At 75.3% G+C, this 56,946-nt stretch carries 45 protein-coding genes, 1 tRNA gene and 2 pseudogenes (2 of these 48 only partly in view); 22 read left to right on the plus strand and 26 right to left on the minus strand.

Going from position 1 to position 56,946, the window contains the following annotated elements:
- Positions 1-352 carry the final stretch of a hypothetical protein gene (locus tag AC1UE5_RS15195; protein WP_482924927.1) on the plus strand. 1,217 nt of this gene lie to the left of the window's left edge, so only the last 352 of its 1,569 coding nucleotides appear in the window; the start codon falls outside the window, past its left edge; it ends in the stop codon at positions 350-352.
- Here the strand turns inward: AC1UE5_RS15195 and AC1UE5_RS15200 are convergent.
- Genes AC1UE5_RS15200 through AC1UE5_RS15215 form a run of 4 tightly spaced genes read right to left on the minus strand, consistent with a single transcriptional unit; the run spans position 349 to position 4,471 of the window.
- Positions 349-1,443 (minus strand): citrate synthase 2, encoded by a 1,095-nt coding sequence (locus AC1UE5_RS15200; protein WP_482924929.1) that lies wholly within the window; start codon positions 1,441-1,443, stop codon positions 349-351. The two genes, AC1UE5_RS15195 and AC1UE5_RS15200, sit on opposite strands and share 4 nt — an antisense overlap.
- 10 nt (positions 1,444-1,453) lie before the next feature.
- The gene (locus AC1UE5_RS15205) at positions 1,454-2,719 is read right to left on the minus strand and encodes an MFS transporter (RefSeq protein ID WP_482924931.1); all 1,266 of its coding nucleotides are present in this window, start codon (positions 2,717-2,719) and stop codon (positions 1,454-1,456) included.
- Positions 2,716-3,348 (minus strand): CGNR zinc finger domain-containing protein, encoded by a 633-nt coding sequence (locus AC1UE5_RS15210; protein WP_482924933.1) that lies wholly within the window; start codon positions 3,346-3,348, stop codon positions 2,716-2,718. Before AC1UE5_RS15210 ends, AC1UE5_RS15205 begins: the two co-directional genes overlap by 4 nt.
- Positions 3,349-3,391: 43 nt before the next feature.
- On the minus strand, positions 3,392-4,471 hold the full coding sequence (locus AC1UE5_RS15215) for a helix-turn-helix transcriptional regulator (protein ID WP_482924935.1): 1,080 nt from the start codon (positions 4,469-4,471) through the stop codon (positions 3,392-3,394).
- A gap of 113 nt (positions 4,472-4,584) precedes the next feature.
- On the opposite strand from AC1UE5_RS15215, the gene AC1UE5_RS15220 reads away from it, so the two are divergent.
- The 3 genes and pseudogenes from AC1UE5_RS15220 (at position 4,585) to AC1UE5_RS15230 (ending at position 7,445) form a co-directional block, all read left to right on the plus strand.
- The gene (locus tag AC1UE5_RS15220) at positions 4,585-5,991 is read left to right on the plus strand and encodes an MFS transporter (protein ID WP_482924937.1); all 1,407 of its coding nucleotides are present in this window, start codon (positions 4,585-4,587) and stop codon (positions 5,989-5,991) included.
- A gap of 7 nt (positions 5,992-5,998) precedes the next feature.
- Positions 5,999-6,418 (plus strand): annotated as a pseudogene (locus AC1UE5_RS15225) (amidase family protein); the annotation flags it as partial.
- A 64-nt stretch (positions 6,419-6,482) separates the two neighbouring features.
- A complete protein-coding gene (locus AC1UE5_RS15230; protein ID WP_482924939.1) occupies positions 6,483-7,445 on the plus strand; it encodes an amidase in 963 nt (320 codons plus the stop codon).
- On the opposite strand, the gene AC1UE5_RS15235 is transcribed toward AC1UE5_RS15230, so the two are convergent.
- The 3 genes from AC1UE5_RS15235 to AC1UE5_RS15245 are packed head-to-tail and all read right to left on the minus strand — an operon-like array spanning position 7,442 to position 9,629.
- Positions 7,442-8,056, minus strand: a complete 615-nt coding sequence (locus tag AC1UE5_RS15235; protein ID WP_482924941.1) for a collagen-like domain-containing protein — start codon at positions 8,054-8,056, stop codon at positions 7,442-7,444. The genes AC1UE5_RS15230 and AC1UE5_RS15235 overlap by 4 nt on opposite strands.
- Before the next feature lie 60 nt (positions 8,057-8,116).
- Positions 8,117-8,992, minus strand: a complete 876-nt coding sequence (locus tag AC1UE5_RS15240; RefSeq protein ID WP_482924943.1) for an NAD(P)H-binding protein — start codon at positions 8,990-8,992, stop codon at positions 8,117-8,119.
- 13 nt (positions 8,993-9,005) lie between these two features.
- Positions 9,006-9,629, minus strand: coding sequence for a sulfite oxidase-like oxidoreductase (locus tag AC1UE5_RS15245; protein ID WP_482924945.1), 624 nt, complete (start codon positions 9,627-9,629; stop codon positions 9,006-9,008).
- A gap of 27 nt (positions 9,630-9,656) precedes the next feature.
- Between AC1UE5_RS15245 and AC1UE5_RS15250 the strand changes: the two genes are divergently transcribed.
- Positions 9,657-9,923, plus strand: a complete 267-nt coding sequence (locus AC1UE5_RS15250) for a 4Fe-4S dicluster domain-containing protein (RefSeq protein WP_482924947.1) — start codon at positions 9,657-9,659, stop codon at positions 9,921-9,923.
- Positions 9,924-10,010: 87 nt separating this feature from the next.
- Here AC1UE5_RS15250 and AC1UE5_RS15255 read toward each other — a convergent pair whose 3' ends face one another.
- Positions 10,011-15,026 carry an Ig-like domain-containing protein gene (locus tag AC1UE5_RS15255; RefSeq protein WP_482924949.1) on the minus strand — a complete coding sequence of 1,672 codons (5,016 nt, stop codon included), beginning with the start codon at positions 15,024-15,026 and terminating at the stop codon, positions 10,011-10,013.
- A 21-nt stretch (positions 15,027-15,047) separates the two neighbouring features.
- The gene (locus AC1UE5_RS15260; RefSeq protein ID WP_482924951.1) at positions 15,048-18,818 is read right to left on the minus strand and encodes an SGNH/GDSL hydrolase family protein; all 3,771 of its coding nucleotides are present in this window, start codon (positions 18,816-18,818) and stop codon (positions 15,048-15,050) included.
- Between the two features lie 187 nt (positions 18,819-19,005).
- Between AC1UE5_RS15260 and AC1UE5_RS15265 the strand changes: the two genes are divergently transcribed.
- Complete coding sequence (locus AC1UE5_RS15265) at positions 19,006-19,518, plus strand: mismatch-specific DNA-glycosylase (protein WP_482924953.1); 513 nt, start codon at positions 19,006-19,008, stop codon at positions 19,516-19,518.
- 13 nt (positions 19,519-19,531) lie between these two features.
- Here AC1UE5_RS15265 and AC1UE5_RS15270 read toward each other — a convergent pair whose 3' ends face one another.
- The 4 genes from AC1UE5_RS15270 to AC1UE5_RS15285 form a co-directional block, all read right to left on the minus strand.
- Positions 19,532-20,689 carry an Mrp/NBP35 family ATP-binding protein gene (locus AC1UE5_RS15270; RefSeq protein ID WP_482924955.1) on the minus strand — a complete coding sequence of 386 codons (1,158 nt, stop codon included), beginning with the start codon at positions 20,687-20,689 and terminating at the stop codon, positions 19,532-19,534.
- A gap of 72 nt (positions 20,690-20,761) precedes the next feature.
- The gene (locus AC1UE5_RS15275) at positions 20,762-21,514 is read right to left on the minus strand and encodes a hypothetical protein (protein ID WP_482924957.1); all 753 of its coding nucleotides are present in this window, start codon (positions 21,512-21,514) and stop codon (positions 20,762-20,764) included.
- A gap of 125 nt (positions 21,515-21,639) precedes the next feature.
- Positions 21,640-22,689, minus strand: a complete 1,050-nt coding sequence (locus AC1UE5_RS15280; RefSeq protein WP_482924959.1) for an Rv3626c family coenzyme F420 biosynthesis-associated protein — start codon at positions 22,687-22,689, stop codon at positions 21,640-21,642.
- Positions 22,686-23,522 carry an inositol monophosphatase family protein gene (locus AC1UE5_RS15285; RefSeq protein WP_482924961.1) on the minus strand — a complete coding sequence of 279 codons (837 nt, stop codon included), beginning with the start codon at positions 23,520-23,522 and terminating at the stop codon, positions 22,686-22,688. The genes AC1UE5_RS15280 and AC1UE5_RS15285 overlap by 4 nt, the downstream gene beginning before the upstream one ends.
- A 34-nt stretch (positions 23,523-23,556) precedes the next feature.
- Here AC1UE5_RS15285 and AC1UE5_RS15290 point away from each other — a divergent pair, with 34 nt between their 5' ends.
- Positions 23,557-26,682: an ATP-dependent helicase gene (locus AC1UE5_RS15290; RefSeq protein ID WP_482924963.1), complete on the plus strand. Its 3,126-nt coding sequence runs from the start codon at positions 23,557-23,559 to the stop codon at positions 26,680-26,682.
- On the opposite strand, the gene AC1UE5_RS15295 is transcribed toward AC1UE5_RS15290, so the two are convergent.
- Both AC1UE5_RS15295 and AC1UE5_RS15300 read right to left on the minus strand, forming a co-directional pair.
- Positions 26,649-28,907 carry a putative bifunctional diguanylate cyclase/phosphodiesterase gene (locus AC1UE5_RS15295; RefSeq protein ID WP_482924965.1) on the minus strand — a complete coding sequence of 753 codons (2,259 nt, stop codon included), beginning with the start codon at positions 28,905-28,907 and terminating at the stop codon, positions 26,649-26,651. The genes AC1UE5_RS15290 and AC1UE5_RS15295 overlap by 34 nt on opposite strands.
- A 104-nt stretch (positions 28,908-29,011) precedes the next feature.
- Complete coding sequence (locus AC1UE5_RS15300; RefSeq protein WP_482924967.1) at positions 29,012-29,899, minus strand: PAC2 family protein; 888 nt, start codon at positions 29,897-29,899, stop codon at positions 29,012-29,014.
- A gap of 28 nt (positions 29,900-29,927) precedes the next feature.
- Here AC1UE5_RS15300 and AC1UE5_RS15305 point away from each other — a divergent pair, with 28 nt between their 5' ends.
- The 4 genes from AC1UE5_RS15305 (at position 29,928) to AC1UE5_RS15320 (ending at position 31,445) form a co-directional block, all read left to right on the plus strand.
- Positions 29,928-30,794: a 3'-5' exoribonuclease YhaM family protein gene (locus tag AC1UE5_RS15305; protein WP_482924969.1), complete on the plus strand. Its 867-nt coding sequence runs from the start codon at positions 29,928-29,930 to the stop codon at positions 30,792-30,794.
- Positions 30,795-30,839: 45 nt separating this feature from the next.
- The gene (locus tag AC1UE5_RS15310; protein ID WP_482924971.1) at positions 30,840-31,019 is read left to right on the plus strand and encodes a hypothetical protein; all 180 of its coding nucleotides are present in this window, start codon (positions 30,840-30,842) and stop codon (positions 31,017-31,019) included.
- Positions 31,020-31,052: 33 nt separating this feature from the next.
- Positions 31,053-31,135, plus strand: a tRNA-Sec gene (locus AC1UE5_RS15315).
- Positions 31,136-31,178: 43 nt separating this feature from the next.
- On the plus strand, positions 31,179-31,445 hold the full coding sequence (locus tag AC1UE5_RS15320) for a hypothetical protein (protein WP_482924973.1): 267 nt from the start codon (positions 31,179-31,181) through the stop codon (positions 31,443-31,445).
- Here the strand turns inward: AC1UE5_RS15320 and AC1UE5_RS15325 are convergent.
- From AC1UE5_RS15325 to AC1UE5_RS15335, 3 genes are read right to left on the minus strand one after another with little or no spacing between them, the layout of a single operon-like run.
- Positions 31,442-31,765: a hypothetical protein gene (locus tag AC1UE5_RS15325; RefSeq protein ID WP_482924975.1), complete on the minus strand. Its 324-nt coding sequence runs from the start codon at positions 31,763-31,765 to the stop codon at positions 31,442-31,444. The two genes, AC1UE5_RS15320 and AC1UE5_RS15325, sit on opposite strands and share 4 nt — an antisense overlap.
- A gap of 46 nt (positions 31,766-31,811) precedes the next feature.
- Entirely contained in the window at positions 31,812-34,181 is a 2,370-nt protein-coding gene (locus AC1UE5_RS15330) for a sensor domain-containing protein (protein ID WP_482924977.1), read from the minus strand.
- Positions 34,178-36,220 carry a putative bifunctional diguanylate cyclase/phosphodiesterase gene (locus AC1UE5_RS15335; RefSeq protein WP_482924979.1) on the minus strand — a complete coding sequence of 681 codons (2,043 nt, stop codon included), beginning with the start codon at positions 36,218-36,220 and terminating at the stop codon, positions 34,178-34,180. The genes AC1UE5_RS15330 and AC1UE5_RS15335 overlap by 4 nt, the downstream gene beginning before the upstream one ends.
- Positions 36,221-36,322: 102 nt before the next feature.
- Between AC1UE5_RS15335 and AC1UE5_RS15340 the strand changes: the two genes are divergently transcribed.
- Positions 36,323-38,407, plus strand: a complete 2,085-nt coding sequence (locus AC1UE5_RS15340; RefSeq protein WP_482924981.1) for a PAS domain S-box protein — start codon at positions 36,323-36,325, stop codon at positions 38,405-38,407.
- On the opposite strand, the gene AC1UE5_RS15345 is transcribed toward AC1UE5_RS15340, so the two are convergent.
- On the minus strand, positions 38,404-40,197 hold the full coding sequence (locus AC1UE5_RS15345; RefSeq protein WP_482924983.1) for a diguanylate cyclase domain-containing protein: 1,794 nt from the start codon (positions 40,195-40,197) through the stop codon (positions 38,404-38,406). The genes AC1UE5_RS15340 and AC1UE5_RS15345 overlap by 4 nt on opposite strands.
- Before the next feature lie 45 nt (positions 40,198-40,242).
- Positions 40,243-41,721, minus strand: a complete 1,479-nt coding sequence (locus AC1UE5_RS15350; protein WP_482924985.1) for a S8 family serine peptidase — start codon at positions 41,719-41,721, stop codon at positions 40,243-40,245.
- Between the two features lie 340 nt (positions 41,722-42,061).
- On the opposite strand from AC1UE5_RS15350, the gene AC1UE5_RS15355 reads away from it, so the two are divergent.
- Positions 42,062-44,641: an EAL domain-containing protein gene (locus AC1UE5_RS15355; RefSeq protein WP_482924987.1), complete on the plus strand. Its 2,580-nt coding sequence runs from the start codon at positions 42,062-42,064 to the stop codon at positions 44,639-44,641.
- Between the two features lie 12 nt (positions 44,642-44,653).
- Here AC1UE5_RS15355 and AC1UE5_RS15360 read toward each other — a convergent pair whose 3' ends face one another.
- Together AC1UE5_RS15360 and AC1UE5_RS15365 are read right to left on the minus strand one after the other, a co-directional pair.
- Positions 44,654-45,025 (minus strand): TSUP family transporter, encoded by a 372-nt coding sequence (locus AC1UE5_RS15360; protein WP_482924988.1) that lies wholly within the window; start codon positions 45,023-45,025, stop codon positions 44,654-44,656.
- On the minus strand, positions 45,022-45,384 hold the full coding sequence (locus tag AC1UE5_RS15365) for a TSUP family transporter (protein ID WP_482924990.1): 363 nt from the start codon (positions 45,382-45,384) through the stop codon (positions 45,022-45,024). Before AC1UE5_RS15365 ends, AC1UE5_RS15360 begins: the two co-directional genes overlap by 4 nt.
- A gap of 19 nt (positions 45,385-45,403) precedes the next feature.
- Between AC1UE5_RS15365 and otsB the strand changes: the two genes are divergently transcribed.
- Complete coding sequence (gene otsB / locus AC1UE5_RS15370; RefSeq protein ID WP_482924992.1) at positions 45,404-46,207, plus strand: trehalose-phosphatase; 804 nt, start codon at positions 45,404-45,406, stop codon at positions 46,205-46,207.
- Positions 46,208-46,210: 3 nt separating this feature from the next.
- The gene (locus tag AC1UE5_RS15375; RefSeq protein WP_482924994.1) at positions 46,211-46,741 is read left to right on the plus strand and encodes a hypothetical protein; all 531 of its coding nucleotides are present in this window, start codon (positions 46,211-46,213) and stop codon (positions 46,739-46,741) included.
- On the opposite strand, the gene AC1UE5_RS15380 is transcribed toward AC1UE5_RS15375, so the two are convergent.
- Positions 46,742-47,455, minus strand: a complete 714-nt coding sequence (locus tag AC1UE5_RS15380; RefSeq protein ID WP_482924996.1) for a DUF554 domain-containing protein — start codon at positions 47,453-47,455, stop codon at positions 46,742-46,744.
- A gap of 38 nt (positions 47,456-47,493) precedes the next feature.
- Here AC1UE5_RS15380 and AC1UE5_RS15385 point away from each other — a divergent pair, with 38 nt between their 5' ends.
- Positions 47,494-48,462 (plus strand): glycosyltransferase, encoded by a 969-nt coding sequence (locus tag AC1UE5_RS15385; protein ID WP_482924998.1) that lies wholly within the window; start codon positions 47,494-47,496, stop codon positions 48,460-48,462.
- Here AC1UE5_RS15385 and AC1UE5_RS15390 read toward each other — a convergent pair.
- Positions 48,351-49,088 carry a pyridoxamine 5'-phosphate oxidase family protein gene (locus AC1UE5_RS15390; RefSeq protein WP_482925000.1) on the minus strand — a complete coding sequence of 246 codons (738 nt, stop codon included), beginning with the start codon at positions 49,086-49,088 and terminating at the stop codon, positions 48,351-48,353. The genes AC1UE5_RS15385 and AC1UE5_RS15390 overlap by 112 nt on opposite strands.
- A 67-nt stretch (positions 49,089-49,155) precedes the next feature.
- Between AC1UE5_RS15390 and pdxR the strand changes: the two genes are divergently transcribed.
- Entirely contained in the window at positions 49,156-50,706 is a 1,551-nt protein-coding gene (pdxR, locus tag AC1UE5_RS15395; RefSeq protein WP_482925002.1) for a MocR-like pyridoxine biosynthesis transcription factor PdxR, read from the plus strand.
- Between the two features lie 35 nt (positions 50,707-50,741).
- Here the strand turns inward: pdxR and AC1UE5_RS15400 are convergent.
- Positions 50,742-51,392 (minus strand): annotated as a pseudogene (locus AC1UE5_RS15400) (MBL fold metallo-hydrolase); the annotation flags it as partial.
- A gap of 84 nt (positions 51,393-51,476) precedes the next feature.
- Here AC1UE5_RS15400 and AC1UE5_RS15405 point away from each other — a divergent pair.
- Positions 51,477-52,076, plus strand: a complete 600-nt coding sequence (locus AC1UE5_RS15405; RefSeq protein ID WP_482925004.1) for a TetR/AcrR family transcriptional regulator — start codon at positions 51,477-51,479, stop codon at positions 52,074-52,076.
- Here AC1UE5_RS15405 and polX read toward each other — a convergent pair whose 3' ends face one another.
- Positions 52,077-53,831, minus strand: a complete 1,755-nt coding sequence (gene polX, locus AC1UE5_RS15410) for a DNA polymerase/3'-5' exonuclease PolX (RefSeq protein WP_482925006.1) — start codon at positions 53,829-53,831, stop codon at positions 52,077-52,079. It lies immediately after the preceding gene.
- 22 nt (positions 53,832-53,853) lie between these two features.
- Here polX and AC1UE5_RS15415 point away from each other — a divergent pair, with 22 nt between their 5' ends.
- The 4 genes from AC1UE5_RS15415 to AC1UE5_RS15430 all read left to right on the plus strand — a co-directional run.
- Entirely contained in the window at positions 53,854-54,663 is an 810-nt protein-coding gene (locus AC1UE5_RS15415; protein ID WP_482925008.1) for a polyprenol monophosphomannose synthase, read from the plus strand.
- Positions 54,660-55,361 (plus strand): hypothetical protein, encoded by a 702-nt coding sequence (locus tag AC1UE5_RS15420; RefSeq protein WP_482925010.1) that lies wholly within the window; start codon positions 54,660-54,662, stop codon positions 55,359-55,361. The genes AC1UE5_RS15415 and AC1UE5_RS15420 overlap by 4 nt, the downstream gene beginning before the upstream one ends.
- Before the next feature lie 8 nt (positions 55,362-55,369).
- Positions 55,370-55,693 carry a thioredoxin gene (trxA, locus tag AC1UE5_RS15425; RefSeq protein ID WP_482925012.1) on the plus strand — a complete coding sequence of 108 codons (324 nt, stop codon included), beginning with the start codon at positions 55,370-55,372 and terminating at the stop codon, positions 55,691-55,693.
- Positions 55,694-55,809: 116 nt separating this feature from the next.
- On the plus strand, positions 55,810-56,946 hold the 5' portion of the coding sequence (locus AC1UE5_RS15430) for a PKD domain-containing protein (RefSeq protein ID WP_482925014.1). 855 nt of this gene lie beyond the right edge of the window; only the first 1,137 of its 1,992 coding nucleotides appear in the window; it begins with the start codon at positions 55,810-55,812; the stop codon falls past the right edge of the window.

The following is a 56,946-nucleotide window of genomic DNA, read 5'->3' on the forward strand; positions in this document are numbered from 1 at the left end:
GGCGCCCAAGACGCCGAAGGTCAAGCTCACGACGGCGACCGTGCCGGGCGCGACGATCACGCTCGGCGTCCCGTCCGCGTGCATCCCGGCGGGCAAGCCGTTCACCGCCACGCTCTCCTTCGCCAAGCAGCGCAAGAAGGGCAACCTCTTCGTGAAGGTCCGCCGCACGGACTTCTCGATCGGCGGCAAGACGCTGAAGAAGGACACGTCCGCGCCCTTCAGGCAGACGCTCGTGATCCCGAACCCGAAGAAGGGCCGGACCTACACGCTGAAGGCGCGCGCCTTCATCAAGGTCAAGCAGGGCCGCGGGCCGAAGAAGTCGGTCACCGCGACCCTGAAGGTCTGCGCCTAGGCCTCCGGGACCGGGCGCGGCCCCTCGCCGACGTACTTCGCCGAGGGCCGGATCAGCCGGCCCTCGCGCTTCTGCTCGAGGATGTGGGCGGACCAGCCCGCCACGCGCGCGCAGGTGAACATCGACGTGAACAGCTCGGCCGGCACCTGGGCCGTGTCGAGCACGACGGCCGACCAGAACTCGACGTTCGTGGCGAGGACGCGGTCGGGCTTGCGGGCCTTGAGCTCGGCGAGCGCCGCCCGCTCCAGCGCCTCGGCGACCTCGAACCGCGCCGAGCCGATCTCCCGCGCCGTGCGGCGCAGCACGCGGGCGCGCGGGTCCTCGGCGCGGTAGACGCGGTGGCCGAAGCCCATCAGGCGCTCGCCGCGGTCGAGCAGGTCCTTCACGTACTTCTCGGCGTCGCCCTGCCGCTCGACGTCGTCGATCATCTTCAGCACGCGCGACGGCGCGCCGCCGTGGAGCGGGCCGGAGAGCGCGCCGACCGCCGACGAGAGCGCCGCGGCGACGTCCGCGCCGGTCGAGGCCACCACGCGTGCGGTGAACGTCGACGCGTTCATGCCGTGCTCGGCGGCGGAGATCCAGTACGCGTCGATCGCCTTGACGTGGTCCGGATCGGCCTCGCCGCGCCAGCGGATCACGAAGCGCTCGGGGATCGACGTCCCCTTGTCGACCTCGGACTGGGGTACCGGCGGCTGCCCGGCGCCGCGCGCCGACTGGGCGACGAAGCTCAGCGCCATGACCGACGCGCGCGCCAGCTGCTCGCGCGCCTGCTCGTCGGAGATGTCGATGAGCTGGCCGAAGCCCCACTCAGGAGCGAGCATCGCGAGCGCCGACTGGACGTCCACGCGCGGGTCGCTGGAGCGGACGGTCAGCGGGTGCGGCTCGGCGGGCGGAAGGCCGGGCTTGAGCTTGCCGTCGACGAGCAGGCCCCAGACCTGCTCGTACGGGACCTTGCCGACGAGGTCCTCGATGTCGACGCCGCGATAACGGAGGGAGCCGCCCTCCCTGTCGGGCTCGGCGATCTGCGTCGCGAAGGCGACGACGCCCTCGAGACCGGACTGGACGCCGCTGGTGTCGGCGGTTGCGCTCATTGGTGTGACCTCACTGTCCGGGGACGCCGGAGAGCTCCGGCGCGCCCTGATGTTGCCGTAGCCGGACGCGACGCGCCTGCGCGCGCTGCGCCTCGTCGCCCTCCAGCGGCTGCAGGACCCACCACCCGGCGATGGGCGCGAGGGCGACCGCGAGGAACGCCAGCTGGTACGAGCTGGCCTCGACGAGCAGGCCGAAGAGCGGGCTGGCGATCGCGCCGAGGATCGAGACGAGCATGTTCTGCAGGCTCATCGCCGTGCCCGCCCGCGCGCGGCCCGCGATCTCCGCCGCGGCCGTGAACGACAGGCCGTTCCAGCTCGAGATCATCGCGCCGCCGGCGACCAGCAGCGGGAGGAGGATCGCGTTGGGCGCGCCGGAGAGGAGCGCGGTGAGGCCGACGAGGACGCCGCCCGCGACGCCGATCTGCCGCAGCGGCGCGATGCGCTTGTCCGTGCGGTCCGACCACACGCCGACGCTGATGCGCGCGACCGCCGCGACGAGCTGGATCGCGGCGAGCACGAGCGCCGCCTGACCGGTGCTCAGCCCGTGCTCGTCGACGAGGAAGAGGACGGTGAACGAGATGATCGCGGCCTGCGCCATGACCAGCAGGCCGGAGCCGACGCCGAGCCGCCAGATGCGGCCGTCGCGCATCGGCGGGCGCGCGTCGAAGCCGGGCGGCGTCTGCGCGGGCGGCGGCTCGCGCATGAGCAGGGCGTTGGTGACCGCGGCGACGAGCGCGAACGCGGCCAGCGCCGCGAACGCGGTGGTGAGGTCGGTCGCGAGCGCGATCGCGGGCAGCGCGAGCGCGGTGATCGCGCCGCCGACGGGGATCGCGGTCTGCCGGATGCCGAGCACCAGGCCCCGTTCGCCCCGCGTGAACCACCCCATGATCGCCCGCCCGGACGCGCCGGTGGCCGACGCGCCGAAGAAGCCGGTGAGGAAGAACGCGGCGTAGAGCAGCGGCAGCGAGCCGGCCAGCGCGGAGAGCAGCAGGCCTGCCGCGGTGGCGAGCAGGCCGAGGCCCAGGACCGGGCGCTCGCCGGTGCGATCGGCCAGCGCGCCCCACGGCAGGACGCCGAGCGTGAAGCCGAGCGTCTGGATCGCGAACAGGAACCCGACCTGGCCCAGCGTCAGGTCGAACGCGTCGCGCAGCTCGGGCCCGAGCGCGGGGAGGCCCTGGCGCAGCGCGCCGGTGACGAGCGTGCCGACGCACCCCACCACCAGCACCACCCAGCGGTAGCGCGCCGCGGCGGAGGGAGCTCCGGCGCCGCGCGTCACGCGCTCGCCTTCGCGCGGGCGCGGTGGCGGCGCGCCTTGGCGGCGTTGCCGCACGTCTGCATCGAGCACCAGCGGCGCCGGCCGGCGGGGGAGCGGTCGTAGAAGCGCGCGCTGCAGGTCTCCGACGCGCAGATGCGCAGCCGGGCGCGCTGCGCGGGCGTGCCGAGCATCGTCGCGGCGTCGAGCGCGATCGTCCCGAGCATGCGGCGCGGCGAGTCGGCCGGCGCGCGCTCGCCCAGCACCGGGACGCCGTCGGCCTCGAGCCCCAGCTGCGGGCGGCCGCCCGCGTGGACGAGCCAGTCGTCGATGTGCGTGAGCGCCTCGACCGGCACCGGCGCACCCTCGACGACCGCGACCAGGCAGGCGTCGATCGCCTCGCGCAGCGCCCGCGCCTCCTCGACCACCTCGGGCCGGACCGGCACGACCGCCTCGGCGACGCCGGCGTGGACGAGCCACAGCGCGAGGTCGTCGGGCGTGACGAGCGTCTCGACGGAGCGTTGCCAGCGCTCCCGCCGCGTGTTGACGAGGTCGACCGCGGGCCGCGCCCCGAGCCAGTACCACCACGGCGCGCCGCTCGCCAGCGGGAGGGCGAGGTCGGCGGGCAGGTCGCGGGGCGCGTTCCGGAGCACAACTCCATCATAGCCCGCAACCGGTTACGGCGGTGTGATGTGGTTACGCGGCTGCGCCGCTCGTCCCGAGCAGCGCGGTGAGCTCGGCCCGCGAGCGGACGCCGGTCTTGGCGAAGATCGCCTTCACGTGGTCGCGGAGGGTGTGGCGCGAGATCCCGAGCCGCTCCGCCACCGCTGCCGTGTCGAGCCCACCGACGAGAAGGGCGGCCACCGCGCGCTCGCGCTCGGTCAGGCCGTACAGCGCGACCAGCACCGGCAGCAGCTCCTCGCGCCCGGCGGGCTCGAGCGTGACGACCGTCGTCGCGGCCGACCCGTCGACGGGCTCGAGCGTCTCCGCCCGCACGTGCAGCCAGCCCTCGCCGAGCCGCACGCGCATCCGGGCCGGCCGCAGCGGCCGCGCGCCCGCTGCGATGGCGCGCGCCTGCAGCGTCACGACCTCGACGGCCGGCGGCAGGTACGGCTCCACGTACGGGTTGGGGAGCTGGGCGAGCCAGCGGCGCCCGGCGGCCGTCGACGCGGTCAGGTCGCCCTCGGCGTCGACCACGAGGACGCCTCCGGCGCCGGTGGCGGACGTGGCGAGCGCCGTGCGGGCCAGGTTGCGGCGCAGCCCCGCGCCGAGGTGGGCGGCGACGGCGCGCACGAACCCCAGCTCCTCGGGCGAGAAGGGCGGCGCGTCGTCGCCGCGCGCCAGCGAGGCCACGGCCCACGTCGCGTCGCGGCTGCGGGCGAGCAGGCGCAGCTCGTCACGCAGCCCGCGCGGGGCGAGCAGGCGCCGGTGGCGGGCGCTGGACGCGACGTCGCCGCCGGTCGCGGCGTGGAGCGACGCGGCGACCGTGCCGGCGCGGTCCAGGTCGTCGAAGAGGTTGACGTCGCCGCCCTCGGCCTCGAGCTGCGCGTGGAGCCAGGCCAGCTCGCAGTCCAGGTCCAGGTCGCCGACGACCAGCTCCGTCTCCAGCAGCGTCTCGGGGTCGGTCGTGCCCCAGCTCCCCCAGTCGTACGGGACGACCCGGCGCACACGGGCGGAGACCTCGTGGACCAGTTCGCGCGGCTCCATCCGCTGCTCGCTCAGCTCCGCGATCGTCTCGCGGGCGGCGACGGCGCGGAGTCCGAGCGAACGTCTCATGCGGCCACGGTACCGCCGGTGCGCGGGGCCGCCCATCCCCCAGCTGCGGGGGTGCTCAGGACCCCGCGGGCGCGGGATGGCCGGCCGCGCGGCCCTGGCGCACGCTGCGCCGCATGAGCCCACCGATCACCACCCGCCGCGGCTGGGCGGCGCTCGCCGTCCTGGCGCTCCCGACGCTGCTCGTCTCGATGGACGTCACGCTGCTGCACCTCGCGGTGCCGGCGCTCGACGCGGACCTCGATCCCACCCCGACCGAGCTGCTGTGGATCGTCGACGCGTACGGCCTGCTGATCGCCGCGTTCCTGGTCCCGATGGGGATGCTCGGCGACCGGCTCGGGCGCCGCCGCGTGCTGCTCGCCGGGGGCGCCGCGTTCGCGGTCGCCTCGGTGGTGGCCGCGTTCGCCCCCAGCGCCGGCGCGCTGATCGCCGCCCGCGCGCTGCTCGGGGTCGCCGGCGCGACGCTGATGCCGTCGACGCTCGCGCTGATCCGCGGCATCTTCACCGAGCCCGCCGAGCGGACGTTCGCGATCGGCGTGTGGGTCGCCAGCCTGTCGCTTGGCATGGTCGTCGGGCCGATCGTCGGCGGCGCGCTGCTCGAGGTGGCCTGGTGGGGCGCGGTCTTCCTCCTCGCGGTCCCGGCGATGGCGGCGCTGCTCGTGCTCGGGCCGCGTGTGCTGCCCGAGCTGCGCGACCCCTCGCCAGGGCGCATCGACGCGCCGAGCGTCGCGCTCGCGCTGACGGCGACGCTGACGCTGGCGTTCGGCATCAAGCGGCTGGCGGCCGATGGGGTGGCCGAGCCCGCCGCCGTCGCGGCCCTCGCGGCGGCGCTTGTCGCGGGGACCGTGTTCCTGCGCCGGCAGCGGCGCCTGCCCGACCCGCTGCTCGACGTCGCGCTGTTCCGCAGCCCCGCGTTCACCGGCGCGCTCACCGCCAACACGCTCAGCATGGCCGCCGCGATCGGGATGTTCCTGCTCATCACCCAGCACCTCCAGGTCACGCTGGAGCTGAGCGCGCTGGAGGCCGGGGTCGCGCTGCTGCCGTACGCGGGCACGATCCTCGTCGGGTCGATGACCGCGCCGGCGCTCGCCGCCCGGCTCGGAGCGCGTACGACGGTCGCCGGGGGCCTGGTCGTGATGGCCGCCGGCACGGCGCTGCTCACGCAGGTCGAGGCCGAGGGAGGGATCGCCCTCACGCTGCTCGCGACCGTGGTCATGGCGGTGGGCGGCGCGCCGGTGCTCGCGCTCGCCACCGACCTCGTCGTCGCGTCCGCGCCGCCGGAGCGCGCGGGATCCGCGGCCGCGATCTCCGAGACCGGCACGGAGCTCGGCGGCGCGCTCGGCGTCGCGGTGCTCGGCTCGATCGCCGCGGCGGCCGCCGCGACCGCGGACGGGGCGGCGGGCACGCTGGCCGACGGCCTCGCGGGGGCCGCGCTCGCGGCGGCGGGACTGCTGCTCGTCGCGGCCGCGTCGGTCGCGGCGCTGCTCCCACGGGCTACCGCGGTGGCGCCAGAGACGGCATGATCCGCGCATGTCCCTCCTCTTCCGCCCCGCGGACGAGCTGGCGGCCCTGGTGCGCGCCGGCGAGGTCACCGCGCGCGAGCTCGTCCAGGAGTCGCTCGACCGGATCGAGCGGCTCAACCCCCAGCTCAACTGCTTCGTGGACGTCTTCGCGGAAGAGGCGCTCGCCGCGGCGGGCGCGGTGACGCCGGGCGACCCGCGACCGCTCGCGGGCGTCCCGATCGCGATCAAGAACAACGTGCCGGTCGCGGGCAAGCGGCTCACGTTCGGCTCGAACTTCTTCGGCGACTTCACCGCGCCGATGGACGCCGAGCTCGTGCGGCGGCTGCGCGACGTGGGCGGCGCGATCGTCGTCGGCACCACCACGCTGCCCGAGTACGGCATCCAGCCGGTGACCGAGACGCGGCGGTTCGGGCCGACGCGCAACCCGTGGGACACCGGCCGCACGCCCGGCGGCTCGTCGGGCGGGAGCGCGGCGGCGGTCGCGGCCCGGCATGGTCGCGCTCGCGCACGCCAACGACGGCGGCGGCTCGATCCGCATCCCCGCCGCGTGCTGCGGCCTGGTCGGGCTGAAGGCGCAGCGCGGGCGCGTGTCGCAGGCGCCGACCGTGGGCGAGCAGTTCCTCGCCATCGACGGCGTCGTGACGCGCACGGTGCGCGAGACGGCGCTGGCGCTCGACCTCCTGAGCGGCCCGGTGCTCGGCGACGCGTCGTGGGCGCCGCCGCCCGCCGAGCGCTACGCCGACGCGGCCGCCGGCCCGCCCGAGCGCCGCCGCCTCGCGCTCTGCCTCACCCCGCCGCTGCCGGGTGTCGAGCCGACGCCGGCCAACGCCGCGGCGGCGCGGGCGACGGCGGAGCTGCTCGAGTCGCTCGGCCACACCGTCGAGGAGATCGAGCCGCCGATGCGCGACACCGAGCTGGCGCGCGTCTTCACCGCGGTGTTCGGCCCGATGGTCTGCGCACAGGCGTCGCTCGCGTCGCTGATGGCGGGCGGGCGCGAGCCGACGATCGACGACGTCGAGGCGCTCACGCTCTGGCTGTGGGAGACCTGCAAGGGCATCGACTCGATCACCGCGTACGGCGCGCTCATCCAGACGCAGGCCGCCGCGCGCGCGATCGTCCAGTGGTCGGATCCGTTCGACGCGATCATCACCCCGACGCTCGCCGAGGCGCCGCTGACGATCGGGACGCTCGACCCCGACGGCCCCGACCCCGCCGCCACGTTCCGCCGAGCGGGCGAGTTCACCCCGTACACGCCGGGCTTCAACATGTCCGGCCAGCCGGCGATCTCGGTGCCGGTCGCGCACGACGACGAGCTCGGCACCCCGATCGGCGTCCAACTCGTCGGGCGCCCGAACAGCGAGGGGCTGCTCCTCGGGCTGGCGACGCAGCTGGAGGAGGCGCGCCCGTGGGCGGAGCGCCGGCCCGCGCTCGCGCTGGAGGAGGAGACCGCCTAGGGCGCGACGGTCGCGCAGATCACGTACGCCTGGATCGTCACCGACGTGATCGTCCCCCTGTCGTAGACGATCTGCCAGCGGTCGTCGTACGGGTTGCTGCGCAGCAGGGCGCCGAGCGTCTGCCCGACGGTGCCCTCGGCCGCGACCTGGCCGCCTCCGCCCCCGATCGGCTTCTTCCCGGCCGGGCACCTGGCGATCGCGCCGATGATCTCGTGGTCGGGGCCCGTGCTGGTCTGCGGCGTGCCCCGCACGACCTCGTAGCCCGACAGGCCCGGGGCGCCGTCGGCACCGGCGGGGCCGGCAGGCCCGGCCGGCCCGGTCGCGCCCTGCGGCCCGCTCGCGCCGGCCGGCCCCGGCGCGCCCGTCTCGCCGCGCGGTCCCGCGGGACCGGCGGGGCCCTGCGGCCCTGGCGTCCCGGTGGGCGCGACGCGGAGGCTCGCGGCCACGTCGCGCGCCGCGATCGAGCCGTCGCGGATGTCCTTCCCCGTCACCGATCCGTCGCGGATCTGCGCGCCGGTGATGAGGCTCGCGGCGGTGGCGCTCCCCGCGCAGGCGAGGACGACGGCGACGAGCGCGAGGACGAGGGCGGGGCTGGGACGGCGAAGCTTCATGGCCGCCATCCTGGGGCGCCCGCGCCCGCCCGGCATCGGCGGAATCCCCAGTGCGAGCGGCTAGCGTGCCCCGAGCACGGCGGCCATCGCGCGCGGCGTGACGCCGAGCGCCTCGGCGTCCGCGGTGCCGTGGCGGGAGGTCATCGAGACCTGGAGCAGCTCGGCCTCGTCCCACGTCGCCGGCGCCTTGGACTGCAGGAGCGCCTCGCCGGAGCGCAGGCCGATCTTGGCCAGCGGCTCGGGGAGCGGGAGGAGCCGCCGCGGGCGCCCGGCCGCGCGCAACGCCAGCGCGGCGATCGCCAGCGTGTCGAGCGTGTCGGGGCCCGCCAGCTCGTACCGCGCGTCGCCGCCGTCCCGCGCGAGGGCGCTCACGGTCGCGTCGGCGACGTCGTCGGCCCAGATCGGCTGGTAGAGCGCGCGGCCCCGGCCCGGGATCGGCACGGCGGGGAGCCAGGCGAGCCGTTCGAGCAGCGACAGGAACGGGTCGCCGGGCGAGAAGACGAGCGACGGCGCGAGGACCGTGTGGCGCAGACCCGAGTCGCGCACGGCCTCCTCCGCCAGCGCCTTCGAGCGCAGGAACCGCGTGCGGTCGTGGACCGACGCGGACAGCGCGCTGAAGAAGACGAAGTGCTCGACGCCCGCCCGCTCGGCCGCCTGCACGAGCCGCCACGTCGCGATGCCGTTCAGCTCCTCGATCGACCCGCGCGGCTGGTCGCGCGCCGACGCCGCGAGGTGCACGACGGTCCTGACGCCGCGCAGCGCGTTGCGGAACGACGGCGGGTCGGTCAGGTCGCCGAGCGCGATCTGCACGCGGACGCGCTCGGCTCCCAGCCGCCGCGGGTCGCGGACGAGCACGCGCACCGGCTCCCCGCGCGCCGTCAGCCGCCGCAGCAGCGCCGTCCCGATCTGGCCCGTGGCGCCCGTCAGCAGGAGCACGGGCGCGACCGTACTAGAACCAGTGGCGCTGCTCGGTGAACGGGTCCGCGTCGTTGTGGTAGCCGTTCAGCTCCCAGAAGCCCTGCCGGTCCTCGGGCATGATCTCGAGCTGACGCAGGAACTTCGCGGACTTCCAGAAGTACCGCTTGGGGACGAGCAGGCGCAGCGGCGCGCCGTGGTCGTGCTCCAGCGGCTGGCCCTCGTACGTGTGCGCGACGAGCACGTCGTCGTCGAGCAGCGCGTCGAGCGCGATGTTCGTCGTGTAGCCGCCGTCGGAGTGCGCCATGACGTGCGTGCCGCTCGGCTTCACCTTCGCGCGCGCGAGGAGGTCGCTCACCTTCACGCCGACCCACGTCGTGTCGAGCTTCGACCACCGCGTGACGCAGTGGATGTCGGCGGTGATCTCGTGCTGGGGGAGCGCCATGAGCTCCTCCCACGTGAGGCTGTAGGGCTCCTCGACCTCGCCCCAGATCTTCAGCGACCAGTCGTTCAGGTCGTACTTCGGGTTCGGTCCGTAGGTCAACACCGGAAACCGTTCCGTCAGGTACTGGCCGGGCGGGATGCGGGCGGGATCGATGCCCTTGTCCTTCGCCTGCGCCTGCCCCCGCGCGGCGAGGTCCTTCGACGTGATCGCCATGGGACTTACTGTAGATTCTCGTCGTCTATGGCCTATGTGATCGCCGAGCCGTGCGTCGGCACCAAGGACAACTCGTGCGTCGAGGTGTGCCCGGTCGACTGCATCCACCCGACTCCCGACGAGCCCGACTACGACGCGGTCGAGCAGCTCTACATCGATCCTGAGGAGTGCATCGACTGCGACGCGTGCGTGGAGGCCTGCCCGGTCGACGCGTGCTTCGCCGAGGACCAGGTCCCGGACGAGTGGTCGAAGTTCGTGCAGATCAACGCGGACTACTTCAAGTCCAAGGCCTGATCCACCCGCGCGCGAGCCGTCGCGCGCACCGAGCTTGAACGACGAAGGGCCCCGCCGCGGCGGGGCCCTTCGTCGTTGCGGGGCGGGCTAGCGGCGCCCGACCGTCAGGGCCGTCCTGACGGTCTGGGTGCGCTTGTCGATCGCCGTCGCCACGATCGACACGCGGTACGTGCCGGCGGCGAGCGTCTTGCGGTTCGCGGTGCGGGCGATCGTCAGCGTGCGGGAGCCCGGGGCCACGTCGGTCCGGACGATCCGGCGCACGACCTGGTAGCGGGCCTTGCCCCGGCGGACGACGCGCCGCTCGACGCGGACGACGACCCGCGCCTGCTCGGCGAGCGTGAACTGCAGCAGCGCCTGCGGCTTGGCGGCCGTCAGCGTCTTGCGGCTCAGCCGGACCTTCGTCAGGAGGAGCGCCGACGCGTCGTTGCGCGGCTGGAGCGGCTGCTGCGAGCTCTCCTGCCCCGTGACCGCCGGACCCTGCGGGGCGGGCGGCGCGGGCGGGGCCGGGACCGCGACCGTGAACGCCCGCCGGACGGCCGGGCTCTCCACGTTGCCGAGCGCGTCGACCGCCCGCACCTCGAGCACGTGGTCCCCGTTGGCGAGCGTGCCGGTCGTGTACGGCGAGGTGCACGCCGCCCACGCGCCCCCGTCGAGGCGGCACTCGAAGCCCGCCACGTCCGGGTCGGCCGAGGCGAACGTGAACCGCGCGGTGGCCTCGGCGATCGTCCCCGTCGGGCCGCCGTCGATGACGGTGCCCGGCGCGGTGGTGTCCACCTCGACCGCCTTCTCGGCGGCCGCGCCGGCGTTGCCCGCGGCGTCGACCGAGCGCACGCGGAACGTGTGCCGGCCGTCGCTCAGCGCCTCGACCGTGGTCGGCGACGTGCACGGCGCGTACTCGGCGCCGTCGACCCGGCACTGGAACGTTGCGCCGTCGCCCGCGCCCGCCGCGTGGGCGAACGTGTACGTCGGCGTCGTGTCGGCGGTGCTCCCGGCCGGGCCGTCCAGCGCCGGGGCGGCCGGGGCGGTGGTGTCGACCGTGAACGTGTGCGCCACGGCGGCGCCGGTGTTGCCCAGCGCGTCGGTCGCCCGGACGGAGAGCGTGTGCTCGCCGTCGTCGAGCGGGTCGAGCGTCAGCGACGCGGGCGCGTCGGCCCAGTCGCCGCCGTCGAGCTGCACCTCGAACGTCGCGCCCGGCTCGGAGGAGAACGCGAACCTGGGCTCGTCGTTCCGGGTCAGCGCCTCGGGGGCGGCCGTGATCTCCACGACCGCACCCGTCGTGTCGACGGTGAACGTCGCGTCCGCCGCGGCGCCCTCGTTCCCCGCCGCGTCGATCGAGCGCACCTCGACCGTGTGCTCGCCGTCCCGGAGCGCGGGGAGCGTCAGCGGCGACGTCGCCGCCTCCCACGCGCCGTCGTCGACCTTGACCTGGAAGGTCGCGCCGTCGCCGGCGTCCGCCGCGTGGTCGAACGTCAGCTCCGGCGTGGCGTCGGCCGTCGGGCCGTTCGGCCCGGTGACCGCCGGGGCCGACGGCGCGGCCGTGTCGAGCACGAAGGTGTGCGTGACCTCCGCGCCCTCGTTGCGCAGCGTATCGGCGGCCTTCACGGCGAACGTGTGCTCACCGTCGGCCAGCGCGTCCGCCGTGAACGGCGACGTGCACTTGCCCCACTCGCCCGCGTCGATCCGGCACGCGAACCGCGCGCCGTCCTCGGACGAGAACCCGAACTGCGGCGTGGCGTCGTTGGTCAGCGGCCCCGGCGTGTCGGTGATCTCGACCACCGGACCGGTCGTGTCGACCGTGAACGTGCGGGTCACCGCGGCGCCCTCGTTGCGCAGGCCGTCGACCGCGCGCACCGCGAAGGTGTGCTCGCCGTCGGCCAGCGCGGCGGGGGTGAAGGGCGACGTGCACTTGCCCCACTCACCCTCGTCGATCCGGCAGGCGAACCGTGCGCCGTCCTCGGAGGAGAACGCGAAGTCCGGCGTCGCGTCGGCCGTCGGGCCGTCCGGGCCGCCGGTGATCTCGACCACCGGGCCGGTGGTGTCGACGGTGACCGTGCCCGAGGCCGCAGCGCCCTCGTTGCCCGCGGCGTCGACCGAGCGGACGGCCACCGCGTGGTCGCCGTCGGTCAGCTCCGGCAGCGTCAGGGGGGACGTCGCCGCCTCCCACGCACCGCCGTCGACCTGCACCGCGAACGTCGCGCCGTCACCGGCGTCGTCCGCGTGCGTGAACGAGATCTCCGGCGTGCTGTCCGCCGTCGGCATCGACGGCAGCGTCACCGCCGGCGCGGCCGGGGCGCTCACGTCCACCGTGAACGTGCGCGTGACCGCCGGCTCCTCGACGTTGCCGAGCGCGTCGGTCGCGCGGACGGCCAGCGTGTGCTCGCCCTCGTCCAGCTCGGCGAGCGTCAGCGGGGACTCGGCCGGCGCCCACGCGCCGCCGTCGACGCTGGCCTCGTACGTCGCCGCCTCGTCGTCGGAGGTGAACGTGAACTCGGGCGTCGCGTCGTTCGTCGGGCCTGCGGGACCGTCCGTGATCTCCGTGACCGGCGCAGTCGTGTCGACGGTCACCGTCACCGTCGTCGCGGCGCCCGCGTTGCCGGCTGCGTCGACCGAGCGGATCGCCACCGCGTGGTCGCCGTCGCTCAGCTCCGGCAGCGTCAGCGGGGACGTCGCCGCCTCCCACGCGCCGTCGTCGACCTTGACCGCGAACGTCGCGCCGTCACCGGCGTCGTCGGCGTGCGTGAACGCCAGCTCCGGCGTGCTGTCCGCCGTCGGCATCGACGGCACCGTCACCGCCGGCGCCGCCGGGGCGGCCGTGTCGACCGTGAACGTGCGGGTCGCCGCGGCGCCCTCGTTGCGCAGGGCGTCGACCGCGCGCACGGCGAACGTGTGCTCGCCGTCGGCCAGCGCGTCGAGCGTGACCGGCGACGTGCACTTGCCCCACTCGCCCGCGTCGACGCGGCAGGCGAACCGCGCGCCGTCCTCGGAGGAGAACGCGATCTCAGGCGTGGGGTCGTTGGTCAGCGCATCGGGGCCGGCGTCGATCGTCACGACCGGGCCGGTGGTGTCGACGACGAACGTGCGGCTGACCGGCAGGCTCGCGTTGCCGCCGACGTCGGTCGCGACGACGGTGAACGTGTGCTCCCCGTCGGCCAGCGCGTCGGCGGTGAACGTGCCGTCACACGGCACCGGGGTCCCCGCGTCGATCGCGCAGGCGAACGTCGCGCCGTCCTCGTCCGCGGTGAACGCGAACGTCGGCGTCGTGTCCGTGCCCGGCGTCTCCGGCTCCTCGGTGATGGTCGCCGTCGGCGCCGTCAGGTCGAGGACCGTCCACGTGTGCTTGGCCGGGAAGTACTCGACGGTGCTCTCGGCGTCGGTGCCGCGCACCTCGAACGTGTGGCTGCCGTTGGGCAGGGGGCCGAACGTCGCCGGCGAGACGCAGGGCGCCCAGGCGCCGCCGTCGAGCCGGCACTCGAACGAGACCGCGTTGGGCGACTCGAACCTGAACTCGGCCGCCGCGCTGGGGTCGATCGGCAGCGGCGTCGCGGTGATCGCCGTCTTCGGGCCGGTCGGGTTGACCTGCACCGTCGCCGTCTTCGTCGCCGACGGCGCGGCCGAGCCGCCGTAGCCGTCGTCGGCCGTGACCGGGAAGGTCGCGGTGCCGACGAAGCCGTCAGCCGGCGTGAACGTCGCCTTCGCGCCGCTGACGGTGACCGTGCCGGCCTCGGCGGGCGAGACCGCCCCGGCCGACCACGTCAGCGCGTCGCCGTCGGCGTCGGTGCCGCTCAGCGCGACGTCGACCGGCGTGGCCGAGTCGGTCGCCACGAGCGCGGGTGTCGCCGCCACCGGGCCCGCGTCGACCTTGTACGTCGCGGAGACGGTCCTCGTCCGCCGGCTGTTGTCGCCGGACGTCAGCGCGCCGCTGTCGGACACGCGCGCGCGGACCGTGTACGTGCCGGGCGCCTTGCCCTCGACGTCGATCGTGCGCGTCCGCTGCGCGTCGGTGATCGCGTTGCCGCCGCTGCCGGCGCCGGTGTTGACGGCAGTGCCGAGCAGGCCGAGCTCGTAGCCGTCGACCCCGTTGCCGGTGTTGCCGTCGAGGTCCCACTCGATCGAGGCGACGTTGCCGCCCTCGGCGCTGTCGGCGCCGTCCGCGGTCGTTGCCGTGACGGTCGTCTCCGTCGAGCCGTAGTGCAGGCGCTTGGTCGCCGGGGAGAGCGAGAGCGTGGGGCTGGCGGACGCCTCGGTGTTGACGTCGACGGCGCCGAGCCGGAAGAGCTTGCCGCTGTTGGCGTTCTCGCAGTTCTCGATCATTGCCTCGCCCTCGACGACCCACCGGCCGCGGCTGGGGAAGGTGACCGAGAAGGAGCGTGCCGTGTTGTCGGCCTGGCCCTGGCAGTGGTTGGTCCAGCCGGTCGTCGCCCCGTCGCTGAGCCGGCGCGCGCGCCAGCGGACGCCGTTGAAGTCCGCGTCGCCCGTGCTGTCCGGGTCGTCGCCCTTGTAGGTGAAGGTGACGCTGTCGCCCGGCGTGATCGTCGTCGCGCTCTGGGAGCGCTCGTAGACGTAGGCGTAGTCCTCGGAGCCGTTGCAGCCGCTGGGCTTGACGAAGTCGACCGAGCGGCTGACGACCGGCATCGTGCCGCCGCCATCGACCACCGGCATGACGCGCAGCGTCTTGGTCACGCGCGTCGTGGTGCCGCCGATGATGTTGCAGTCGAAGCCCATGTTCCCCGTGTTCGCGGCGAACGTGTACGTGATCCGCGAGACGTCGGAGCCGCCGGCGAGCGACTGCTGCTGCGCGGTGACGCTGCGCAGCGAGGCGCTGCCGGTGTTGTCGCTGCCGTTCCAGTCGTCGTCGATGCGCAGGCCGGTCAGCTTCTGGCCGCGGTCGTGGCGGACGGCGAGCGTGATCGTCAGGTCGTTGGCGTTGTTGACGTCCTCGCCGCCGGCGGCCTGCGTCTCGAGCCAGTTGCTCGAGTTGAGGATCACCGGGTTGGCCGCCTCCGCGCGGAGCGGGACGAGCAGGAGCGCGAGCAGCGCCAGAGCGGCGGCGAGCGCGATCAGCGGGAGCGGCCGGCGTCCGTGCGCGGCCAGGGGGTGGGACACGGGTTCCTCTCTTCCGGGGAGCTACGTGAGGAGCCGCGCGCGCAGCTTCCCCGCGCCCGGGCTCGTCAAGGTGGTGGTGGCGCGACCGCTGCGGTCGAGGCGGACGACCTTCAGCCGGCGCCACTTCCCGCCGACGCGGCGCTCGATGGCGACGCGCGGGCGGGTCTTCGGCGCCGGCGTGAGCCGGACGGTGACGCGGATGCGCTTGCCCTTCGCCGCGGTCTTCGGCGACAGGGTCAGGGTGAGCCGCTGGGTCGTCGGGCGGGTGGTGGAGCCCGCGCCAGGGGCAGACGACGACGGAACGGTGATGACGGGCGAGGTCACCGGCGGCTGCCCTTCTGGCGGGGCCGGCGCATCGACGCGGTACCTGCAGGTCGCGATCGTCTCGTGGCCGACGCGGTCGCGGACCACGAGCCGCGCCTCGTGCTCGCCGCCGCGCGCGGTGTCGAGCGCGACGACCGCCGGGACGTCGACCACGCCCGAGGCGGTGTCCGCCGCGGTGACGGCGGCCGTCGCGAGCGCATCCTTGGCGAGCGCGCCGGCCGGGCAGGCGAGCGCCGCCGTCGGCGCGGCCGCGTCGACCCGCACGCGGTAGGTCGCGGGCGGCGAGACGTTGCCTGCGCGGTCGCGCACGGTGGCGGTCAGCTCGGTCGCACCGTCGGCCGTGACGGTCTGCGGGGCCGGGACGGCGGACGGGTCGACGCCGCTGGCCTGCTCGCCCGCGTCGCCCGCGGCCGACCATGTGACGGTCGTGCGGTCGCGGTGCCAGCCGAGCGCCTCGGGCGCGCGGTCGACGACAGCGGTCGGCGCGGCCGGCGCGGCCGTGTCGAGCTTCACCGTGTGCGTCCGGAGCGTCGGGTTGCCGGCCGGATCGGTGGCCGTGCAGCGAACCTCGCGGACGCCCTCCTCGCTCACGGTCACGCGGCCTTCCGCGTCACGCGGCGCGGCGACGCCCGCGACCGTGCAGGCGACCTCGGCGCTCGCGTCCGTGCTCGCGACGTCGACCTTCGCCGGCCCGGTGCGGAACCAGCCGGCGTCGCCGTCTGGCGTGGAGTCGAGCGTGAGCGCCGGCGCGGTGCCGTCGATCCTCACCAGTGCGTCCCGGGCGGCGGTGTTGCCGGCGCGGTCGGTGCCCTCGCAGCGCACGGTGTGCTCGCCGTCGCCGGTGACGGTGACCGTGCGGGTGACGCTCGGCGCCGCTTCCGGCTCGCCCACCGCCGCGCGCGCCCGGGCGGCAGCCGCGCGCTGGGCCGGGGCGGCGCCGTCGACCGCGCAGGCCACCGCGTCGGCGTGGTCGTCGGTCACGGTCGCGGTGGCGGTCGCCTGCCCGCGCCACCAGCCCGCGCGGCCGTCCGGCGCCTGGTCGATCGCGACCTGCGGCGCCGTCGTGTCGATGCGGACGGTCGCGCTCTCCGCGGTCGTGTTGCCCGCCGCGTCGCGCGCGGTGCAGGCGACCGTGTGCGTGCCGTCGCCGCTCACCGTCAGCGCCGTGACGTCGTCCACGTCCGCCCCGTCGACCGTGCACGCGACGTCGGTGGCGCCGTTCGCGGTGACGCCCACCGGCGCGGGCGCGGTGCGGAAGAACCCGTTCGCGCCGTCGGGCGCCGTCGTCAGCGTCAGCTCCGGCGCGGCGGCGTCGATCCGCACCGTCGCGGTCTCGGTCGCGGTGTTGCCGGCGCGGTCCTTGGCGGTGCAGACGACCTCGTGCGTGCCGTCATGCGACACCGCGATCGCGCTCGGGTCCGTCGCGGCGGTGCCGTCGACCTTGCACGTGAGCGTCCCGGGGTGGACGTCGTCGACCTGCGCCGCCACCGTCGCCGGGCCGGTCCACCAGCCGCCGTCGCCGTCGGGCGCCTGCGTGATCGTGATCTGGGGCGGGATCGAGTCGACCGTCGCGGTGTGCGCGATCGTCGTCTCGTTGCCCGCGTCGTCGGCGTCGGTGCAGCGCAGCTCGCGCGCACCCTGGCCGGGCACGTGGACGACCGTCTCGAACGCGGCGGTGCTGGGCGGCTGGGCGACCGCGATCTCCTCGTCGCCTACCGCGCAGCGCAGCGACGTCGCGCCCCACGTCTTGACCGTGAACGGCATCGGCGAGGTGCGGTACAGGCCGTTCTCGCCCTCGGCGCCGGCGCCGTCGGCGATCGCGAGGTTCGGGGCGGAGCGGTCGATCTTCACGCTCGCGCTGCCCGCGCCCGTGCGGCCCGCGGTGTCGGTCGCGACGCAGCGGACCTGGCTCGTGCTCGTGACGGTCAGCTCGCCGCGACGCCCCTCGCTGCCGGCCTCGGGCCGGACGGGCGCCGGGTCGGTGCCGACCGTGCACGCCACCGCGACCGGGCTCGCGTCGGCGACCGCGTAGGCGACGGTCGCGTCGCCGCGCCACCAGCCGTTGCGGCCGTCGGGTGCCTGGGTGAGCGTGACCTCGGGTGAGGCGGTGTCGACCTTCACGCGCACGGTCCGCGCGGTCTGGTTGCCGGCCTTGTCCTTCGCGACGCAGCGGACGTCGACCGTGCCGTCCTGCGGAACCGTGACCTTGCCGGCCACGACCGGGACGTCCGTCCCGTTGGCCGTGCACGCCGTCGCGGCGATGCCGCTCCCGTCCGGGTCGGCGGGCGCGACGGCGATCACGGGGCGCGTCAGGTGCCAGCCGTCGGCGCCGTCCGCTGCGGGGACGGTGAGCGTCAGCTCGGGCGCGACCTCGTCGATCTTGACCACGAGCGTCGACGACGCGCTGATGTTGCCGGCGCGGTCGACGGTGCGGACCTGCAGCTCGTTGCGGCCGGCGGCCGCGACGTTCACCGCGGTGCCGGGCCACGGCGACCAGCTCGCCGGGTTGCCCGCCGGCGTGCCGTTGCGCAGCGCGTACTCGCTGCCCTTCGCGTCGCCCGCGGTCGTCGTCGACTGCACGGCCACCGGCCCGCGGTACCAGCCGTCGTCGCCGTCGGGCTCGCGGCCGGCGGCCAGCTGCGGCGCGCTCGGTGCGGTGCGGTCGGCGTAGTCGAACTGGCCGGCCCACGCGACCTCGGCGAGCTTCTTCTGGCCCTCCTCGTTGGGGTGGAAGCCGTCGAGGTTGGAGACCTGGTCGAGGTTGAACGCGGTGTTGAAGACGAGCCCGCCGTCGTGGCGGCAGTGCGGCAGCTGGCCGCACACGTCGACGATCTGCGCGTTGTAGTCGACGACCCGCTGGCGGACGCGCTGGCGGCGCTGCTCGTCGGCCGGCGCGGTGGAGCCGGGGTTCGCGAGCATCGACTGGCAGATGTTCGCCGTGTTCCAGATGGTGCTCTCGAGCGCGGTGCCCCGGCCGAGCTGCCACAGCTGGTAGAGGTTCGGCACCGAGAGGACGTAGATCCGCGCATCGGGCATCGACAGCGAGATCTGCTGCAGGCCCGCCTCCAGGCGCTGGCGGTAGGCGGCGACCGACGTCATCGCGCCCTCGGTCGACGTGCACGCGTCGTTGGCGCCGAGCAGCACGGTCACGAGCTCCGGCTTGACCGAGCTGGCGCCGGCCGCGGCGGCCTGAGTGACGAGCTGGTCGACCTTCGCGCCGGTCTTGCCGTTGTTGAAGGTGCGCCCGTCGATCGCGCCGTTTAGCGCGCGGAGGCGCAGGTACTGGCTGTTGATGCCGCCGTCGTCGCCGGTCGCCCAGGAGCGCTCGGGGCAGTCGCCGTAGGGCGCGGACCACGGGCAGGTGTTGAAGCCGCGGGTGATCGAGTCACCGGTCGACGCGATCGCGTTGGGCGGCCCCGCCTTCGCCGGCGTCCCGGCTGCGGCGGGCGCAGCTCCGATCGCGCACACGACCGCGACGACAGCAGCGATCCACCCGGACGTCCGTGACCCACATCGACCCATGAGGCGGGGCATTATTGGACTGAAGGTCCGACCCTTCAACCTGGACATGTGTCCGATCGACACCCCGTCAGCCCACGCTCTACCTTGCGGGTTATCGGCGTCCCGTTTCTCGGACTCACCGGCGTCTCCGACGATGCTCCCTGACGTCCTCCCACCGCCGAATGCGCCCTTCCACACGCTGTTCGTGGGGATCAACCCGTCGCTGCGCTCGTGGGAGGCCGGACACCACTTCGCCCGGCCGGGGAACCGGTTCTGGCCCGCGCTCCACCTCGCGGGCTACACGCCGCGGCGGTTCACGCCGGAGGAGGACGGGCTGCTCGCCGGTCTCGGGGCCGGCATCACGAACATCGCCCCGCGCCCGACGCGCGCGGCGGCCGAGCTGTCACGGGAGGAGCTCGTCGCGGGCCGGCGCGCGCTGGAGCAGCTCGTCGCCACCCGCGCGCCGCGCCTCGTCGCGGTGCTCGGCGTCACCGCGTGGCGACACGCGACGGGCGACCCGAAGGTGGCCCTCGGGCTCCAGCCCGAGCCGTTCGGCGGCCGGCCGCTGATGGTGCTCCCGAACCCATCGGGCCTCAACGCCAACCACCAGCTGCCCGACCTCGCGCGCCTCTACGGCGAGGCGCGCCACCTCGCACTCACGCTCTAGGGCGAGGGCCGCGCTAGCCGGCCATGGGGAGGGATGCGCCCGTCGTGGCGCGCTCCTCCGTGGGCAGGTTGCCCGCGACCTGCGTGACGCCGAGCATCGGCAGCGCCGGCGGCGGCGCCAGCGCGATGAGCCCGCGCGCGGCCTGGCGGACGCCCTGCGCGGCGGCGTCGTCCGGGTCGATCGTGACGAGCGGCACGCCGGCGTCGGCCTGCTCGCGCAGCGGCATGGTCAAGGGGACCTTGCCGAGCAGCGGGACGTCGAGCTCGTCGGCCAGCTCCTGGCCGCCGCCCTCGCCGAAGATGGCGAAGCGCTCGCCGCCCGGGGTGGTGAAGCCGGACATGTTCTCGACGACGCCGGCGATCTCGAGGTTGACCTTGTGGGCCATCTCGGCGGCGCGGCGCGCGACCTTCTGCGCGGTCGCCTGCGGGGTCGTGACGAGGAGGAACTGCGAGTTCGGCAGCAGCTGGGCGAGCGTCATCGACACGTCGCCGGTGCCCGGGGGCAGGTCGACGAGGAGGTAGTCCAGCTCGCCCCAGGCGACGTCCTCGAGGAACTGCGTGAGCGCCTTGTGCAGCATCGGCCCACGCCACACGACGGCGCTGTCCTCCTGCACGAAGAAGCCGATCGACATCACCTTGATGCCGCTCGCCTCCAGCGGGACGATCTTGCGCTCGCCGTTGACCGGCGGGCGCTCGCCGCCCAGGCCGAGCATGCGCGGGATCGAGTAGCCCCACACGTCGGCGTCGAGCACGCCGACGCGCTTGCCCTCGGCGACCAGCGCGGCCGCGAGGTTGACGGTGAGGGTGGACTTGCCGACGCCGCCCTTGCCCGAGCCGACGCAGATGACGTTCTGGATCCCGGCGAGCGCGCCGCTAGGCAGCGGGCCGCCGCCGCGGAGCTTCTGCTGGATCGCCTGCTTCTGCTGGTCGTTGAGGACGTCGAAGTCCACGCTGACCGAGGTGACGCCGGGGAGCGCCTTGACCGCGTTCGCGACGCCGGTCTGGAAGTGGTTGCGGATCGGGCAGCCGGGCGTCGTCAGCGAGACGGTCACGGCGACGGCGCCGTCCTCGACTCGGATGGAGCGGACCATGTCCAGCTCGACGATCGAGGCCCGGAGCTCCGGATCGATGACGCTCTCGAGCGCCTTGAGGATCTCGTCTCGCGTCGGCATGTTCCCGAGGGTAGAACGACGGCGGGGCGCCCTGTGTGGGACGCCCCGCTCGCCGTGGGGAGGAGCCTGTGGCTAGGCCACCAGGGCCGCGACGCGGCCGGTGACCTGCTTGGCGGCCTTCGACGCGCTGACCGCGGCGCCGGCGGCGGCGTTGGCGGCCGTCGCGCGGCCGAGCTCGAGCTGCTGGGCGACGTTCGTCTTCGGCAGCTCGCGCGTGAAGCGCTGGACGTCCTGCTCGACGCGGTTGGTGCGCTGGCGCAGCTCGCGCTCCGCGCGGGTGCGCTGCTTCTTGAGCTCGCGCTCGACGCGGTTGCGGGCGGTCGTGCCGCGGCGCTCGAAGCCCTTCAGGCGGCGCTCGACCTGCGTGCGCGTCTTCTTCAGCTCGCGCTGCACCTTGGTCGTGTCGGAGTACGTCCCGACGAGCTCGGTGATCTTGTCGCGGGCGCTCAGCGTGAAGCCGACGTACGTCAGCGCGACGCGCTCGGCGGTGTCGGTGACCTGGTCGACGACGGTGGTCGCCTCCTTGCGGGCGGCGGCGGCCTCGCGGGCGGCCTTCGTCTGCGTGCGCGCGGTGGCCTTCGACGCCGTGCGGGTCGTCGTCTTCTTCGCGGTGCGCGCGTTGGACTTCGCGGCGCCCTTCTTCGCGGCCGTCGAGCGCTTCGTCGCGGTCGTCTTGCGCGCGGTCGCGCCCGTGCCGGTGGCGCGCGAGGTGCTGCGGGCGCGCGTGCTGGCGGGCTTGCTCGCGGGCGTCGAAGCAGCGCTGCTGCCCGTGCTCCCGCTGTTGGTGGTGCCGCTGTTGCTGGTCGTGCCGGTGGTCTCGGCCATGTTCTCCCCCTCTAAGGTGCTTAGTTCTAAGTTCCGTACTCAGAGTACCGCGAACGCGTGTTCGTTGCACGGGTCATCGTGTGACCTTCGTCACATGCGGAACCGGGCGCGTCGCCGCGCGCGGATCAGGCCGGGGCGGTGCGCGTGAGCCAGAGCTCGGGGAGCTCGAGCTCGGCGGCGGAGGGGAGCGCCGAGGGGGAGGACCACACGCGGTTGAGCGCCTCGACGCCGCCGCGCTCGACGACCGCGTCGCAGAACGCCTTGCCCTGGCGGTACTGCTTCATCTTCAGCTCGAGGCCGAGCAGGCGCTCGAGCACCCGGGCGATCGGCGTGCGCTCGTCGCGGCGGCGCTCCAGCGCCGCGCGCAGCTCGTCGAGCGACTCCAGCGCGTCCGCGCCGACGGCGTCCATCACGTGCTCGGCGTGGCCCTCGACGACGGCCATCGCGCACTGGATCTCCTCGATGAGCGCCAGCCGCTCCTCGCCCGCGACGAGCGTCACCAGGCCGCCCTCGCGCACGCGCTCGACCAGGCCGCGCACGTCGTCCAGCGACGGCAGCTTCAGCAGCGACGACGTGTCGACCTTCACGTCCACGCTCTCCAGCAGCTGCGAGAGCAGCCCGGCGAGGTGCTCGCGCAGCCACGGCACGCCCGTGAACTGCACCGCGTGCGTGACCTCGTGGAACGCCACCCACGCGACGAGCTGCGCCTCGTCGACCTCCAGCCGCGCCGCCGCCTCGCGCAGGTTCGGCGCGACGAACAGCAGCCGCTCGGGCGACGCCGCGTCGAGCAGCACCAGCTCGTACTGTCCCAGCACGCGCTGCGACAGGTAGCCGGTGACGACGCCGATCTCCGCGCCCAGCAGCGAGCCGGTGAGCGCCTTGACGGTGCCGGCGAACGGGTTCTGCGGCGTCGACTTCGCCCCGCCCTCGCGCAGCTTCTGGTCCACCGGCGCGAGCACGGACTTCATCGACGACTGGTTGGCGGCCAGCCACGCGCGCCGGCCGATCGCCTCGGGCGCCGGGATCTCGCGCGCGGGCGACAGCCCCGTGTAGGCGGTCACGCGCTCGACGGCGTCGACCGTGAACGCGTCCAGGTCCCCGGCGAGCGCCACGCCGCCCTCCGGCTCGCCCCCGACGAACCCGCCGACCTTCTCCGCCAGGCCCCAGTCGATCACGGCCGGTCCAGGAGGCTCGACAGCTCGGCGACCCCGCGCCGCGTCCGCGCCGCCACCAGCGGCCCGTGCGGCGACGTGTCCAGCGGCGACGACAGGTCGGGGAAGCCAGGGAAGTCCACGTGGCCGCCGCTCTCGCGCACGATCAGCTGGGCCGCCGCGCAGTCCACCGCGCGCGTGCGCCACAGCGTGACCATCCCGTCCACCCGCGCGGTCGCGACCTGGCAGAGCGAGATCGCGATCGAGCCGAACGCGCGGATGCGGTGCACGTGCTCCTGCAGGCCGTCGATCGCCCCGGCGATCCAGCGCGGATCGGCGGACTCGATGGCCACGAGCTCCAGCTTGCCGTACCGGTTGCGCCGCTCGTCGGGCACGTCCGACACACGCTCGCCGTTGTGCCACACGCCGTCGCCGCGCCGCGCGCACCACTCGTCGCCGGTCCCGAGATCCGCCACGAAGCCGAAGAACACGTCGGCCATCGTCTGCCCGTCGGCGACCGCGATCGAGATGCCGATGTGCGGGATGCCGCGCTTGGCGTTGGTCGAGCCGTCGATGGGGTCGATCACCACCAGCACGTCGTCCGAGCCGAAGTGCACGACCCCGCGCTCCTCGGACACCGCGCAGAACCGCGCGCCCTCCTCGTCGTGCAGGCGCTGCAGCTCGACGAAGACGTGGTCCTCGGCGAGCTGGTCGATGACGAGCGTCTGGTCGCCGCCCTCCCCGCGCTCGCCGGTCTCCTCGAGCCGCTGGCCCGTGCGCGGACGGTCGGCGAGGACCTCGCGCAACCCCTCGGTCGCCCGGCGGCATGCGCCGAGCCAATCCGCCGAGAGAGCCACAGGAGCTTGAGCCACTCGCCCATACGATAGGCGGGTGCCGCACCGCCTCGACCTCCTGACCGCGCCCCAGCGACGCGCCGTCACCCACCAGGGCGGCCCGCTGCTCGTCCTCGGCGGCGCCGGGACGGGCAAGACGCGGGTCCTGATCGAGCGCATGGTGTGGCTGGTCGAGCAGGGCGCCGCGGCCGAGGATCTCCTGCTCGTGACGCAGGGTCAGGCCGCCGCGGACGTGCTGCGGCGCCAGGTCGAGGACGCGCTCGCGCCGCCTTTCGGCGAGCTGGCCGTGCAGACCGTGCCGGACCTGTGCGCCAAGCTCCTGCGCGAGCACGCGGTCGCCGCGGGCGTCGACCCGTTCTTCGTCCCGCTCACCCCCGCCGACCGGCTCGCGCTGCTGCTGGAGCGGATGGAGCAGCTCACGCTCCGCCGCCACGACTTCCTCGGCAACCCCGCCGCGCTGCTGGGCGGCGTGGTGGAGCGGATCGACCGCTGCAAGCTCGAGGGCGTCACCGCCGAGCAGTACGCCGCCTACGCGCACGCGCTGCCCGAGGACGACGAGGAGGCCGAGCGCGAGCGCGAGTTCGCCCAGCTCTACGCCGACCACGACCGGCTGCTGGCCGAGCACGGCACGCTCGACGACGGCGACCTCGTCCTGCGCACGCTCAAGCTCCTCGGCGACCGCCCGGGCGTCTGCGAGCGCTTCCGGCACGTGCTCGTCGACGAGTACCAGGACCACGACCGCCTCCACCTCCAGGTGCTCGGCGCCTGCGGCGCGCACGGCCGGATGACCGTCGCGGGCGACGACGACGGGGCGGTCGCGCGGCGGGCCGGCGAGGCGACGCGCAACCTGCGCGAGTTCACCGCCCAGCGCCCGCAGGCGACGGTGATCGCGCTCGAACGCTCCTTCCGCTCCCGCGAGGCCATCCTGCGCGCCGCCCGCGCCGTCGTGCAGCCGATCCCGGAGCGGCTCGGCCTGGCGATCCCCGAGGCGGCGCCCGGGGGCGACGTCGAGTTCTGGCGCTGCGCGAACGACCGCACCCAGGCGCAGGCGGTCGCCGCCGACGTCGAGCGGCTGATCCGCGAGGGCGTCCGACCGGAGCGCATCGCGGTGCTCGTCCGCTCCGTCCGCGCCGAGGGGCAGGCCGTCACGGTCGCGCTGGAGGAGCGCGCGGTGCCGTTCCGCGTCATCGGCGCGGCCGCGTTCTTCCAGCGCGCCGAGGTCCGCGACGTGCTCGCCTGGCTGCGGCTGCTGGTCGACCCGAACGACGCGGGCGCGGTCGTCCGGGCGCTCGCGCGGCCGCCGATCGAGCTGCGCGCCGCCGACCTCGCGCGGTGCATCCAGATCTCGCGCCGGCGCAAGCTCGACATGATCAGCGCGCTGGTCGCGGCGACCGAGTCTCCCCAGCTCCCGCCCGAGGCGCGCGACCACATCTTCGCCTTCCTGCGGCTCCACCGGCAGCTCGCGGCCGACCTCGACACGACGCGTCCGGACCTCTACGTCCACCGGCTCGTGGAGGCGCTCGGCCTGCGCCGCCAGCAGCTGTTCAGCGCGAGCGCGGACGTGGTGGAGCGGCTGCGCAACCTCGCCCGCCTCGGCGAGCTGGCCGCCGACTACGTGCGCCGCTCGCCCCAGGCCACCGCGCGCGAGTTCGGCCGCGCGATCGCCGCCGTCGCCGAGGCCGGGCTGCGCGAGCAGGAGGCCGGCGTCGAGCGGCCGTCCGGCGTCGCCGTCGCGTCGATGCGCTCGATCGGCGGCCACGAGTTCGACCACGTCTACGTCGTCGGCGTGCACTCCGCGCGGATGCCGGGCGCGCGGCGGCAGGCGTTCGAGCCGCTCCCCGACGCGCTGCTCACGAACCGCCCGGCGCGCGACACCGACGCGCGCGGCGCCCACGCGACCGAGATGCGGCGCCTGCTGCACGTCGCGATGACCCGCGCCCGCCGCGGCCTCGTGCTCGCCTACGCGGCGCACTCCGACAAGGCCGTTCTCCAGCACCCCTCCCCGTTCGTCGAGGAGGCGCGCGCCGCGGTCGGCGGCGCGTGGGCGGAGCGCGCCGAGCAGCTGTTCGGCCCCGACGAGACGCTCCACGCCTCGTTCCGCGAGCTGCGCGACGAGCTGCTGGAGGAGCTGCCGCGCGTGGGCACGCGGCTGGGCGAGCTGCGGTTCGACACCGACCTCGACGTCTCCCACACGGTCGTCCGCTACCTGGAGCTGGTGAAGCTCGCCGCGCTGCTGGAGCGCCCGGCGGGCCAGTCGGTCGCCGACGCGCTGCCGGGCATCAACGCGCGGCTGCTCAGCGCCGTCACCTCCCAGCAGGCGGACATCCTGGAGACGTCGCCGCTCGACGACGCGTTGCTGGAGGCCGAGCGCGACGAGCGCGCCCGCGCCGCCGCCATCGCCCGCCGCGCCGAGCCGTCGCTGGAGCCGTTCCTGCCCAAGCGCGGCGAGGGCGTGATGCTCTCGGCGTCCGACATCGACACGTACCGGACGTGCCCGCTGAAGTACAAGTTCGCGCGCGTCTTCCGCATTCCCCAAGAGCCGACCCTCAACCAGCGCTTCGGCATCGCGGTCCACCAGGTGCTCGAGCGCTTCCACGCCGAGGGCTCGCGCGGCACGCTCGACGAGATCCAGGGGCTGCTGGAGGCGGCGTGGCGGCGCGGTGGGTTCGGGGACTCCGACCAGGAGCGCCAGCTGCTCGGCAAGGCCCGCACCGCGCTGGAGCGGTACGTCGAGCGCACGCGCACCGAGGACTCCGAGCCGGTCTGGTTCGAGCGGCAGTTCACGTTCAACCTCGGGCCGCACGTCCTGCGCGGCCGCGTCGACCGGGTCGACCGCCACCCGGACGGGCTCTACGAGCTGATCGACTACAAGACCGGCCGCCCGAAGACGCCCGCGCAGCTGCGCGACGACGTGCAGCTCGCGGTCTACGCGCTCGCGGCGCAGGACGCGTGGGACCTGGAGGCCGCGCGCCAGTCGTACCACTACGTGCTGGACGACCAGAAGGTCCCGCTGCCGCCCGGCGCGGTCGACCGGGACTGGATCAGCGAGACGGTCTTCACCGTCGCCGAGGGCATCCTGTCGCAGGGCTTCGAGCCGACGCCGTCGTTCACGGCGTGCTCGATGTGCGACTACCGGATCGTCTGCCCGGCCGCCGAGCGCTGAGGCTCCGCCGCCTTGCAGGCGAGCACGTGCGCGCGCATCTGCTCGGCCGGCATCGGGCGGCCGAGGTGGTAGCCCTGCGCGTGCGTGCAGCCGAGCTCGAAGAGCAGGTCGAGTTGCGCCTGCTCCTCCACGCCCTCGGCCACGACGATGAGCCCCAGGCCGCACGCCATGCCGATCACCGCGCGGACGATCGCCTCGTCGCTCACGCCGTCCGGCAGGCCGGCGACGAACCCGCGGTCGATCTTGACCGCGCGCAGCGGGAAGCGCTTGAGGTGGGTGAGCGAGGAGAACCCGGTGCCGAAGTCGTCGAGCACGAGCCGGCAGCCCAGCGCGTGCAGCCGCTCCAGCGTCGCGGCGGTGCGGTGGTCCTCGCCGACGAGCACGGTCTCGGTGATCTCGAGCTGCAGCTCCTTGGCGTCCAGCCCGTGGTACTCGAGCACCTCCGCGACGTGGTCGACGAAGGCGGCGTCGCGCAGCTGGCGCGGTGAGACGTTGATGCCCATCCCGGGCAGGTCGGTGCCGGGCGGGAGCGCGTCGCGCCAGCGGGCCAGCTCGGCGCACGCCGCCTCGACGACCCACTCGCCGATCGGCACGATCAGGCCGCTCTGCTCGGCGATCGGGATGAAGTCGCAGGGCGGGATCGGGCCGCGCTCAGGGTGGTTCCAGCGCAGCAGCGCCTCGACGCCGCGCAGACGCGTCGCGCCACCCGGCTCCAGCCCGACGACCGGCTGGTAGTGGAGCGCCAGCTCCCCGCGGTTGAGCGCGGTGTGCAGCTCGCTCTCCAGCTCCAGCGCGTCGAGCGCCGACGTGCGCATCGAGTGGTCGAAGACGACGCACAGGTTGCGGCCGCGCTGCTTGGCGCGGTACATCGCGGCGTCGGCGTCGCGCAGGAGGCTCTCGGCGCTCGCGCCGCGGCGGCCGGTGGCGACGCCGATCGAGATCGTCGGCCCGCCCGCGCGGAAGCGGCCGAGCAGGCGGTCCGCGACGTCCTGCGCCTCGCCCTCGTCCACCAGGCCGGGGCAGAGCACCGCGAACTCGTCGCCGCCGAAGCGCGCGGCGATGTCCTGCACGCGCGTCGCCTCGGCGAGCACCGCCGCGACCTCGCGCAGCAGCAGGTCGCCCTGGGCGTGGCCGTGCTCGTCGTTGATCGACTTGAAGCCGTCGACGTCGAGGAAGAGGACCGCCGTCAGCTCGCCGTCGGCCGCGTGGCACAGCGCCGAGCGCAGCCGATCCAGGAAGAGCGCGCGGTTCGGGAGGCCGGTGAGCGGATCGTGCAGGGCCTGATGGGAGAGCGCGCGCTCGGCGTGGCGCTGCTCGGTGACGTCGGTGAGCGTCCCGTACACGCCGCCCTCGGGCGCGGCGTGCACCCGCACCTCGATCCACCGCGTCTCCCCGTCGGCGTCCACGTGACGGACGTCGGCGCGGGCGCGGCCGTCGGTCAGCGCGAGCAGCCGCTGCACCTCGGCCCGGTCCTCGGGGTGGACCCAGTCGGCGACGGGCGTGCCGAGCACGGTGCGGGCCGGCGTGCCGGTCAGCTCCTCCCACGCTCGGTTGACGAAGCTCCAACGCCCCCGCTCGTCAGCCTGGAAGATCACCTGGCTGACCGACTCGACGAGGTTGGCGTACCGCTCCTCGCCGCGCTGCTCGGCGTCGCGCACGTCGCTGTTGAGCTGCCACGTCAGGACGCCCGCGACGCCCGCCGCGGCGATGTAGGCGGAGTGGATCGCGGCCCACGTCCAGGCGTCGTCGCCCGCGTGGTCGGCGAAGACGGAGTCGACGTCGAGCGTGCCGGCGACGCCGTGGTGGAGCAGCACGTAGCCGAGCCCGATGCCGAACGGGAGCCAGTCCTCGTAGAGGCTCAGCAGCGCGATCACGATGAAGAAGTGGAAGTGCGCCTCGGTCAGCCCGCCGCTGCCGTGGACGGTGAGCGCCGAGCACGACATGAGCGCGACCGTCAGCAGGGCGGCGCGGGCGCGCTGCGGCAGGCCGGTCCGTTCCGTCGCGCAGGCCGCGACCAGCAGGAGGCCGAGGCCCTCCAGCGCGGCGTGACCGGCCGGCGCGCCGGCCGAGACGACGGCGATGACCGGCAGGACGAGCGCGTGCAGCACGACGAGCGCCGTGAGCGCCCGGTGGCGGCGCTCGAACCGCGCGGGCGTCAGCGTCCGGCCACGCGGGATCGCGCGCGCGAACGCGGGAACGGGCGCCTGACGGGTGAGCCTCCGCACGTCCGGCTGATCGGTCGTCCCGGGGCCGGTCTTGATGGGGGCGCGCAGCCGCTTGGACGTGCGGTCGGGGGACCGCGGTGTCCCCTTTCCGACCTAGGCCGCGCTCAGGCCGAGCGCGGCGGCTCGTTGCCGCGCTGGCGGAGGAAGCGCTGGAACTCGCGCGCGAGCAGGTCGCCGCTCGGGACGTCCTCGTCCGGCGCATCGGCCTCCTCCTCCTCGACCGCCTGCTCCAGGCGCTCGACGAACGCCTGCACGTCCGGATCGGACTGCACCGCGAGGTTGACCTGGCGCTCGTAGTCGCCCGCGGCCGTCTCGAGCTCCTCCGCGTCGACGCTCACCCCGACGAGCTGCTCGAGGTTGCGCACGAGCGCGAGCGCGGCCTTCGGGTTCGGCGCGGCGGCGACGTAGTGCGGGACGCTCGCCCACAGGCTGACCGACGGCAGGCCCGCCGCGAGGCACGCGTCGTGCAGCACGCCGACGATCCCGGTCGGGCCCTCGTAGGTCGCCGGGTTGAGGTGGTTGATGCGGCTCGTCAGCGTCGGGTCCGTCGCCAGGCCGGTCATGGCCACCGGGCGCGAGTGCGGGACGTCCGCCAGGAGCGCGCCGAGCGTGACGACCATCTGCGTGCCCAGCGCCTCGGCGAGGTCGATGATGATCTTGCAGAACGAGCGCCACCGCATCGACGGCTCGGCGCCCGTGACGAGCACGAGATCGCGCGGGGCGCGCGGGACGCGGGCGGCGAAGATCTCCACCGACGGCCACTCGATCTCGCGGGTCGTGCCGTCGACGAGCTTGACCTTCGGGCGGGTCGCCTGGAAGTCGAAGAACTCCTCGGGGTCGATCTTCGCGAAGCGCGTCGCGCCCAGCGACGAGCCGACGAAGGACACGGCGGCGGAGGCAGCGTCACCGGCGTCGTTCCAGCCCTTGAAGGCGCACACCAGAGCCGGGGCCCGAAGGCCGTCCGGCCGGTGCTCCCATTCGAGCGGCGGCATCCGGGTCAGAGTAGAAGATGGTCCCCGCGTGCCAGACACGATCTCGAACCTGCGCGCCGGCCAGGAGGTGACCGGCGTCTACGCCTGCACCCGCAAGGAGCGCCTCACCGCGCGCACGGGCGCGCCGTACCTCGCGGTCGAGCTGCGCGACCGCACCGGGACGCTGCCCGGCCGCGTGTTCCGCGACGCCGACGTGTGGGCCGGGCGCTTCGAGCGCGGCGACATCGTGCGCGTGCGCGGCCGCGTCGACACGTTCCGCGACGAGCTGACGATGGACGTGCAGGCGATCGCCACGGTCCCGGAGGGCAGCGCCGACCCCGCCGACTTCCTGCCGGTCGCCTACCGCGACGTGGACGAGCTGGACGGGTTCCTCGAGCACCTCGCGCGGGAGGTGCACGACAAGCCGTTCGCGCAGCTGCTCGGCGCGCTGCTCGCCGACGACGCGCTGCGCGAGGAGTGGCGCCGGGCGCCGTGCACGCGCGACGGCCACCACGCCTACCTGGGCGGCCTGCTGGAGCACACGGTCGCGGTGGCGCAGCTCGCGCTGGAGACGTGCCAGCTGCACGTGCGGCTCAACTCCGACCTGCTGCTCACCGCGGCGATCGTCCACGACCTGGGCAAGATGCGCGAGTTCACGTACGGCGCCGAGATCGCGGTGAGCGACGAGGGGCGCATGCTCGGCCACGTCGAGCTCGGGCTGGAGCTGCTGCGCGTGCGCTCGTCCGGCGTGCTGGACCGCGAGCGCTTCCTCGCGCTGTCGCACTGCGTGCTCACCCACCACGGGCCCGACCGCGCGCCCGGCCGCCGGTTCGCGTCGCCCGAGGCGCTCGCGCTCTACCGGCTCAACGCGCTCGACGCGGCCGTGAAGGGCGCGCTGGAGCACGGCCTGCCCTGACGGCGGTTTCCGGCGGCGCGCGTGCGGGTAGACCGGTCCGCACTCATGGACCGGGATCTCTACGTGCTGCTGTGGACCGACGACGGCGAGGCGCAGTGCGCGCTCTACGACGACCGGGAGCAGGCCGAGCACGACGCCGAGCTCGTCGGCGGCCGCGTCGAGGTCCGTGCCGTCCACCGCGCGCCGGCGCTCCGCGCGGGGCGCTTCATCCGCGGCGAGGGCTGACGCCGCCCGCTGACCTACGCTGCCCGGCGGGGCGGCACCGGACTGGTGTCCGATCCGGCCTTCAAAGCCGGCAGGGCCTGGCAACCCCAGGCTTGGAAGGTTCGATTCCTTCGCCGCCTCGTGACGCGCGCCGCCGGTGCGGCAGGCACCATTCGTCGTATGAGCGCGTTGCCGCCGAACCGGCTCCACACGACGTTCTTCGCGTCCGAGGTCTGCGCCCTGTGCGGCGCGGACTGGGAGACCCACGACCCGCCGATCCCGACGGTGTACACCGAGCGGAGCATGGCGTACGGGCTCCCGCCCCAGCCGATCTGCGACCTCTGCGTCGAGCACGGCGACCCGATCCGGTTCGCGGAGCTCCTGAGCGACCGGCAGCGCTTCTGGGCCGAGTGGGTCGACCAGCTCGGCGGCGCGCCCGGGCCCTAGGGGTCCGCGCGGCGGCGGGGCGAGCGCGACGTGCCCGCGTCGCCGAACGACCACGCGGCGGCGCCGACGAGCAACGCGACGAACGCGACCGCGCCCCACGTGGTCAGCGCGTCGGCGAGCAGGTGCGACACGACGAAGCACGCCGCCGCGAAGCCGACGAGCGCGACGGCGCGGCCGAGCGACGTCTGCTCGCGCCAGCGCAGGAAGCACCACAGGCCGCCGGCCAGGAGGACGAGGCCGCCGAGCGGGCGCACGCCGGTGAGGTCGGCGACCGCGAAGCCGACGACCATGGAACCGGCTGCGACGGGCCAGGTCGGCATCGCTCCCACCATAGGCGGTGGCGGGGGCGCGCGGGACGGCTCCGGCCTACGCGATGTCGCGCACGTCCGAGCCCGCCCCGCGGACGGCCTCGATGGCGGCACCGAGCTGGTGGCAGGCGAGCCGCGCCCTCTGGATCTCGGTCCGCGTCCACGGCCGGTCGGCCGAGACGTACGCCTCCAGGATCCCGAGCGGGCGGCCGCGCGACGCGATCGGCACGAGCAGCACCGACTGCCACCCGAGCGCGTCGAGCGCGGCGAGCTCGCCCGGGTCCGCAGTCGGGTCGCTGGCCAGGACCTGCAGCGACTCGCCGGACAGGAGCGCGTGGCGCGTGGCCGGGAAGTCGTCCAGGCGGTACCGCGGCGCGCTCCCGCCGGCCCGCTGCACGGGCAGCTCGACGACCGCGTCGTCGGCCCGGTCGTAGACCGACAGCGCGATCGCGTCGGCGTGCAGCGCGTCCGCCAGGCCGGCGGCCGCGACGGGGATGTCGTCCAGGCCGCGCGCCTCGGTGAGCGCCGCGGCGACGCGCTCCAGCCGCTCGAGCTCGTGCGTCCCCCACGCCGACGTCGGCGTGGCGCGCAGCGCGTCGGCGAGCGCGTCCCGGCAGGTCTGCACCGCCTCGGGCGCGACCGTCGGCCGTGGCGCCGGGCGGGCGATCCCGTAGCCCTGGCCGAGCTCGACGTCGAGGTCGGCGAGCGCCCGCAGCTCCTCCATCGTCTCGATGCCCTCCGCGCAGATCATCGTGTCGCTGCGCCGCGCGAAGCGGACGAGCGCCTCGATCAGCGCCGCCTTCGCGGGGGTCGTGTCGAGCGCGGTCACGAGGTGCCGGTCGAGCTTGATGATGTCCGGCGAGACGCGCATGACCTGCCCGAGCCCGGCGTAGCCCGCGCCGGCGTCGTCGATGGCGATGCGCGCCCCGCGGCGCCGCAGCTCCTCGATCGGCCGCGTGAGCGCCTCGACGTCGGCGAGCTCGTGCTCGGTGAGCTCGATCGTGACGTCGCCCAGGTCCTCGGGCAGCGCGTCCAGCAGCCGCGGCGAGGCGATCGCGGACGGGCTCGCGTTGATCGAGATCGGCCCGATGTCGCGCGCGTCGCGGGCCGCGAGCGCGGTCCGTGCGGCCAGCACCTCGAGGTCGACGCCGAGCCCCACGCGGTGCGCCTGCGCGAACCACACGTCGGGGGTGCGGCGCGGCTCGGAGCTGAAGCGCGCGAGGGCCTCGTGGAAGAGCACGTCGCCGGTCGCGAGCGAGATCACCGGCTGGAACGCGATGTCGACCGCCTCCGGGTCCGCCAGCAGCCGGCGGATCTCGCCCTGCTGGAGCTGCACGGTCTGCAGCGCGAGCTCGTGGCCGGGCGCGTACGAGCGCACGCGCACGCCCTCGCTCTTGGCCGCGACGAGCGCGGCGCCGGCCCGCGCCAGCAGCTCGCTCCCGCCGCTCGCGTCGAACGCCACGCCCGCGGTCGCGCTGATCGGATCGCCGCTCGGCGCGGCCAGCGCGGCGCACGCGCGCTCGGCCACCGCCGCGCCGTGCTCGCGGTCCGGCCCGGGCACGAGCACCGCGAGCTCGTCGCCGCCGAGCCGGGCCACGTAGGCGTCGCCGGCCGCCGTGACGAGCCGCTGCGCGGCGGACACGAGCAGCTCGTCGCCCCGGACGGATCCGGCGACGGCGTTGATCGACTGGAAGTCGTCGAGATCGACCACGACGAGCGAGGCGGGGCCCTCGTGCGCGGCGAGCCGCGCGTGCAGCGCCCGGCGGTTCGGCAGCCCGGTCAGCTCGTCGGTCAGCGCCTGCTCGGCCAGCACGTCGGCGTGCGCGCGCAGGCGGCGGACGACCACGACGAGCAGGGGCAGGAGCGCGAGGAACAGCGCGCCGAGACCGCCGGCGACGATCCAGGTGATGCGGCGGTTGGACGCGGCGATCTGCGCGTCGAGCTCCCGCGCGAGCTCCGTCACCTCGAGGACGCCCACCGGCGCCTCGCCGTGTCGGGCGATCGGGACGAGGTAGTGGACGACCGGCCGGTGGCCCGGGCGCTCGTGGCGGTGCCCCGCGCTCCGGCCCGCGAGCGCGCCGCGGCGCGCCTCCTCCGTCTCGGCGGACCGGTCGACGTCCGCCGCCGGGCCGAGCACGAGGCGCCCACGCCGGTCCCACACCCGCACCGTCAGGTGCTCGGCGTGGTGGTCGAGCCGCCGGAACGCGGTGACCGTCGCCGCGCCGCGCGCGCCCAGCGGAGCGGCCGCGGGCGCCTCGTCCGCGAGCAGCGTCGCGAGGCGCGTGACCGCCTCGCCGTCGTGCGCGATCGCGCTGTCCTCGAGCACGCCGGCGACGACGTGGTGCAGCGCCAGGCCGAGGCCGACGAAGCAGACGAGCGCCGCCGCGCCGAACCACGCGAAGATGCCGGGGCCCGGGCGGGCGCTCATGACGTCCCGCTCGCCGGGAGGCGCCGCAGCACGTCGCTCAGCTCCGCGGCCGCCATCGGCCGGCCGAGCCCGTAGCCCTGGGCGAACCGGCACCCGGCGCCGCGCAGGAAGTCGGCCTGCGCCGCGGACTCGACGCCCTTGGCGATCACGTCGACGCCCAGCTCGCGGCCGAGCGCGAGGACGCCGGCGACGCAGCGGACGGCGCGCGCGTCCTCGGGCACCGCGTCGAGGAACGTCCGGTCGAGCTTGAGCGCCTGCACGGGCATCCGCCGCAGCGCGGCGAGCGAGCTCAGCTCCGCCCCGAAGTCGTCGAGCGCCAGCCGGACGCCGGCGCCTTCGAGCCGCTCCCCGAGCGCGACGGCGCGCTCGAGCTCGATCATCGCCGCGCTCTCGTTCAGCTCGACGGTCACGGCGCAGGGCGGCAGCCGGTGCGCGTCGAGCTCGGCGAGCAGCCGGTCGGCGAAGTCGGTCGCGCGGAGCTGGTGGATCGAGACGTTGAGGTCGATCGGGATCTCGATGCCCTCGGCGCGCCAGGCGGCGGCCTGACGGCACGCGGCGGCCGTGGTCCAGTGCCCGACGGACTCGATCAGGCCGGCCTGCTCCATCAGCGCGATGAACTCGCCGGGCGGCACGATGCCGCGCTCGGGGTCGAGCCAGCGGATGAGCGCCTCGGCCGAGACGACGCGGCCGGAGGCCAGGTCCCACACGGGCTGGAAGTGGAGGAGGAACTCGTCGCGTTCGAGCGCCTGCCGCAGGCGCCCGACGAGCGCGAGGCGGTCCCCGGCGCGGTCGTCGCGCGGCTCGCGGCGCACCGCCTGCCCCGGCGCGGTCTGGCGGGCGTCGTGGAGCGCCTTGCCCGCGCGCTCGATCAGCGCGGCCGGGTCGGCGGCCCCGGCGGGGGCGATCACGTAGCCCAGCGTCGCGGTCGCGCGGATGTCAGCGCCCTCGATCGTGAACGGCGCCCGCATCAGCGCGATGGCCTGGTCGGCGAGCGTCTGCGCCCGGCGCTCGAGGTCGCCGTCCGATGCCTCGAGCACGACGATGAACTCGCCGCCCGTCACGCGCGCGGTGAAGCGGCCGTCGGACGCCGTGCGCAGGCGCGCCGCCACCTGGCGGACGAGCTCGTCCCCCGCGGCGCGGCCGAACGCGGCGTTGACGGCGTCGAGGTCGTCGATGCCGAGGCAGAGCACCGCGAGGCGGGTCTGCTCGGCGGCCAGGCGCGCGGCGAGGCGGTCGGCCAGCGCGAGGCGGTTCGGCAGGCCGGTGAGCGCGTCGGCGAACGCGAGCGCCGCCGCGCGGTCGGGGCCGGACGCGCTGCCGGCGGCGCGCTCGGTCGCCAGCCCGACCACACCGGTGACGGCGCCGTCGGGTGCGACGACCGGCTCCAGCGTCAGGTCGAGCGCGAGGTCGCCGAGCGCCAGCCGGTCGGCCATCCGCTCGCCGGCCAGGGCGCGGCGGCAGCCGTCGCGCAGCACCGGGACGTCCTCGTAGGCGGCGAAGACCGAGCGCCCGACCAGCGCGCCGGGCCGGAGCCCCAGCCGCGCGAGCACGCGCCCTTCGAAGAGCGTGAAGATGCCGTCGGCGTCGAGCGCCATCAGGAGCATCGGAGCGCGGGCCAGCGCGTCGCGCAGCCCGGCGTGGGCGGCGGACCCGGCGGCGTCGGCGGCGCGCAGCGCGGTGACGTCGAGGAGCAGGCCCTCGATCGCGACGGGGACGCCGTCGGCATCGCGCACGACGCGCTCCTGCTCCCACACGTGGCGGACCGCGCCGTCCGGCCCCAGCAGGCGGTACCCGACGTCCAGCGGCTCGCCCGACCGCAGCCGGGTGCCGGCGGCGGCCGCCACGCGGTGGCGGTCGTCGGGGTGCACGCACGCCATCCACAGGCCCGGGTCCTCGAGCCAGCGGGCGACGGGATGGCCGGTCCAGTCCGCGATGCGCGGGCTGATGTCGCGCAGGGTCCGCCCGTCGCCTGGGTCGCAGACGTAGGTGACCAGCGGGAGCTCGTGCTCCACGGCGGATGCGGGCGCGGTGACTGCCATCGACGTGGTTGATCGACCGCTCCCACCGCCGCGCTGAGCGGCCACCCGTCAAATGGCCAGGGCCCTCAGCGTCGCGGGCCGTCGCGCCGATCCCAACCGGGCGTGCCCCCGCAGAGCCTCACCTCCTGGTCGATCGCCGAGCTGATCGCCTTCCAGACCGCCGTCGCCGACGCGCCCGGCCCCGCTGACGCCGTGCGCGCCGGGCTGGAGCGCGCCGTCGACGCCTTCGCGGGGTGCGCCGCCGCGCTGCTCGACGGCGGCCGGCCGGCCGGGGCCACCGGGTTCCCGACGGGCCGCGTGCCCGGCGTCGTCGCCGGCCTCACGCCCGAGCGGGGCACCGTGGCGCTCGACGTCCCCGGGCTCGGGCGCTGCGTGGCCGCGGCCGCGGAGGCCGGCCCCGAGGGCCGCCTCGTGCTGCTGCGCGACGGCGCGCGGCTGGCGCCCGACGAGCTCGCGCTGCTGCGCGGCATGGCCCAGACGCTGGCGCTCGTCCTGCGCGCCCTGGGCGCCGTCGAGGACGAGCGCCGCCTGCGCGCCGAGCACGACCGCCAGACCGACGAGCGCGACGCGCTCCTCCAGCTCCGGACCGCGTTCGACGACGCCGAGATGCCCCAGGCGATCCTCTCCGTCGAGGGCCACTACCTGCACGTCAACCGGGCGCTGAGCCGCGCGCTCGGCCGCGACCGCGACGACCTGATCGGCCGCGACTACCGCGAGCTGCTCCACCCCGAGGACCGCGAGGTCGCCGCGCACGTGCTGCAGCAGCTCTCCGGCGAGGCGGACAGCACCCAGACCGTGCGGCGGTTCGTCCATCGCGCCGGCCACGTGCTGTGGGCGGAGATGACGACGACCGCCGTGCCGTCGCCGGGCGGCGGCCCGCCGCGCCTGGTCGTCCAGGCCCGCGACATCACCGAGCGCAAGCGCGCCGAGGTCGCGCTGGCCGCGAGCGAGGAGCGGTACCGCCGCCTCGTCGAGCGCCTGCCGATGGTCACGCTCACGGTCGCGCTCGACGCCGACGCCACCACCCTCTTCGTCAGCCCGCAGATCGAGGCGCTCACCGGCTGGACGCCCGCGCAGTGGCGCGAGCGGCCGGACCGGCTGCGCCAGGCGATCCACCCCGACGACCGCGCCGACGTGCTCGCCGCGCTCGCCCGCGCCGCCGAGGACGGCAGCGACTTCGCCGCCGAGTACCGGATGGTCGCCGGCGACGGCCGCGAGGTCGTCGTGCGCCACGCCGGCACCGTCACCACCGGTGAGGACGGCCGCGCCGTGCTGCAGGGCTTCCTGCTCGACGTCAGCGAGCGCCACCGGCTCGAGGAGCAGCTGCGGCTCGCGCAGAAGCTCGAGTCGGTCGGCCAGCTCGCCGCCGGCGTCGCGCACGAGATCAACACGCCCGTGCAGTTCATCGGCGACAGCCTGAGCTTCGTGCGCGAGGCGACGACCGACCTGCTCGCGCTCGTGGACGAGTACGACGCGCTCAAGGGGCGCGCGACCGCCGCCGGCGTCGAGCCCGCGCTCCTCGCGCGCCTCGCCGAGGCCGAGGAGATCGCGGATCTCGAGTACCTGCGCGAGCGCCTGCCCGCCGCGTTCGCCCGCACCGAGGACGGCGTCGAGCGCGTCGCGACCATCGTGAGCGCCCTCCGCGAGCTGGCGCACCCGCCGGCCGCCGAGCACGCGCCCGTCGACCTCAACGCCGTCCTGCGCAGGACGCTCGTGGTCACCCGCGGCCAGTACCGGCACGTCGCCGACGTCGAGACCGAGCTGGCCGAGGGGCTGCCCGAGGTGCCCGGCGACGCCGGCGAGCTGGGCCAGGTGTTCATCAACCTCGTCGTCAACGCGACGCACGCGATCGAGGAGCGCGTCGGCGACAGCGCCGAGCGCGGCCTGCTGACCATCGCGACCGCCGTCGAGGACGACGCCGCGGTCGTGCGCATCTCCGACACGGGCTGCGGCATGCCCGAGGACGTGCGCCGGCGGATCTTCGACCCGTTCTTCACGACGAAGCCCGTCGGGCGCGGCACGGGCCAGGGCCTGGCCATCGCGCGTTCGATCATCGACGACCGCCACGCGGGCTCGATCGCGGTGCGCAGCCAGGCCGGCCGCGGCACGACGTTCGAGATCCGCCTGCCGCTGCAGGGCGCGCAGGCGCGTGCCGCCGAGCCGGCGGCCGTCGCGGCGATCAGCTAGATCGCAGCCGGCGCGCCGCCGGCCGCGAGGACCGACTCGTGCATGCTCACGCCGCGCTTGCCGCTGTGCTTGCAGGCGTACATCGCGACGTCCGCGTCGCGCAGGAGGCCGTCGGCGTCCATCTCGCCGCTCGCGGCGAGCGCCACGCCGATGCTCGCGTGCACCTGGATCTCGTGCTCGCCCCACACGACGGGCTCGACCAGCGCGTCGAGGATGCGGTGCGCGACGGTGCTGATGTGCTCCGGCGGGATGTCGACCAGGAGCACGGCGAACTCGTCGCCGCCCAGCCGCGCCGCGGTGTCCGACGGCCGCAGGCTGCGCTGCAGCCGCTCGCCCGTCGCCACCAGGATCGCGTCGCCGGCGTCGTGGCCCAGCGTGTCGTTGATCGGCTTGAACTCGTCGAGGTCGATGTAGAGCGCCGCGGCGTTGCCGGTGCGGCGCGACAGCGCGTGCGCCACGCGGTCGTGGAACAGGAGCCGGTTGGCGAGCCCGGTCAGCGCGTCGTGGAACGCCTGGTGCTCGAGGTGCCGCTGGATGTCGTTGAGCTGGGTGATCTTGCGCCCGAGCCGGTCCTGGCTCAGCGCCGCCCCGGCGTGCGCCGCGAGCGTCTCGAACAGGCGCAGCTCGTCGGCCTCGAACGTGCCGCCGACGCCGGCCCGGTCCCCGATCAGGACGGCGCCGAGGCTGCCGTGCTCGCCCGGGAGGCTCGCCACCATCGCCTCGCCGACGCCCGCCTCGGCGAGCAGCGCCGCGACCGGCCCGTCCGACGACGCGGCCGACGCGATGCGGGCCTGCTCGTCGCGGGCGATGAGGTCGCGGATCGTGCCGAGCACGGCGGGGTCGATCACGTCGGCCGTCTCCACGTGGCCGTCGGCGGCGACCGCGACGCGCGTCGCGGGCCCGTCGGGGCCGCTGCCGAGCATCCACGCCTCGGCACGCTCGGCACGGAACGTCTCCAGCGCCATCGCGAGCATGCCGGCGATGCCGGAGGCGGCGTCCGACGCGCGCGCGAGGGTCCGGCTGGCGTCGTAGAGGAACTCGAGGCTCGTGTGCTTCTGCCGCTCGGACGTGTACGCGCGGTAGGCGAGGAAGATCGTCGCGATGGGCGCGAGCAGCAGCGGGCCGGCGGCGGGCTGCGCGGCGAGCACCGCGGCGGCGGCCAGGCCGAGGCTCGCGTTCGTGGCGGACACGAGCGCGGCGGTGAGGAGCATCTCGCGGACCTTCGCGACCGGCAGCTCCTCCCCCGACAGGCGCATCGCCGCCGCGACGAGCAGGACGCCGGCCACGGCGCTGACGAGCACGCCGAGCGCGGCGGCCGCCCACGTGCCGGGATCGGACGTCGGGTCGTCGCCGGCCACGGCGCGGAAGACCGCTGCGGCGATGGCGGCGACGAGCGCGAACTGCGCGAAGTTGAAGGCGAGCCGGATGAGCGGGATGCCGGACGGCCGGCCGAGCGCGAGCGCTCCGCCGAGCAGCCATCCGAGCACGACCGCCTCGGGGGACGAGAGCACCAGCCCGATCGCGAGCGGGATCTCGCCCAGCGTCATCGTCGCGGCGCTGCGCCGGACGTGGACGTGGACGACGCAGCGCTCGCTGAGCGCGAACGCGAAGACGAGGACCCACCACGGCAGCTCCAGCTCGGTCGCCGGCGCGGGCACCCCGCGCAGCACCGTCCACCACAGCGCGACGGCCGCCGCGCCCAGCGCTCCGGTGAGCAGCCAGACGCGGGCGGTCGGGGGGATGCGGCGGCGGGGACGGCCGGCGGGTGGGAGCTGAGCGGGGGAGGTCATGGCAAGCGTGGAGGCGGGCGCAGGGGCCCGCCTCCACGTAGTCGGTCAGGAGGTGCCGTCGCTCCACCCCACGCTGGACCACCGGGTGGCGGACCAGCGCGTGGCCGACCAACGGGTCGCCGACCAGCGCGTCGCGGACCAGCGGGTGGCGGACCAGCGGGTCGCCGACCAGCGCGTCGCGGACCACCGGGTCGCGGACCACCGCGTGGCCGACCAGCGGGTGGCGGACCAGCGCGTCGCGGACCAGCGGGTCGCCGACCAGCGCGTCGCGCGCGGGTCCTCGACCGCCAGCTGGAGGCCGACGCCCGAGCGGGCACGCCACGGGCCGGAGCCGTGCGCGGAGGGGTACGTCTGCGGCGCGGCCGAGGCCGGCGCCGTCATCGCCGCAGCCAGGTCGACCAGGCCGGCCCCCTGCCCGCGGACGTCCGCGTCGGCGAGCGGCCGCGCCGTCCCGCGCAGGAGCGCCTTGACGGCGTCCGGCGTCAGGTCGGGCCGCTGCTCGAGCAGCAGCGCCACGGTGGCGGACACGGCGGCCGACGCCTGCGACGTGCCGCTGCCGCGGAACGCCACGCCGTCGCCGACCCGCGCGTTGGGGAACGCCTCGTCGAGGAAGGCGCCCGGGACGCGGAGGCTCACGATGCCGACGCCGGGGGCGACGACGTCGGGGGCGCGCTCGGCGGTGCCGAAGCTGGAGAAGCCGGCGAGCCGGTCGTCCTCGACGACAGGGGTGTCGAGCATGTCGCTCGCGCCGACGGCCAGCACGTGCGGGTCGAACGCGGGGCTGTCGAGCTGCGGCGTCTCGGGACCGCCGTTGCCGGCGGCCGTGACGACGACGATGCCGCGCCGCCACGCCTGCTCGACCGCGAAGGCGAGCGGGTCGCCGGTGTAGTCACCGGACGTCTCGGCGCCGAACGCGAGGTTCAGGACGCGGATGCGCAGGCCCTCGTCGTCCTTGTGGCGGACGACCCAGTCGATCGCCGCGAGGAGCCGCGACAGGCTGGTCGAGCCCTCGTGGTCGGCGACCTTGACGTTGACCACGCGCGCGCCCGGGGCCACGCCGACGAGGTCGTTCTCGGTGTCGCCGGCGGCGATGACACCGGCCAGGTGCGTGCCGTGCCCGAACGCGTCCAGATGACGGTGGGCCGGGTCGCCCGCGTGGCTCGAGAAGTCCGGCGCGTTGACGACCTGCCCGGCGTCGAGGCCGCGCACGGGGGACACGCCGGTGTCGACAAGGGCGATGTCGACGCCCGCGCCGGTCCCGGCGGAGGCGGCGCCGAGCGCGCCGCGGACCTGGCTCAGCTCGGCGCCCGCGGTGGCCTCGGGCTGCTCGTCGCTGCGGACGGTGAACTTCCGGTCGCCGTGCACGCCGCGCACGCCGGCGGTGGCGCGCAGGTCGTCGACCGCGGACGTGGGGACCTCCGCCGCGAAGCCGCCGACGATCGGCAGCTGCCGCTCGACCTGCCCGCCGAGGCGGGCGACGGCGTGCTCCGGGCCGCCGCCCGCTCCGGTGGCCTCGAGGACCACGACCGAGGTGGTCCCGTTCGCGTGTGCGGCTGCGGGGAACGGCAGCGCGAGGGTGGCGGCGAGGGCGGCGATCGCCGCACCGGCGCGGGCCCAGCGAGGTGCCGGCCGAGGCCGGCATCCAGGGGTCGCAGCTTTCGATGTCATGGCTCTCCTTGCTCTCGTGCGCCGAAGGGGACGCACCGGTCGTGGTGGAACGGTTCTCGTCGGTGCGAGAGCAGGGCCTCAGCGTTCGGCAACTTCGCCGCCGCCGGCGCGAGGTGCTGACAGGTTTCGGGCCGCGATGAGCAGGTTCCGAACCTGAACACCGGTGCTCCGCACGGGCGCGCCAGCTTCGCCGGGCATGCCGTCCAGAGCGCTCAGCCGGGGCGCCGCACCGGTCGACACCTCGTGGGAGCCGATGACGAACGGAGCCTTCCCGACCCTGTCCTCGCCCGCGGAGCACGACGCCCGCGTGCAGGCGTCCGCGCACGAGCGCGCAGCCGAGACGATCGTGGCCGTCGCCACGCTCGGCCGCCGCGCGCTCGCCGGCGCGGCGACGCCCGCGCTGGTCGAGGAGGCCGTCGCGATCGGCCACCGGATGCTCGGGCTCACGGCCGCCGCGGTCCTCGAGCGCGCGGCGGACGACCGGCTCGTCGCGGTCGCCGCGCGGCCCGTCACCGCCGGGCCCGCCGTCGCTGCGGCGTTCGCCGGCCTCCCCCTTCCCGCGCCGTCCACCGGCCCCGCCGTCGTGGACGTCACGCTGGCCACCGACGCGGGCCCGCGGCCGGCCCGCGCGCTCTGCGTGCCGCTGCCCGGCCCCGGTCCTGCGCGCGTCCTGGTCGGGCTCGCGGAGGCCGACCGCGTCCTGCACGACCACGAGGTCGCGGCGGTCGAGGCGCTCGCCACCGCGCTGTCCGCGGCGACCGCGCGGGACGCGGCCCGCGATGCGAGCGCGCCGCCGCAGACCGACGCGCTGACCGGGCTGCCGGACCGCCAGGCGTTCCTCGCGGCGCTGGAGCGGACGCTCGCGCGCGCGGCCGACGACGACACCGTCGCGGTGATCCTGCTCGACCTCGACCGCTTCAAGCTCGTCAACGAGACGCGCGGGCACGAGCTCGGCGACGAGCTGCTCGTCGCCGTCGCGCGGGCGCTGGCCGGCGATGTTCCGACCGGCGCCACGCTCGCGCGCCTGGGCGGCGACGAGTTCGCCGTCGTGTGCGACGGCCTGGCCGGCGAGGGCGGGGCGATCGCCGTCGCCGCGCGGCTCCTCGCCGCCCTCACCGATCCCATCGCCATCGATCCGCACGAGCTGTACGTGAGCGCGTCGGCCGGCATCGTCGCCGCCGCGCCGAGCACCGCGGACGCCGAGGCGCTGCTGCGCGACGCGGACGTCGCGATGTATCGCGCGAAGGAGCGCGGCGGCGGCCGCTACGAGCTGTTCGACCAGGACATGCGGCGCCGGCTGCTCGCCCGCACGCGGGTGGAGGACGGCCTGCGCCGCGCGCTCGCGCGGGACGAGCTCGAGCTCCACTACCAGCCGATCGTGTCGCTCGACGAGCCGCGCATCCTCGGCGTCGAGGCGCTCGTCCGCTGGCAGCACCCCGAGCTGGGGCTCGTGTCGCCGTCGGAGTTCGTGCCCGCCGCCGAGGAGACCGGACTCATCCTCCCGCTCGGCCGCTGGGTGCTCCAGGAGGCCTGCCGTCAGGCCGCGCGCTGGGCCGCGGACGCGCGCATCGCGCTCGACTACGTCTCGGTCAACCTCTCCGGGCGGCAGCTCGCGGACCCCGCGCTCGTCGACGACCTGGCGGAGACGCTGCGCCGCACCGGGCTCGCGCCCGAGCGCCTGGCGCTCGAGGTCACCGAGAGCGTGCTGATGGAGGAGACCGCGTCCCCGACCGCGGTCCTCCAGCAGCTGCGCGAGCTCGGCGTCCGGCTGATGCTCGACGACTTCGGCACCGGCTACTCGTCGCTCAACCACGTCAAGCGGTTCCCGGTCGAGACGATCAAGGTCGACCGGTCGTTCGTCGCGCACGTGGCCGAGGACGCGAGCGACCGGCACATCGTGCGCGCGGTCGTCGGCCTCGCGCGAGCGCTCGACATGACCGTCGTCGCGGAGGGCGTCGAGACGACCGAGCAGGCGCGCTGGCTGCGCCGGCTGGGCGTCACGACCGCGCAGGGCTTCCGGTTCGCCCGCCCGGCGCCGGCCGAGGCGACGGGCACGCTCCTCGCGGAGGGCCTGCCCACGGACCGGTTCGCCGCGGTGTACCGGCCGCTCGTGCCGGTCGCCGACGCGCCTGCGACCGCCAGCGCGCCGGCCGAGGACGAGCCGGCGGAGGAGCCGCAGGCCGAGGGCGCGGGCGTCACGCTCCAGCAGGCCGCGACGGCGCTGGGCGTCTCGCACAGCACGATCCGCCGCTGGGCCGACGACGGCCGCCTGCGGTCGACGCGCACGCCGGGCGGCCACCGGCGCTTCCCGCTGGCCGAGATCCGCCGTCTCGGCGCCGCGACGGCGCGCCCCGCGCGGGTGCGCTCGGCGCCGCTGCCCGCCGCCGCGATGCCGGCCGTCGCCGACTGCCTGCTCCGCCACGGCGAGGAGCTGTACGTCGCCACGATGCGGCAGGTCTACGAGGGCGGCGGCGACGGGTGGTTCGCCTCCGAGCGCGGCCGCACGCTCGTGCTGCCGTGGATCGGCGCGATCGCCCAGGCCGCGCGCGGCGGGACGTACGCGACGGCGGTGACCGCGACGCGCACGCTGATGGTGGAGGCCGACCTCGCCGGCACGCGGCGGCTCGAGCGCCTGTGCCTGATCGAGCGCTTCGGCGACATGGCGGCGCGGGCGCTGCAGTCCCAGGGCGCCGGGCGGGAGGACATGGTCGCGGCGCGGCGGCTGTTCCTGCGGCTGCGCGACGAGATCGTCGACGACGCCCGGGCCGCCGGCTGAGCGGCCGCCGGGTCAGGCCGCCTCGGCGCGCAGCGCCCGCCGCGCGAGCTGCCACGCGACGAACAGCAGCAGCGCGGCGAACCCGACCTCCAGCGCCCGCTCCGGCAGCCAGTTCGCCACCACGACGCCCGCGACCCCGCCGGCCACGCCGAGCAGCCCGAGCGCCACCGACTCGCGCTCGCGCACGTTCCCGTACCGGCGCTGCCGGCAGACGCCGACCAGCGCCGTCGGGACGATCGCCAGCAGCGACGTCGCCTCCGCCTCCAGGTGCGACAGCCCGACGAAGAGCACCAGCGCCGGCACGAACAGCGAGCCGCCGCCCACGCCGAGCATGCCGGCCACGACGCCGGCGAGCACGCCCACGACCGCCGCCTCGACGATCACGGGATCAGCAGGTCGACGGCGACGCCGGTGAGCAGGAGCGCGAACAGCCCGGACAGCACCCGCAGCGGCACCCGCTGCTGCAGCCACGTCCCCAGCAGCACGCCGCCGACGGCCGGGATCCCCACCAGCAGACCTTCCGCGACCTGCACGTTCCCGTACAGGCCTTGCGCCATGGCGGCGGCGGACGCGACGATCGCGATGGCGCCAAGCGACGTGCCCGTCGCCTCGCGCTCCCCGTATCCGAGCCACAGCACCAGCAGCGGCACGATGACCACTCCTCCGCCCACCCCGAACAGCCCGCTGAAGAGCCCGCCGAGCGTCCCGATCGCGAGCAGCACGGGCCATCGGCGGGCGGGCATGGCGGCATAGACTAAGCCGATGTCCGCCGCCGCCACGCTCGCCGAGGCCGTCGAGCCGCTGCGCGCCGACAAGGCGCGGTCGGCCGTGCTCCTGGACGTCGACGGGACGCTCGCCCCGATCGTCCGCCACGCGGACGACGCGCAGGTCCCGGAGGCCACCCGCTCCATCCTGATCCAGGTCGCGCGCCAGTACGGCGTGGTCGCCTGCGTCAGCGGCCGCCAGGCCACGATCGCCCGCCGCATCGTCGCGCTCGGCTCGATCGCGTACGTCGGCAACCACGGCACCGAGCTGCTCCAGCCCGGCGGGACGCAGGCCGAGCTGGACCGCGAGGCCGCCGCCTGGCAGCGGCGCGTGCACCAGTTCGCCGACGGCGTCCACGGGGAGGAGCTGCGCCGGCTGCGCGTCCGCTTCGAGGACAAGGGGCCGATCGTCGCGTTCCACTGGCGCGGGACGCCCGACGAGGACGCGTCCGAGCTGGCCATCCGCGGCATCGCGGACGCCGCCGAGTCCGCCGGGTTCCACACGCACTGGGGCCGCAAGGTGCTCGAGGTGCGTCCGCCGATCCCGCTCGACAAGGGCCGCGGCATCCACTGGCTCCTGCGGGACGCCGACCTGGACACCGCGGTCTACGTCGGCGACGACCGCACGGACATCGACGCGTTCACCGGGCTGCGCGACCTCGTGGGGAGCGGCCGGCTCGGCACCGCGGTGTGCGTGGGCGTGCGCTCCGACGAGACGCCGGACGAGCTGGAGGCCGCGGCCGACCTCCTGGTCGACGGGCCGCGCGGCGTGCGGAAGCTGCTCCAGGCGCTCGCCGACTGAGCGTTGCGGTTCGTCGACTTCCTGAAGACGACCGTCCTGGCGTGTGCCGGCGCCGCCTCGGTGCTGGGCGCGCTGACCATCCGCACCGTCGCGCTCGACGGCGACACGTCGCTGCTGACGTTCGCGCTGACCTGGTGGGCGATCGCCGCTGTGCTCGGCGCCGTGCTCGGGCGGGAGCGGTCGACGCTGCCCGCCATCGCGCGGCTGCTGGCGGGCGCGCGGGCCAGCTCGTCGCTGCCCGAGCACAGCTCACCGGGCCGGATGCTCGCCAACCGCCTCTGGCCGCTGCTCCTGCTGATGGTGCTGTCCGCCGGGCTCGGCTGGCTGTGGCCGCAGGTGCCGGCGATCGCCACCGGCTTCCTGCTCGTCTGGGCGCTGTACTGGCGGCGGCAGGAGGCAGCGGTGACGGCGATCGAGGAACGCGACGGCGTGGCGTTCTACCTGGAGCGGACGAAGCCGTGGAAGGCGATCCAGCTCGTGCGCACGCCGGGCTTCCGCCGGATCAGCGCGCCGACGCTCAACGGCGCGTCGTAGCTAGAACGCGTCGACGATCGTGGCGAGGAGCGGGGCCACGATCAGCGCCGGCAGGTAGTTGCCCACCTTGACGTCCTTGACGTCGAGGAGCTTGATCGCGATGCCGATGATGAGCACGCCGCCCGCGGACGTGAGCGCGTCGAGCGGCAGGCCGACGAGGATGTCCTCGAACAGCCCGGCCCCGAGCGTGATCCCGCCCTGGATGACGAGCACCGACACCGCGGCGAGGCCGACGCCGGGGCCGAGCGCGGCGGCCAGGGCGACCGACGCGAAGCCGTCGAGCACGGCCTTCGTGGTGAGCAGCTCGATGTCGCCGTGGAGGCCGTCGTTGATCGAGCCGAGCACGGTGAGCGGGCCGACGCAGAAGAGGAGCGTCGCGGTGAAGAACGCCTCGCTGACGGTCGACTCGTGGCCGTCGGTCTCCGGCCCGGCGAACCGCGCCTGCAGGCGGTCGCCGAGCGCGGACAGGCGCTCCTCGATCCGCAGCAGCTCGCCGACGATGCCGCCGACGAGGACCGCGAACATGACGATGAGGATCAGGTTCTTCGGGTCCTCGCGCCACTGCAGCGCGTTGTCGATCCCGAGCACGAGCGTGACCATCCCGAGGCCCGCGAGCACGCGCTGGTGGACGCCCTCGGGCAGCCTGTGGCCCGCGAGGGCGCCGATGAGCGTCCCGAGGAGGACGGTGCCGACGTTGATGAGGGTCCCGGTCACGCGGCGTCGGAGGATGGCAGCCGCGTAGGTTGGGCGGCGTGCCCGTCGACGTCCTGCTCGTCTCGCTCGGCTCCACCCACGGGTGGCGCGTGGCCGACGCCGCGCTCGCCGAGTCGCTGCGGCGCGCCGGGGCGTCGGTCGCGGTCGTCGAGACGGCGCGGCCCCGCGAGGTCCGCACGTTCGCGCTCACCGACCTCGTGTGGGCGCTCGCCGCGCGCCGGGCCGCCGCGGCCGGGATCGCCGAGCACGCCCCGCGCTCGATCGTCTACTCCACCTCGACCGCCGCGCTCCTCTGGCCGCGGCCGGGCGCGATCCGCTTCGACGCGCTCGCCGCCGAGAACCGGCCCGGCCGGCACGGGTTCTGGCAGCGGCCGCTGGAGCGCCGGCGCCTCGCCCGCGCGCCGCTCACCCTCCCGATGAGCACCGTGGCGCCCGGGCCTGCGGGGCGCAGCGTCGTGGTCCCGCCGCCGATCGCGCCGTCCGGCCCGCCGCCCGCCGAGCGCGACATCGCGGCGCTGATCTACGCGAGCGACCCGGTGAAGAAGGGGCTCGCGCGGGTGCTCGACGCGTGGGCGCGGGTGCGGCGCGACGGGGAGGAGCTGGTGGTGGTGACCGAGCACCCGCTGCCCCCGCAGCCCGGCGTGCGGGTCGAGCAGGTGCGCGGCGCGGCGTTCCGCGAGCTGGTCCGGCGGGCGCGCGTGTACGTCGTCGCGCCGCGCCGGGAGGACTTCGGGATCGCGCAGCTCGAGGCGCTCGCGGACGGCTGCATGCTCGTCACCACCGACGCACCCGGCCCGTACGAGGCGCGGGAGCTGGCCCGGCAGCTCGACCCGCGCCTCGTCGGCGACGACCTCGCCGGCGCGCTGCGGACCGCGCTCGACGACCCCGCGCCCGGCTACGCGACGCGGGCGGCCGCGCTCGTCGCGCGGTTCTCGCCGGAGGCCGTCGACGCGGTGGTCGCGTCGGAGGTCGTCCCGCGGCTGCTCGGGGACCAGCCGGTGAGGTGAGCGCCGGGCGCGACGCCCGGCAGGTTGCGGGGGTCGGGCACGAGCGCGCCGGCGGTCAGCGCCAGCGGGATGACGCCCGCCCACACCGGCAGCGCGTAGTCCTCCTCGTCGTCGCCCGGCCCGCCGGTGCGGAGCTTCGCGCTCGCCTCGTCGAGCGGGAGCGCGAGCACGCTCGTCCCCTTCAGCTCCTGCCGCGTCGGCACGCGGACCTCGTCCCAGCGGCCGGGCAGGAGGCCCTCGGTGAACGCGTGCAGCGCCTCGTGCTTCTCGAACGGATCGGTCACGGTGCGCAGCTCTCCGACCACGACGACGCTGCGGTAGTTCATCGAGTGGTGGAACGCCGACCGCGCGAGCACGACCCCGTCGACCAGCGTCGCGGTGATGCTCGCCGTCACGCCGTCCGTGCCGGCCTCGCGCATCATGCGGGAGGCGGCCGAGCCGTGCAGGTAGACCGTGTCGTCGACGCGCGCGTGGAGCGTCGGCATCGCGAACGGGACGCCGTCGTGGATGAACGCGAGGTGGCAGATCAGCGCCTCGTCGAGGATCGCGTCGATGGTCGGCCTGTCGTACACGCCGCGCTTGGGAACGCGGCGGACCTTCGTGCGGGCGGTCGGGGCGGGCGTCATGGTCCGGCATGATCGTGCGTGATTGGTCTTGCGGGAAGGTCCAATGACGCGGTAGAAGATCGGACCAATGGATCTGCAGCTCTCGCTGTCGCCGGACGGCGGCCCGCGCGGCCGCCAGCTCGAGCGCCAGCTCCGCGACGCCGTGCGCGACGGCCGGCTGCGCCCCGGCACGCGGCTCCCGCCCACCCGCACGCTCGCCGCCGACCTCGGCGTGTCGCGCGGCGTGGTGGTGGAGGCGTACGAGCAGCTGGTCGCGGAGGGGTGGCTGGTCGCGCGGCGGGGTGCGGGGACGGTCGTGGCCACGACCACGCCCGCCGCGCCGCCCACCGCTCGCCCGCCCGCGCCGCCCGCCGCCGCGCCGCTCATCACCGCCGGCCCGCCCGCGATGCCGGCCGCCTTCCTCGCGCCCGCCGCGCCGCCCGCGTACGACCTCCGCACCGGCCACCCAGACGTCTCCGCCTTCCCCCGCGCGGCCTGGGCCGCCGCGGTCGGCCGCGCTGCCCGCAGCGCCCCCGATGCCGTGCTCGACTACGGCGACCCGGCCGGCCTGCCGGTCCTCCGCGAGGCGCTCGCGGCGTACCTCGGTCGCGCGCGCGGCGTGATCGCGGCGCCGCGGGACGTCGTGATCACCGGCGGCGTCCACGCCGGGCTCCACCTCGTGTGGCGCGCGGCGGGGGCGCGGCGCGTGGCGATCGAGGATCCGGGCTGGCGCCGCCAGCGCCAGAGCCTCCTCCACGCGGGGTGCGACGTCGTGCCGGTGCCGGTCGACGCGGGCGGCCTCGACGTCGCCGCGCTGCGCGCCGCCGGCCCGATCGACGCGGTGTGCGTCTCCCCCGCGCACCAGTACCCGACCGGCGTCGTGCTCTCGCCCGCGCGGCGCGCCGAGCTCATCGCGTGGGCGCGGGAGCACGACGCGCTGATCGTCGAGGACGACTACGACGCCGAGTACCGCTACGACCGCGGGCCTGTCGGCGCGCTGCAGGCGCTCGCGCCCGACCGCGTCGTCTACGCGGGGTCGGTGAGCAAGACGCTCGCGCCGGCGCTGCGGCTCGGGTGGCTCGCGGCCCCGGCGTGGCTGTCGCCCGCGCTCGCGGCGGAGGCCGACGCCGCGGCCCGCGCGATCCCCGCGCTCGACCAGGCCGCCTACGCGGAGCTCCTCGCGCGCGGTGAGGTCGACCGTCACCTGCGCCGCACCCGCCGCCGCTACCGCCCGCGCCGCGACGCGCTCGTCGCCGCGCTGGAGGAGCACCTGCCCGAGCTCGCGGTGACCGGCATCGCGGCGGGACTTCACGTCGTCCTCGGGCTCCCACCCGAGGCCGACGAGGACGCCGTGGTCGCCGCCGCGGCACGCGCGGGCGTCCGGGTCGAGGGCCTGCACACCACGTGCACGACCGTCGCCCCGCACCCGCCCGCGCTCCTGCTCGGCTACGCCGCGCTCCCCGAGCCGGCTCTCACGCGCGCAGCCGCGCTCCTCGCCGACGCGATCCGTGCGGCGGGTCAGGCGGCGACGGGCGCGGGAAGCGGGACGCGCTCGCCGACCTCCACCACGCGCGCGGGCACGCCCTGCTCGTCCGCCAGCGCGGCGAACTCCTGCGCCGGCCGCTCGAGCGCGACGTAGACCGGCGGGTTGTGGATCGCGTCGTAGTGGATCGGCACCGCGAGCCGCGCCCGCAGCGCCCGGGCGGCCTGGACCGCCTCGGCCGGCCCCATCACCGCCGCGACCTCGCTCGCCGGCTGCCGGTGCGGCAGGCTGACGACGGGCCCGTTGACGGGGAGGAACGCGACGTCGATCGGGCCGGTGCGCATCACCGCGCGCCACCACCAGCCGTGGAGCAGCGTGTCGCCGGCGTGGAGGATGCGCGTGCCGTCGGCCTCGACGATCCACGAGACCTGCTCGTCGCCGAAGCCGTCCGCCGCGGGGATCGCCGTGACGGTGAACGGGCCGACGGTCACCGTCTGCCACGGCGCCATGACCCGCGTCCGCAGGCCGTGCTGGCGCAGGCCCGCCTCGGCGACCTCGGTCCCGCCCGTCTCCAGCAGCTCGCCGTACATCGGCGCCGGCCGGAGCACGAGCCCCTCGGGCTTCAGCGCCCGGGCGAGCGCCCCTGGATCGGCGTGGTCGGAGTGCAGGTGCGTGACCAGCGCCAGCGTCGCCGCGCCCGGCGTCGCGGGCGGCAGCTCCGTGTGCGCCTCGCCCATGTACTGCGCCATCGGCGCGACGTCCTCCAGGAGGTCGATCACCGCGACCGTCCCGTCCTCCGCCGTGATCTCCAGTCCCGCCCAGCCCAGCCGTCGGATGTCCATCAGTGCAACTCCTCGTTCGTTTAGCTACCGATCGGTCGGACGCTAACAGAAGATGGCGACCGAGCGGTAGGTAAACTGCGCGCCATGCCCCGCCGCTCCGCTGCCGAGGCCCGCGCCACCAAGCGCTCGATCGTCGAGCGCGCCGTCCGCATCTCCTCCGTCGACGGGCTGGAGGGCCTGACGATCGGACGCCTCGCCGCGGACCTCGAGATGAGCAAGGCCGGGGTGCTCGGCCACTTCGGCACGAAGCAGGCGCTGCAGCTCGCCGCGCTCGAGTCGGCGGTGGAGGAGTTCACGCAGCTCGTGTGGGAGCCGGCGACCGCGCTCCCGTCCGGCCTCCCGCGGCTGCTGGAGATCGTCGACCGCTGGATCGCGTACCTCTACGACGGTCCGCAGCCGGGCGGGTGCTACATCACCGCGGCGGCGTGCGAGTTCGACGGCCGCGAGGGCCCGGTCCGCGAGGCGGTGCGCGACGAGGTCGAGCGGTGGATCCGCGTGCTGGCCTACGAGGCCCGCGTCGCCGTCGACGCCGGCGACCTCCCGCCGGACACCGACCCCACCGCCCTCGCCTTCCAGCTCAACGCCATCGCGATGGGCACCAACCAGGCGATCCAGCTCCTCGGCGACATCCACGCGCCCGACCGCGGGCGCGCGGCGCTGCGCGCCGCGCTCGGCGTCAGCTAGCTACGACGCGGCGGCGCGGCGGGCGCGCTTGCGCAGCGCGAGGAACTCGTCGAGCGGGCGCGTGTTCGCGACCTGCTCCGCCGTGACCCATCCGCGGCGCGCCGTCGCGATCCCCCATCGCACGAGGGCGAGCTCGCGGACGCCGTGCGCGTCGGAGTCGATCAGGAGCGTCACGCCCGCCGCAGCGGCGTTGCGCGCGTGGACGTCGTGGAGGTCGCGGCGGTCGGGCGCGGCGTTGATCTCCAGCATCGTCCCCGTCCGCGCGGCCGCCTCGATCACCGCGGACATGTCCACGGGGTACGGCTGGCGCTTCTCGATCTTCCGGCCCGTCGGATGGCCGATCGCGTCGATCCACGGGTGCTCGCACGCCGCCACGATCCGCGCCGTCATCGCGTCCGCGCCCATCTGGAACTGCGTGTGCACCGACCCGACGACCCAGTCGAGCTCGGCCAGCAGGTCGTCGTCGTAGTCGGGCGAGCCGTCCGGGAGGATGTTCGTCTCGGTCCCGATCAGCAGCGTGATGCCGTCGATCTTCTCGTTCGCCTCGCGCACCCGCTCGATCTGCCGCCGCAGCTCGTCGGGCGTGACGTGGTTGCCGAACCCGTGCGTCGCCGAGTGGTCGGTGTGCGCGAGGTACTCGTAGCCCCGCGCGCGGGCCGCCTCGGCCATCTCCTCGATCGTGTTCCGCCCGTCCGACGCGACCGTGTGCGTGTGCACGTCGCCGCGCAGGTCGGCCTCCTCGATCAGCTTCGGGAACGCGCCGCCGTTCGCCGCCACCTCCAGCTCGCCGCGCCCCTCGCGCAGCTCCGGCGGGATCCACGCCAGCCCGAGCCGCTCGTAGACCTCCTCCTCCGTCGCGCACCGCGTCGTCTCGCCGGTCGCGTCGTCGAGGATGCCGTACTCGCTCACGTGCAGCCCGCGCCGCACCGCGGCCTCGCGCAGCTGCATGTTGTGGTCGCGCGAGCCGGTGAAGTGCTGGAGCAGGTTGCCGAACTGGTCGGGCTCGACCACGCGCAGGTCGATCGACAGGCCGGAGTGCGTCCGGCCGCGCGCCGCGTTCTCCCCCGCGGAGCCGGCCGACTCGATCACGTCCAGCTCCCCGAACGCCGCGGTCAGCGCCGCGGGATCGGACGCCGTCGCGATGATGTCGAGGTCCTTGACGGAGTCCGCCAGCCGCCGCGCGCTGCCGGCCAGCTCGACCTTCTCCGCCGCCGGATGCGCCCGCAGCGCGCCGATGACCTGCTCGGCGATGCCGAGCGCCTTCGGGAGGAGGAACCGCGGCGCCGGCCGCTCCGCCACCCCCGCCGCGAACGCCGCCAGCACCGACTCCTCGAACTTCGGGCCGAACCCGCGGACGCCGCGCAGCTTCTCGCTCTCGGCCGCGACGCGGAGCGCCTCCAGCGAGTCGATCCCGAGCTCGTCGAACAGCTTCTTCGCGCGCTTGGGCCCGAGCCCCGGCAGCCGCGTCATCTCCACCAGCCCGGGCGGGAACTTCGCGCGGAGCTTCTCGAGCGCGGGGATCGTGCCGGTCTCCAGCAGCGCCCCGATCTTCTCCTCGAGCGTCTTGCCGATGCCGGGCAACGACGTCACGCGCCCCTCACGCGTCAGCGTCGCGACCGACACCGGCGCGTCGCGGATGGCCTTCGCCCCGTTGCGGTAGGCGAGGACGCGGTGCACGACCGCGCCGTCGAGCTCGTAGAGATCGCCGAGCTCGTCGAAGTACGCGGCGATCCCGGCGTTGGAGAAGTCGGGCACGTGAATACGATACGTCGCTTCCATGGAGCGCGGACCCGCCTGGCTGATCCTCCCGACGTACGACGAGCGTGAGAACCTCGAGGCGATCGTGCGCGCGGTGCTGCCGGTGCTGGAGCGCAGCCGCGCCAACGGGCACAAGGTCCTGATCGTGGACGACAACTCGCCCGACGGCACGGGGCAGATCGCCGACCGGCTGGCGGCCGAGCTGCCCGTGGTCGAGGTCCTTCACCGCGACCGGCCGATGGGGCTCGGGCCCGCCTACCTGGCCGGCTTCGCGCACGCGCTGGAGCACGGCGCCGGGCTGGTCCTGGAGATGGACGCCGACTTCTCGCACTCGCCCGCGGACGTCGAGCGGCTGATCGCGGCGGTCGACGAGGGCGCGGACGTCGCGCTCGGCTCCCGCTACGTCACCGGCGGCGGCGTGACCGACTGGGGCCTGCTGCGGCGGTTCGTCAGCCGCGGCGGCTGCTGGTACGCGCAGGCGGTCCTCGGCCTCCACGTGCACGACCTCACCGGCGGCTTCAAGTGCTTCCGCCGCGAGGTGCTGGAGGCGATCGACCTCCCGACCGTGCGCTCCAAGGGGTACGCCTTCCAGGTCGAGCTGACCTACCGCGCGGTCCAGCAGGGCTTCAAGGTCGTCGAGGTGCCGATCACCTTCCGCGACCGCGAGCTGGGCCGCTCCAAGATGAGCTGGCGCATCGCGAGCGAGGCGTTCGTCCTCATCCCGAAGCTGCGCCGCCGCCGGCCGCCGAGCGGGCAGGACGCCGCTCCTCCGAGATCCGTCCACCAGGCTGTGGCGGACCCGGCGGAGCAGCCGACTGCTCAGGCGTGAACGGTCGCGAGCTCGCGGTCGCGCGCGGGTGGGACGACACGCGGGCGACGCTGCGCAGGTGGAACGCCGCCCCCGGGGCGGTCCTCGGCCCGTGGGTGCGGGTGAGCGTCGCGATCGCCGTCGCGCTGCTGGCGACCGTCTGGCTCGTCGCGCTGCTCGTCACGCCGGATCCGACGCCGATGGCCTACGCCGGCGTCACCCACGACGCCACGGTGGGCGACGCCGCGTTCTTCTTCGGGCGCAACCTGCTCGTCCTCGCGCTCCACGCGCTCGCGTGCCTGGCCGGCTTCATCGCGAAGTCGTCGCTGCCGCTGGAGGCCGCCGACTACAGCGGGCTGTGGCGGCGCGTCCACGACCGCGCCGGCCCGCTGGCGATCGCCTTCGTCGGCCTGGCGACCGTCTTCTCGCTGGCGACCCAGGCGTACGCGCTCGGCTCCGGCCTCTCGACGCTCTCCGCGCAGTGGGACGTCGCGCCGGGCGCGCTGCTGCTCGTCGTGAGCGTCCACGCGCTCCCCGAGCTGACCGCCGTGTTCCTGCCGCTCGCCGCCTGGCTGATCGCCGCGCGCGCGGGGCGGTGGGAGGAGCTGATGGCCGCGACGTTCGCGACGACGGCGCTCGCGCTCCCGGTCGTCGCGCTGGCCGCGATCGTCGAGGTCACGCTCACCCCCTGGCTGCTCGAAGCACTTCACTTCGTATAGTCCAGGACATGGCCGACCTCACGAACGTCTCCGACGACAACTTCCAGGCCGAGGTGCTCGAGAACGAGCAGCCCGTCCTCGTCGACTTCTGGGCTCCGTGGTGCGGTCCGTGCCGGGTCGTCGCCCCCGTCCTCGAGGAGATCGCCGCCGAGCGGCGGGACCTCCGGATCGTGAAGCTGAACGTCGACGACAACCAGCGCACGGCCGCGCAGTACGGCGTCATGTCGATCCCCACGATGATCCTCTTCAAGCACGGCCAGCCGGCCAAGACGATCGTCGGCGCCTACCCGAAGAAGCGCCTCGAGGCCGAGCTCGAGCCCGCGCTCGCCTAGCACCAGCCTTCCGACATCGGCCTTTGCACGAGGGGCGCCCACCGGGCGCCCTTCGTCGTTCGTGGCCGGATGTCGGGGTGGCGTGCCGCCGCTCTGTGACGTAGCGTCACGCGGCGATGTTCCGGAGAACCCTGCGCGCGCTGGCCGCTCTCGCCACGCTGCTGACCTGCGCGCTCGCGCCCCCCGCCGTCGCAGCGTCCACCTGGCAGACGGAACCGGACCCGATCGTGAGCGGGAGCGGCACCGGCATCACCTCGACGGCCCTCTCGTCCGCGGTGCGCGGTCTTACGTACGTCGACAGCGGCACGCTCAAGCTCGCCGCGCGCCCCGCCGGCGCGACGGCGTACGTCCACCGGACGGTCAGCCCGACGGGAGCGGCGAGCAGCGCGGTGGCGGCGGTCGGCGAGACGCTCGTCGTCGCCTGGCGTGACGCGTCCCGCGTGCGCGTGCGGGAGAGCGTCGCGGGCGGCGACCTGGCGGCGGCGCGGGACGTGCCGGGCTCGAACGGCTCAGGGGCGCTCCAGCTCGTGGCCCTCGACGACGGGACCGTGCTCCTCACGCAGGCGGCGGCCGGCGCGGTGAACGTCTGGCGGCGCCCGGCAGGCGGTGGCGCGTTCGTCGCCCTGCCGCCGGTGATGCTCACCCCGGTCGAGACCGTCTCCGACCTGGTGCTGCGCGCGACGCCCGCGGGCGGCGCGGTCCTCGCGGTCGGCAGCGGCTCGTCGGCCCCGCCGATGACCGTGAGCTCCGTCCGCGCAGCTCGCTACCGCGCGAACGAGGGCACGTTCACGCCCGCGGAGCCGGTCGACAGCCGCTCGTACCTGAACGGCACCCCGATCGAGGCGAGCCTCGGCGTCCATGACGTGATCGAGGGCGCGGACGGCGCCGTGCGCGTCGCCTACCGCGAGACGTCGTCGGTCTTGGCCATCGACAGCACCTCCCGGCTGTTGGTGCGCGAGCGCAGCCCCGCGGGCACGTGGGACACCCAGAAGACCGTCGACTCCGTCACGAGCAACACCACGGGCGGCGTCGGTGTCCCCCCGAGCGGCGTCCGGCTCCTGCCGGCGGGTGAGGGAGCGCTCCTCGCCTGGACCTCGGCCCAGCCGGGCGCGAGCGGGCCGGTGCCGATGCCGCCACCACAGCCGGTGACGCTGTGGATCGCGCGCAGCGCCGACGGCTTCGCGAGCAGGTCCGCGCTCCTCACGGCCGCCACGAGCGGCGAGGCGCTCGAGACCCGCGGCGGCACCGAGCTG

It is taken from the genome of Parviterribacter multiflagellatus (assembly GCF_056863265.1).

Excerpts from the sequence above, each read along its gene's own strand:
- AC1UE5_RS15245 (WP_482924945.1), bottom strand. The coding sequence starts at position 9,629 with ATGGCGATCACGTCGAAGGACCTCGCCGCGCGGGGGCAGGCGCAGGCG.
- AC1UE5_RS15320 (WP_482924973.1), top strand. The coding sequence starts at position 31,179 with ATGAGCGCGTTGCCGCCGAACCGGCTCCACACGACGTTCTTCGCGTCC.
- AC1UE5_RS15405 (WP_482925004.1), top strand. The coding sequence starts at position 51,477 with ATGCCCCGCCGCTCCGCTGCCGAGGCCCGCGCCACCAAGCGCTCGATC.
- AC1UE5_RS15390 (WP_482925000.1), bottom strand. The coding sequence starts at position 49,088 with ATGACGCCCGCCCCGACCGCCCGCACGAAGGTCCGCCGCGTTCCCAAG.
- AC1UE5_RS15365 (WP_482924990.1), bottom strand. The coding sequence starts at position 45,384 with ATGCCCGCCCGCCGATGGCCCGTGCTGCTCGCGATCGGGACGCTCGGC.
- pdxR (WP_482925002.1), top strand. The coding sequence starts at position 49,156 with ATGGATCTGCAGCTCTCGCTGTCGCCGGACGGCGGCCCGCGCGGCCGC.
- AC1UE5_RS15200 (WP_482924929.1), bottom strand. The coding sequence starts at position 1,443 with ATGAGCGCAACCGCCGACACCAGCGGCGTCCAGTCCGGTCTCGAGGGC.
- AC1UE5_RS15300 (WP_482924967.1), bottom strand. The coding sequence starts at position 29,899 with ATGCCGCCGCTCGAATGGGAGCACCGGCCGGACGGCCTTCGGGCCCCG.
- AC1UE5_RS15355 (WP_482924987.1), top strand. The coding sequence starts at position 42,062 with ATGCCGTCCAGAGCGCTCAGCCGGGGCGCCGCACCGGTCGACACCTCG.
- AC1UE5_RS15230 (WP_482924939.1), top strand. The coding sequence starts at position 6,483 with ATGGTCGCGCTCGCGCACGCCAACGACGGCGGCGGCTCGATCCGCATC.
- AC1UE5_RS15415 (WP_482925008.1), top strand. The coding sequence starts at position 53,854 with ATGGAGCGCGGACCCGCCTGGCTGATCCTCCCGACGTACGACGAGCGT.
- AC1UE5_RS15325 (WP_482924975.1), bottom strand. The coding sequence starts at position 31,765 with ATGCCGACCTGGCCCGTCGCAGCCGGTTCCATGGTCGTCGGCTTCGCG.
- AC1UE5_RS15270 (WP_482924955.1), bottom strand. The coding sequence starts at position 20,689 with ATGCCGACGCGAGACGAGATCCTCAAGGCGCTCGAGAGCGTCATCGAT.
- AC1UE5_RS15275 (WP_482924957.1), bottom strand. The coding sequence starts at position 21,514 with ATGGCCGAGACCACCGGCACGACCAGCAACAGCGGCACCACCAACAGC.
- otsB (WP_482924992.1), top strand. The coding sequence starts at position 45,404 with ATGTCCGCCGCCGCCACGCTCGCCGAGGCCGTCGAGCCGCTGCGCGCC.
- AC1UE5_RS15215 (WP_482924935.1), bottom strand. The coding sequence starts at position 4,471 with ATGAGACGTTCGCTCGGACTCCGCGCCGTCGCCGCCCGCGAGACGATC.
- AC1UE5_RS15220 (WP_482924937.1), top strand. The coding sequence starts at position 4,585 with ATGAGCCCACCGATCACCACCCGCCGCGGCTGGGCGGCGCTCGCCGTC.
- AC1UE5_RS15265 (WP_482924953.1), top strand. The coding sequence starts at position 19,006 with ATGCTCCCTGACGTCCTCCCACCGCCGAATGCGCCCTTCCACACGCTG.
- trxA (WP_482925012.1), top strand. The coding sequence starts at position 55,370 with ATGGCCGACCTCACGAACGTCTCCGACGACAACTTCCAGGCCGAGGTG.
- AC1UE5_RS15345 (WP_482924983.1), bottom strand. The coding sequence starts at position 40,197 with ATGACCTCCCCCGCTCAGCTCCCACCCGCCGGCCGTCCCCGCCGCCGC.
- AC1UE5_RS15335 (WP_482924979.1), bottom strand. The coding sequence starts at position 36,220 with ATGGCAGTCACCGCGCCCGCATCCGCCGTGGAGCACGAGCTCCCGCTG.
- AC1UE5_RS15235 (WP_482924941.1), bottom strand. The coding sequence starts at position 8,056 with ATGAAGCTTCGCCGTCCCAGCCCCGCCCTCGTCCTCGCGCTCGTCGCC.
- AC1UE5_RS15330 (WP_482924977.1), bottom strand. The coding sequence starts at position 34,181 with ATGAGCGCCCGCCCGGGCCCCGGCATCTTCGCGTGGTTCGGCGCGGCG.
- AC1UE5_RS15310 (WP_482924971.1), top strand. The coding sequence starts at position 30,840 with ATGGACCGGGATCTCTACGTGCTGCTGTGGACCGACGACGGCGAGGCG.
- AC1UE5_RS15250 (WP_482924947.1), top strand. The coding sequence starts at position 9,657 with ATGGCCTATGTGATCGCCGAGCCGTGCGTCGGCACCAAGGACAACTCG.